We start from the raw sequence: 55,184 nt of genomic DNA on the forward strand, positions 1-55,184 counted from the left end.
TCGAATCCGGGGGTCGAGGATGGCGTACAGGACGTCCGCCACGAGGTTCATGAGCACGGCGGCGGTGCCGGTGACCAGGAAGAAGGCCATGACCGGGGCCGGGTCCACCTGGTCCAGGCCGGTGGCGAACAGCTCACCCATGCCCTTCCAGCCGAACACGCGCTCGGTGATCACGGCGCCGCCGATCAGGCCCGCGAAGTCGAAGGCCATGATGGTGGTGATCGGGATCAGCGAGTTGCGGAAGGCGTGCTTCAGGATCACCTGGCGCTCACCCAGGCCCTTGGCCCGGGCGGTGCGGATGTAGTCCTGACGCGAGACCTCCAGCATGGAGGAGCGGGTGTAGCGGGAGTAGGTGGCCACGGAGACGATGGTCAGCAGCACGGTCGGCAGCAGCAGCTGGGTGCCCTTGTCCATGAACTCCACCCAGAAGTGGGCGTCCATGCCGGGGGTCTCGGAGCCGATGGTGGCGACCGGACGCGGCTTGGCACGCAGCAGAGCGGGCCAGTAGTTCGTCATGTGCTCCATGACGATGAACACGCCCATGACCACGGCGGTGATCGCGGAGGCGGTCGCGGCGGTGCCCTTGGAGAAGCCGCCCATGAGGCGGCCGATCAGGATGCCGACCAGGACGGCGATGATGCCCAGCCCCAGCAGGAGCAGCCAGGACGGGTTGTTCATCAGCAGGCCGTAGGTGGCGTAGTAGCTGACCATGCCCACGGCGACGGTCACCAGCGCGGAGTAGAGCACCTTGCGGTTCTTCAGGCCGGCGATCAGGGCGGTCAGCGCGACGGCGGCGGCGAGGCCGATGGCCAGCTGGACCAGCGGGCCCATGACCGGGCGGCGCCAGAAGTCCAGGGCGTGCAGGGTCGGGAAGATCACCAGGATGAAGCCGGCGACCACCGCGAAGGTGAGAAGACGGCGCTTGGCGTTCCCTGCCATCGCGGCCTGCACGACCAGACCGGCCAGGAGCGCCCCGATGATGATGTATGTCCAGTTCAGCGTGGGGTCGGCGATCCAGTTGTTGTAGCCGATGGCCATGTACTCCTTCAGGAGCACGGCGGCCCAGAAGACCGGCAGGGAGAAGAACAGGAAGATCAGCAGCGTCACGGCGTAGTCGAGGCCGGAGTACTGGCGGATCGCCGTGATGATGCCGACCGCGATGCCGATGATGATCGCGAGCACGGTGGCGAGGACCACGAGGCGGAGGGTGGACGAGGCCGCATTGGCCAGCAGATCGTTGACCTGCTGACCGCCGCGGTTGGTGCCGAGGTCGCAGGCGCCCCTGAGGCAGCCGGCGACGCCGCGCAGCCAGATGAAGTAGCGCGAGTACCAGGGCTCGTCCAGGTTCATGTAGTTGATGCGCGCCTGCATCAGCTGCTCGCGGTTCTCGCTCTGCGACTCGCGCAGGTCCTTGAGGGGGTCGCCCGAGTTCACGACGAGGACGAAGAGGAGGATCGATGCGCCGAACAGCACGAGGAACGAGCTGCCGAGGCGCTTGAGGATGAATTTCAGCACAACAGGGGGTGACCTTCCGTGCTCAGCGATGGGTGGGGAGGCCCGCGTTCAGCGGGTTCACGGGGAAGGGCCCGACCGCGGGGCGGTCGGGCCCTTCACACCGTGAGTGTCAAGGTGTCACAGCACACTACACGGTGAGAGCCGTGACACCTGCAATCAGGGGGTCCTCACTGGACGCGGACCCACTGCTCGACGTTCCACAGGGCACCGGACTGGGTCGCGGTGTCGCGGACGTTGGCGAGGTCAGCGGCCTGGCCGAGGATGCCCGGGTGGGCGAACAGCGGGATGGCCTGGTAGTCCTCCCACAGGAGCTTCTCGATCTCCTTGACCTGCTCCAGCTGCACCTTCTCGTCCAGCGAGCCGGCCAGCTTGTCCCAGGCGGCGTCGACGTCCGGGTTGGAGTACTGCATGTCGTTCTGGGCACCGGTCGAGTGGTAGATGTTGCGACCGGAGGCCTTCTGGCCGGAGCCGGCCCAGGCGAACAGGGCGACGTCGAAGTCGCCGGCCGGCAGCACCTCGGTGAAGAAGTTCGCGTTGCCGGCGTCGACGATTTCGAAGCCCGCCTCGTCACAGGAGGACTTGATCATGGAGACGATCTCGGTGCGGCGCGGGTTCGGCGAGTTGTAGCCGATGCGGACCTTCGGCTTGGACTCGCCGGACTTCGCGACCAGCTCCTTGGCCTTGTCGATGTTCGGCTCGTCCATCTCCTTCGGGTAGGCGGCCTCGACGACCTCGTCGTAGTTCTCCTGGAACGGGAACACCTCGCGGAGGTTCATGACCTCGGCGTCCTCGTTGATCGGCTTGATGAGGTTGTCCACGATCTGCTGACGGGGCACGCAGAGGGCGAACGCCTCGCGCAGCTCGGCGGAGTCGGCGAAGACCGAGCCCTCGCCGCGGTTGAAGTCGAGGTGCTCCCAGGTGAGCTGGTCGCCGGTCTGCACGACGACCTGGTCGCCCAGGCCCTCGAGCTGCTGCAGGGTGTCCACGGTGGCCTGCGGCTCGATGACGTCGAGCTCCTTGTTCTGGAGCGCCTGCACGTGGGTGTCGGCCGCGGCGAAGCGGATGACGAGCTCCTTGGTGGCCGGCTTCTCGCCCCAGTAGTCCTCGTTGACCTCGAGGGTGATGAACTGGCCGGCGGTCCAGCCGCCCTGCTTCAGCTTGTAGGGGCCCATGGACGGGATGAGGTCCTCGTCCTCCGGCAGCTCGCCCGGCTTGAAGTCCCAGCCGTCGTTCCAGAACTCGGCGGCCGGCTTCAGGGCCTTGGCATCCTTCTCCTCGATGGCCTTGGCCAGGTCCTCGGTGGACATGCCGGCCTCGCGGGCCACAACGTGGGCCGGGAGCGCGGTGGTGACCATGATCTCCCAGTCGGCGTACGGCTCGTTGTAGGTGACGGTGAACTCCTTGCCGGCAGGGTCGCCCTCCGGCATGTCGTCCACGTAGTCGCCCATGGAGGAGGAGACGGAGTCGAAGAGCTGACCGTCGTCCTCGTTCTTGATGTTGCCGTTGTCCGCGGCCCACTGGAGCTGGAAGTCCAGGGCGGTGACGTCGGTGCCGTCGGACCACTTCGCGTCGTCCGCGATGGTGTACTTCACCTGCAGCGGCTCGTCGGAGACCTTCTCGTAGGTGCCGAAGGTCTCGTTGCGGATGATCTCGCCGTCGGTGCCGAAGTAGAAGAAGCCGGAGAACAGGCGGTCCACCACGGCGGAGTTGTAGGTGCTGTAGGTGTTCGACTGCACACCGTTGTAGGAGGAGAACTCGTCCTCGCCCACGGAGTACGCCACGGAGCCGTCCTGGGGCTCGACCTCGCCCAGGTCGGCCTTGCCGGAGTCGCTCGGCTCGACGGTGTACTTCTCACCGTTCTCGCCGGTGAAGACCTCCTGGCCGCCGCCGTTCTCGCCGGAGCCGTTGCCGTCGCCGTTCTCGTCGGCCGGGCCGGCCGGGGCGCAGGCGGAGAGGAACAGAGCGGAACCTGCGGCGAGGGCCGCAGCCGCAGAGAGCTTGGTGTACTTCATGGAAGTCACTCCAATCATCAAAGGTGCAAAGTGCATCTCAGTGGGGTGAGATCCTCCGGGCTGACCCCGGCTGATCTCGGTGGACGAATCACTGCGAGAGCGAACCCCCTCAGGTTCCACTCCGTGAGATGGAACACACATTAGCCCGCCGAGGGGTACTTGCAAAAGCGTGACGTGGGAAACATCCCGCGCCAAGGGTGATCGTTACCTTTTCGTAACCTCGATGTCACACGTGCGCCGCCGACGGCGCGTGGAGGCCGGTTCAGGCGGCGTCGCGCAGCAGCGTTCGCACGGCCCATGCCCCGGACATGCCGTGGACACCGGCACCCGGGGCCGCCGCCGAGGACGCCAGGTACAGGCCCGGGACTCCGCTGCCCCGGACGGCGGCGCGGAGCCGGTGCGGCGAGAGAAGCCGAGGCCGGGCCAGAAGCTGGGTGCCGTCCAACGCACCACCGGCGATGTCCCCGCCGACCAGGTTGGGGTTCCAGGCCTGAAGAGCGGACGGCCCCGTCTCCACCGCTCGCAAGATCCGGTCGCGGAACCCCGGGGCATGCTCCTCGATCACCGCCTCGACGACGGGCCGCACCGCTGCCTCCCAGCCGTGCGGGACGTGGGCGTAGGCCCACACCACCGTGCTCCCCGCCGCCGGACCGGTCGCCCGCGACGGGTCTGCGCCCTGCTGCTGGCACAGCATCACGAAGGGCCGCTCGGGCATCCGCCCGGCGGCCACGGCGGCCTCCGCCGCGGTGAGCTGCTCCGGCGTGCCGCCCAGGTGCACGGTGCCGGCCCCGCCGACGCGCGGGTCCGTCCACGGAATCGGGCCGTCCAGGAGGAAGTCGACCTTCGCCGACGCCGGGCCGTGCCGCCACCGGCGCAGCCGCCGCAGAGGCCGCGCCTCCATGCCGGTGCCGCCCAACGCGGCGACGGCCGCGGGCATCAGGTCGAGGATGGCGGCGTCCACGTCCGCCACCTCGGCCAGGTGGGTGATGCGCCGGCCGGTGTGCAGCCGGCCGCCGTGCGCGGCCAGCACGCTCAGCAGCGCGTCCACCACCGACTGGGACCCGCCCCGGGCGACGGGCCATCCGGTGGTCATGCCGAGCCCGCCGAAGAGCGTGCCCATCGCCGCTGTGAGCGGCCGGGTGGGAGGAAGGATCGTGTGCGCCGCCGAGCCGAGGAACAGGGCACGGGCCCGGTCGCCGCGGAAGGCGGCTCGGGCGGCCGCCGCGGCCGGCCAGGGCGAGCGGAGCCCGAGGCGGGCCATCGTCAGCGGATGGGGCCACCGGCGCACCAGCGGACCCAGGACGTCCGCCGCCGCCGCGGCGGGCGCGTCGAGGACGGGGCGATGCCATGCCAGCCAGGCGCGGCCGTCGTCGTGAAGGCCGGAGGCGGTGGCCTCCGGCTCGCGATGGAGGAGGACGGCGTCCTGCCCGGGCAGCGGGTGCGCCATCGGCACCTCGGGGTGGAGCCACTGAAGTCCGTGGGCGGTCAGGTCCAGCTCGGCGAAGGCGGGGCTGACGACCCCCAGCGGGTGGCCGGCGGCGCCGAGGTCCACGACCGTCCCCTCCCCGAGCACGGGTGCGGAGGCGCACGCTCCGCCCAAACGGTCGGCCGCCTCGTACACGTCGACCTCCCAGCCGGCGCGGGCCAGCAGGGCAGCGGCGGTCAGGCCGTTCGGACCGGACCCGACGACGGCGACGCGCCCGGGCTCGACGCCCTCCGGGAGCGGGAAGCCGGAGATGGGACGCATCGGCTGCTGGTGGCTCACCGGCCGGTGCGGATCAGCGGGCGGTCGGGCCCGGGTCCTGGGCGAGGTCCTGCGGCACGGTCGCCTCGTCCACGTGCGCACCGGAGCGGTAGATGCCGCGGGCGAGCACGTTCGAGGCGAGCGAGGAGACGATCACCAGGGAGATCGCGGTCAGCAGGAACAGCACCAGGGACCACAGCGCGAAGCCGTCCCGGGCGGTGAGGCACAGGAAGACGCCGAAGCAGATCAGCGGCAGGCCCATGCCGGTCGCGGGGCTGAAGACGTTCATCATCTGCAGGCCGTCCCGGGCGCGCAGCATGGACACGGCAGACAGCAGCACCAGGACGGCGCCGCCCACCATGCAGAGGATGCCGAACAGGGCGAGGACGATCATGGGTCAGCGCTCCCCTCGGGTCAGGATGCGGCTCAGGGCGACCGTCGCGAGGATGCCGAGGAACGCCGCCAGCAGGGCCACGTCCTGGACGACCGCCGAGTGGAAGACCAGGCCCGCCGCGGCGAGCATGCCGATCGACGCGAAGTACACGAGGTCGCCCACCACGGCCCGCTCGGCGTTGGTCTCGGAGCGCAGGATGCGCAGGATGCCGAGGCCGAACGCGACGGCCAGCACGGCGATCGTGGCGACGACGCCCACGGTGATCACGGTGTCGACGCTCATGAGGCCTCCTCCCAACGCGGTCCGCGCAGCATGCGCAGCAGCCGGTCCTCCATCTCACGCAGGCCGGCGACGACCTCCTCGCGGTCCTGGTCGAAGACGCAGTGGACGAACAGGGTCACCGGCTCGGTGTCGGTGCCGTGCGCGGTGCCCACCACGAGCGTGCCCGGGGTGATGGTGATGGAGCTGGCCATCCACGTCACCTCGAGGTCGCGCTCGCAGCGCAGGTCGTACCGGATGATCGACGGCGTGGCGAAGGGGCCGGCAGTCACGGCCTTGCGCGCCACCTGGAACGAACCGGCGATGACCTCCTTCACCAGCCACAGCACATAGGAGACGGCGTGGCCCAGATGGAAGCGCCACCGCCGTCCGCCCTGCGGCGGGCGGGTCTGACGGGTGTCGGTCACGGGAGCACCGCCTTCACGTAGTCGGTCGGATCGAACAGCCCGGCCACGCCCTGCTCGACGAACGGCATCACCAGGCCAGCGGCCACGAAGAGCGCCACGGACAGGCCGATCATCAGCAGGCCGGGGGCCATCAGGCGGGGGGCCACGCGCACGTCGGCCGGCAGGACCGTGTCCGGGCCGCGGCCGCCGGTGACGACGTCCGGGCGCATGTGGGTCAGCTCATCGCCGCCGAAGGCCCCGGTCCAGAGGCGCTGCAGGGCCATCAGGGTGGCCACGGAGGCGAGCAGGATGCCCGCCATCATGGCCCAGCCCCACGCGGCCTGGCCGTGCTGCCCGGCCTCGGCGGTCGCGGAGATCAGGCCCCACTTGCCCCAGAGGCCGGACGTCGGCGGCAGGCCTGCCAGGGACAACAGGCCCAGGGCCATCCCGACGGCGATCACAGGCTCGCGCCTGACGAGGCCGCCGAGGCGGTCGATGCGCGACTGGCCGTAGGTGAGCTCGACCGAGCCGGTGAGGGTGAGCAGGCCGGACATCGTGATCACGTGGTGCACCAGGTAGAACACGCCGGCGACCACGGCGGCCGGGAAGGCCAGGACCACACCGATGAGGATGTGGCCCACGCCGGCGGTCATCTGGAACGCCATGACCCCGCGGACGCGGTTCTCACCGAGCGAGCCGACGGCGCCCACCAGCATGGTGGCGACGACCAGCACGCCGAGCACCCAGGTGAGGGGGTGGGTGGCGAGGTCGTACGGTCGGTGCTGCGGGGCGAAGACGACGTAGACGATGCGCAGCACCGCGTAGACGGCGACCTTCGTGTACAGGCCAGCGAACAGGGCCATCATCCCGGCCGAGGTGCCCGGGTAGGCGCGCGGCAGCCAGCCGTAGGCGGGCACCACGCCGGCCTTGACCAGCAGGGCGACCAGCACGACGGACACGCCCAGGGCCACGCGCGGGTCCTGCGCCGCGGCGCCCTGCAGCACCGCGAGGTTCACTGCACCGGCCGAGGCGTAGACCAGGCCCACGCCGGAGACGAGGACGGCCGAGGTGACCAGGTTGACGATCACGAACATGCGGCCGATGCCGAGGCGACGCCACGAGCCGGTGACGGCGAGCAGCGCGTAGGACGGCAGCAGCATCACCTCGACGAACACGAAGAGGTTGAACAGGTCGCCCGTGAGCAGGGCGCCGTTCACGCCGGCGAACGTCATGAGCGTCAGGGCAGGCACGAAGCGGTAGCGGTACTCCCGCGTGAGGATCAGGAACCAGGCGGCCACCGCGGTGGACAGCGAGGTCACGACGATCATCAGCGCGGACAGGGTGTCCGAGACGAACGGGATGGCCACGCCGGGGACGAAGGCGCCCACGCTGACGGCCATCGGCGGATGGGACCCGTGGTGGACCAGCAGGGCGATCGCGGCGGCCATGGACACCAGCGGGACGGCCACGGACAGCACCGCGTCCAGGGTACGGCTGCGCACCACCACGGACAGGCCCGAGGTGAGCAGCGGCACCGCCACGAACAGCGGCAGGAGTTCGGCGACGGCCATCAGTGGTCCTCTCCGGTCTCGGGCGGCACGGTCTGGTCGTCGTCACGGCCGATGACGGCCAGGGCCAGCATCAGGATGGACGAGGCCATGGAGATCACGATCGCCGTGAGCACGAACGCCTGGGGCAGCGCGTCGGCCACCTGGCGGATGTCCGCCCCGTCGGTCAGGGGCTCCTGGCGCCAGGCGGGCACGCCCGTGGTCAGCAGGAGCAGGTTCACGCCGTGGGAGATGAGCGTCAGGCCGAAGATGGCGCGCACCATCTCCCGCTGCAGCACCATCCACGCGCCGGTGCCGATCAGCAGGCCCACGGTCAGGGCGAGGATCATCATGCGTCATGCCCCCATTCCGGCGGTCGGGTGCCCGAGGAGATGTACTGCGAACGCGGGCTCACCACGTGCATCGAGGAGGTGGTCGGCGGGATCTCGTCCGGACGTTCGCCGTGGACGGTGTCCATGGGCCCGGACAGCTCGCCCTCGACGGCCTCGTCCAGGCGCTCGCGCATGGTCTCCGCGCCCGTGGTCGACTGCCGGGCGACGCCGAGCACGTTCACGGCCACGAGGATCAGGCCGATCACCGCGAGGTACACGCCGGCGTCGAAGACCATGGCGGTGGACAGGTGCTGGCCGAGGATCTCGGCGCCCTGCGGCTGCATGTAGGTGCCGGTCGCCGCCATGTTCCACAGGCCGGTGGCGGTGGCCAGCATGACGCCGCCGCCGATGAAGTACAGCGGCATGCGCGGCGGGCCGATCTGGCGGTCCTTCGAGGTGGATAGGTACATCAGGCCGACCACGGCCGAGCCGACGAGCGCGGCGTTGAAGCCGCCGCCCGGCTCGTTGTGTCCACGCCAGAACAGCAGGGCCGAGACGCCGAGCATGATCACCAGGATCACCCGCAGCATCAGCTGCAGCTGAGCGGTGTTGGCCCAGGGGTTCAGGATCGCCCGGCGCGCGGTGTCGGAGCCGAGGACGGGCTCGCCGGAGTCGAAGGTGCTCGCCTCCACCGCGGACATCGTCCGCGTGGCCGGGTCCAGCTTCGCCGAGCGGAGGGTGGACAGGATGGCGACGATGGCCACACCCGCCATGCCGAGCACGGTGAGCTCGCCCAGGGTGTCGAGGGCACGGAACTCCACGAGGATCACGTTCACCACATTGAGGCCGTGGGAGAGCGGGTAGGTCTCCTCGAGCAGGTAGGTGCCCACCTCGGAGCGCTCGCGGCGGCCGTTGAGGGCCCAGACTGCGGCGAACGCGGCCAGGCCGGTCGCCAGGCCGACGAGCACCGGCACGAGCTGGCGGGTGGGGCGGCGGCGGGAGGCCGCGGAGGAGCCCCAGGTCTTCGGCAGGCGCTGGAGCACCAGCATGATCACGATGATCGTGAGCGACTCGACGAGCAGCTGGGTCAACGCGACGTCCGGGGCGCCGAGCGAGAGGATCTGCACGGTGATGAGGATGCCCACCGCCGAGAGGGACACGGTGGCTCCCAGTCGGGTGTGGCTGCGCACCACGGCGAACAGGGCGACGGCCAGCAGCACGAGCAGGACCGCGTCGATCGAGCGGTTGATGCCCTCGGCGACCGGCGGGATGTGGCCGCCGGCGATGAGGCCGGCGACGCCGCCGAGCAGGACGGCGGACAGGAAGACGAGGATGGCCGCGACGTGCGGCCCCGCGTGGTCGTGGGCGGTGCGGGCCATGAGCCAGGCCCCGGCGCGCTCCAGGCCGGCACGGGCGCCCTCCACCACACCGGCGCCGGAGGCGGGCAGGCGCAGGCCCTCGAGGGCGGGCCAGAGGGTGCGGCGCATCGCGAGGGTGCCCAGACCCAGGGCCAGGACGATCACGGTGGTGACGAGTTCGGCGTTCACGCCGTGCCACAGGGACAGGTGCGGGTCCTGGACCTCGGCGGCCCCTTCGGCGGCGGTGCCGACGGCTCCGACCAGGGTGTTGATCGGGGCCAGGAAGAAGACCAGCACGGCGGTGGCGATCAGCGGGACGGCGGTGGAGCCGACCAGCAGGGCGGACGGGGCGTGCGGATGCAGCGGCTCGGGGGCCTGCTCGCGCGGCTCGTCGAAGAACACGCCGACCACGATCTTGGCGCAGTAGGCCACGGTGAGGACGGAGGCCAGGGCGGCCAGCACCAGGGCGACCGGGCCCGCCCAGGCGGGGGCCGCTCCCCCGGCGCCGCCCTCGCCGTACTCGAGCATGGCGGTGAGGACCTTCTCCTTGGACACGAAGCCGAGCAGCGGCGGGACGCCGGCCATGGCGGCGGCGCCGATCACGGTGAGCACCAGGGCGAAGGGGGCCTGGCGGCGCAGGGCCGGCATGTGCCGCAGGTCGCGGGTGCCGCCGGCGTGGTCGATCACGCCGACGGACATGAACAGGCCGGACTTGAACACGGCGTGGGCCAGCGTGTGCAGCGCGGCGGCGGCCAGGCCGACGGCCGTGCCGGTGCCGATCGCGGCGACGATGAGGCCGAGCTGGCTGACGGTCGAATAGGCCATCAGCTTCTTCAGGTCGGTCTGCTGCACGGCGCGCAGTCCGCCGACGAGCGCGGTGGCCAGGCCGGCGGCCACCAGCAGGAAGGACCAGGCCGGGACGGCGTGGAAGAGCGGGGAGAAGCGCAGCAGCAGGAAGATGCCTGCCTTCACCACGGCCGCGGCGTGCAGGTAGGCGGAGACCGGGGTGGCGGCGGCCATGGCGTCAGGCAGCCAGGAGTGGAACGGGAACTGCGCGGACTTGGTCATCGCGGAGACGGCGAGCAGCACGGCCACCAGGGACGTCAGGCCCGGGCTGCCGGCCCAGACGTCCGCGGCGAGGATCTCGGAGACGCGCGTGGTGCCGGCGGCCACGGAGGCGATCGCCAGGCCGGCCAGCAGGGTGACCCCGCCGACGAAGGTGATCAGCAGGGTGCGCATGGACGGCGCCTCGGCCGCGCGCCCGGAGCGGGCGATCAGCAGGAACGAGGCCAGCGAGGTCAGCTCCCAGCACAGGAACAGCACGACCGCGTCGTCGGTGGTCACCAGGCCCACCATGGCGAGGGTGAACATCGCCATGCCGAGGTAGAAGCCGAGGTGGCGGCCGGGGCCGAGGTAGGCCACCGCGTAGACGAGCACGATCGCACCGATCACGAGCGCGAGCAGCGTGAACAGGGCGCCGATGGGGTCCGTGCGCAGGGAAAGCTCCACTCCCCAGGCGGGGATCCACGGCATCGACCACGTGTACGCGGCGCCGGTCCCGGTGAGGGAGCCGAACGCCGGTGCGAAGACGACGGCGGCCACGGCGTAGACCGCAGCCAGGAACCACCCGGTGGCGCGGGGCATCAGCCGCGCCACGACCGGGGTGAGCAGGAGGCCTCCCGCAAGCACGCAGAGCGTGAGGAATGCGGGCATGGGTCCCAGCCTAGCCAAAGGCGACTGTGGCCCCCAAGACACGTCGGGTAGGGTGCCCTCGTGCGCGCGCGAAGGATGAAGCTGTCGCCAGGGCCCCGCACAGCCACATGACTATGACGACAGTCACACATCCTCGGCTCCCCACCGCTCGCCGACGACCGCCGCCGCCGACCGCAGAAGGAGCCTGCCGTGCCACCGTCCGACCCCGTCCTGACAGCCCTCGGTCTCACTGTCTTCGCCGGCGTCACCACCGTCCTGGGCGGCGTCCTGGCGGTCATGGGACGCACACCCGGACCACGCGGACTGGCGCTCGGGCTCGGCCTGGCCGGCGGCGTCATGGTCTCCGTCTCCTTCATGGAGATCATCCCCGAGGCGACCGACGGCCTCGTGCCGGATTTCGGCACGTGGGCCGGCACCCTCATGCTGGTCGGATTCCTGGCCGGTGTGGGGTCGTTCCTTGCGATCGACCGGTTCCTGCCGGACCGGATCGACCTCGACGAGCGTGAGGACGGCGCCCCGGTCACCCGCCGCGACCGCCGCATGATGCGCCTGGGCCTGGTCACGGCGGTCGGCATCGGCCTGCACAACCTGCCGGAGGGCTTCGCCACCTTCGCCGCAACCCTGTCCGATCCCAAGGTGGGCCTGGCCCTGGCCGTCGCGATGGCCATCCACAACGTCCCCGAGGGCCTCGCCGTGGCCGTGCCCGTCCGCCAGGCGACCGGGTCGCGCCGCAAGGCCCTGGGCTGGGCGGCCCTGACCGGCATCGCCGAACCGGTCGGCGCCCTGGTCGGATACCTGCTGCTCGCCCCGATCCTCACCGAGGCGCTGCTGTCCATGCTCTTCGCCGCCGTCGCCGGGATCATGGTCGTCATCAGCGTGGACAAGCTGCTTCCGGCCGCACGCGAGGCCGGCGGCGCCCGGGTCTCGTTGGCGGGCATGCTCATCGGCATGGTCGCGATGATGGTCTCGCTGGACATGCTCCCCTGACCCACCGGCCCGCGCGGCTCCTGCCCGACGACGGCGCCTCCCCCGAGCCGGCCGCCGCCACAGGGCCGCCGGGCAGGTCGCGCCCGACGACGGCCGGTCTCCGCGGCAGAGCGGGCGTCAGTTGACGACGGCCTCCTGGAGGACGGCCTCCTCCTCGCGGACCTGCCCGTTCGCGGTGATCCACTTGACGGTGATGCGCTCGCCCACGTTGCGGTCGTTCACCATGCGGGACAGGCGCGAGGCGCTGGTGCCGACCGAGTGGCCGTCCACCGCCACGATCACATCGCCGGGACGCAGGCCGATCTCGTCCGCGGAGGAGCCTTCGTCCACGTCCACGACCACGACGCCGTCCTCACCGGGCCTGATCATGATGCCCAGCGCGCCGTCGGCGCCGATGGAGACGGTGTCCGTCTCCTCGCCGGAGAGCACCTGCTGCACCACGCCCAGGGCCACGTCCAGAGGGATGCCGAAGCCGTCGACCTCGCTGGAGGTGGTCCCGGAGCTGGCGGCCACGGACACGGCGACCACCTGGCCGTCCGCGTCCACCATGGGGCCGCCGGAGTACCCGGGGACGACGTCCGCGTCCGTCTGGATCAGGCCGGAGAGCCGGGAGTACTCCTCGCTCCCCTCGGGAGCGGCATAGATAGAGCGGTCAAGGCCGAGGACCTCGCCGCGGACGCTGGTCAGGTAGCCCTGCCCGCGGGCGTTGCCGACGGCGGCCACCGCGTCCCCCGGCGTCGGGTCCCCGGCGGCGAGGCTGGCCGTCTCGAGTCCCTCGGCATCGGCCATCCGGAGGACGGCGATGTCGTTCTCGGCGTCACGGCCGAGCACGGTGGCCGTGTACTTCCGGCCCGTGTCCGAGACGGTGACACGCACGCGGGAGGAGTCCTCCACGACGTGGTAGTTGGTCACGGCCAGTCCGTCCTCCGAGAGGACGAAGCCCGTGCCGGTGCCCATTGCCCCGGACAGCTGGGTGTCCACGAGCAGGACACCCGGTGCCTCCATGACGGTCTGGCCGCGGTCCAGGTCGCGGCCGCGGTGCGGCGGGGCTTCCCAGTCCACCACGACGCCCTCGTGCACCTCGGTGAGGGCCTGCACCCACTCCTCCGGGTCGCGGTCCTCATAGGGAAGGCTGCGCTGCTCGGTGCTGCGCGGGGCACCCTGCCCCTGGTGCTGCTGTTGCTGCCGCTGCTCGGCCTCGATCCGGTCCGTGAGCTCACTGACGGCGAAGCCCGCGCCGCCGCCGGCCAGGATCAGCGCGCCGACCACGCCGGCGGCCGTGATGAGCATCCGCCCGCAGGACTTCTTCCGCCTCGGCGGCCTGCCGGGCGGGTACCCGCCCATGGCGTACAGGGGGCCACCACCATAGGGACCACCGTACGGGCCGCCACCAGAGGGACCACCGTACGGGCCGCCTTGCGCCGGCGCGCCGTACAGGTCGCCCTGCGGCGGCACACCGAAGGAGGCGCCGCCGAAGCGGCCGTCGCCCTGCCAGGGCGAGCTGCCGTCGTCGTGCCTGCGATAGGCGTCCAGCGGCCCCTCGGGCCGTCCAGGGTCCCCGTCCGCGTGCGCAGACGACCCGTAGCCCAGGTAGGCGTACGGGTCCTGCGGGGCTCGGCCGCGGCGGGGCTCGGGACGACGGCGGGGCATGGGTCAGGCCTGCGCGGCGGTCAGGGCGGCCTCGTAGTCCGGTTCCTGGGCGATCTCCGGGACGAGCTCGGTGTGCTTCACGGTGCCGTCCGGGCCGATCACCACCACGGAGCGGGCGAGCAGGCCGGCGAGGGGGCCGTCCTGCATGCGCACGCCGTAGACATCGCCGAAGTCGGAGCGGAAGGTCGAGCCCGGCAGCACGTTCTCGATGCCCTCGGCACCGCAGAAGCGGGCCGCGGCGAACGGCAGGTCCGCCGAGACGGCCAGGACCACGGTGTCCTCCAGTCCCGCGGCGTGCTGGTTGAAGGTGCGCACCGAGGTCGCGCAGACACCCGTGTCGACCGACGGGAAGATGTTCAGCACCACGGTCCTTCCGGACAGGTCGGCCAGACGAATCGCGGCGAGGTCCTGGCCCACGAGCTCGAAGGCGGGGGCGGACGTGCCCACGGCCGGCAGCTCGCCGACGGTGGTGACGGGGGTGGATCGGAACGTGATGTCAGCCATGGGTCCACCCTAGAATGTGGACGTGGCAGGGAACACCTCATCGCATTCCGGCTCCCCCGAGGGCGAACAGGTCCGCGCACGCAGCCGAAGCACCGTCACGGACACCGCCCTCGTCTTCGAAGGCGGCGGAATGCGGGCCTCTCTCACCTCGGCCGTCGTGGCCGGGCTGATCGAGGAGGGGATCTTCTGCGACTTCGTGTCCGGGATCTCCGCCGGCTCGTCCAACACGGCGAACTACCTGTCCCGTGACGCCCGCCGGGCACGGGCCTGCTTCGTGGACTTCGCGGACGACCCGCGCTTCGGCTCGTGGCGCACCTGGGTCCGCGGACAGGGCCTGTTCGCGGCCGAGTACATCTACCAGCACGCCGGCCGCCCCGGACAGGCCCTCCCCTACGACTTCGGCACGTTCCGGACGAACCCGGCCCGGTTCGCGATCGGCGGCTTCGACGCCGAGACCGGGCAGACCGTCTGGTGGGGCCGCGAGGACGTGCACACCCTGGACGACCTCATGGTCCGTGTCCGGGCGTCCTCGACCATGCCGGTGCTCATGCCGCCGGTGAAGCTCGCCGGCTCCACCTGGGTGGACGGTGCGCTCGGCGTGGACGGGGGCATCCCGCTCACCCCCGGCGCGCAGGCCGGGTACGAGAAGCAGCTGGTCATCCTGACCCGCGAACGGTCCTATGTGAAACGGCCCGAGCGGTTCCCCGGCTTCTACCGCACCTACTTCCGCCGCTACCCGGCCGTGGCCGAGGGGCTGACGACTCGCTGGAAGCGGTACAACGAGACCCGCGAGCGCCTGTTCGAGATGGAGCGTGCGGGCACGGCCTACGTCTTCGCGCCGGAGCACATGCCGGTGCAGAACGGCGAGCGCAACGTGGCCAAGCTGGCCGCCGCCCACGAGCTCGGCCGGCAGCAGTTCGCCAAGGAGCTGCCTGCCATCAAGGAGTTCCTCGGCCTGGACGGCTGAGTCCCGGCGACGGTGACCTCAGACGCGGTCGATCGGACCGGTGACCACGTCCACACCGGAGGCCGGGTGGGCGGTGGAGGTGCCCGCCGGCGGCTCGGACGCGGAGTCCGGCAGGCCGAAGACGGAGTCGAAGCAGTAGGCGTAGACCGCGGTGTAGAGGAAGAAGAACACCAGCAGGCCGGCCTCGATCACGATCGCCTCCCACAGGCTCACCTGCAGGATGAACGCGACGGTCGGCACGAGCATGCATACCAGGCCGAACTGGAAGAGGACGGCGTGCGCCACCCGCACCTTCAGCGGTCGGCCGGTGGTCCCGGAACGGCGCTCCCACGCTTCGAAGATCGTGTTGAACGCCAGGTTCCACAGCAGCGCGATGGTCGAGTTGGCGATCGCCAGCACCAGGGACGAGTTCGCCTCCTTGCCCACCAGGGTGAGCAGGACGGTCACGAACAGCACCGCCAGCACCTCGAACACCACGGCGTAGACGACGCGGCGGGTGCCGGGGCCGCCGAACACCCGCCGCTGGGCCAACGCAGGGCGGCCGCCAGGCCCCAGCGGCACGTCGTCGCGGGCCGCCGCACGGCGGGAGGGGGAAGAGTTCGGGTCGGTCACGGTGCTTCTCTCGAACAAGGGACGGGTCTCGGCGCACAGGCCGACCTGTCATCCTAGCCTGCCCACAGTCAGCGGACTCCCGGGTCAGGTGAGCCTCACCAGCCTTTTCGACCGCCGGCCGGCGGGTCTACCGTGGGCGTCATGAAGCTCACCGAAGACCTGCTGAAGAAGTTCAACGACCAGATCACCCTCGAGCTCGAGGCGTCCATCGTGTACCGCCAGCTGGCGATTGCCGCGGACAACCTGGACCTCACCGGCATGGCCACCTGGCTGCGCCGCCAGGCGGACGAGGAGATCGTCCACGCCAACAAGTTCATCGACCACGTGACCGACCGCGACGCCTACGCCGAGATCGGGACGATCAATGCCCCGCAGGTGTCCCGTGACGCCACCGCCCTGGACATCTTCGAGGCCGCGCTGGCCCATGAGGAGAAGGTCTCCGAGGCCATCCGCGAGCTCTACCGCGCCACCGACGCGGCCGGCGATCTCAACGCCCGTCCGCTGCTGAACTGGTTCGTGGACGAGCAGATCGAGGAGGAGGCCACCGTGTCCGAGATCATCGGCCAGCTCCGCCTGGTCGGCGAGGACGGCTCGGGCCTGCTGCGCATCGACCAGCGCCTCGGCTCCCGCCCGGCGGAGACCACCGAGGCCGAGTGACCCACCGTCGACGGCCGGGCGACGAGCACCCCGGCCGACGACGCGGCGGCCGTCCGGGACCCTCCCGGGCGGCCGCTATGCTTTTCCCGGCGCGGCACCAGGCCCGCCCTGCGTCTCATCAGGAGGAACCATGAGCGGACTCGTCGCACTGCTGGACGACGTCGCGGCCCTCGCGCGCCTGGCCGCCGCCAGTACGGACGACGTGGCGGCGGGCGTCGCCAAGGCCAGCACCAAGGCGGCCGGCGTGGTGATCGACGACGCCGCCGTGACCCCCCAGTACGTGACCGGCGTGGACCCGAAGCGCGAGCTGCCCATGATCTGGAAGATCACGAAGGGCTCTCTGCGCAACAAGCTGCTCATCATCCTCCCCGCCCTGCTCCTGCTGTCCTGGCTGGCCCCGTGGATCCTGCCGTGGCTGCTGCTGGCCGGCGGCACCTTCCTGGCCTACGAGGGCGCCCACAAGGTCTGGAACAAGATCACCGGCCACCATTCGGCGGACAAGGAGCCCGCGGTCGAGCAGGGCGCCGACGCAGAGGACAAGGTCGTCCGGGGCGCCGTCACCACCGACTTCATCCTGTCCTGCGAGATCATGGTGATCTCCATGAACGAGGTCGCGGACCAGGAGATCTGGATGAAGGCGATCATCCTCTTCGTGGTCGCGATCGCCATCACCGTGGGCGTCTACGGCACCGTGGCACTGATCGTGAAGATGGACGACATCGGCCTGCACATGCTCCGCGACGGCCACACGGACGGCGGCCGCCGCTTCGGGGCCACCCTGGTGAAGGGCATGCCGCATGTGCTGCGCGTGATCACGGTGGTCGGCACCGTGGCGATGCTCTGGGTGGGCGGTCACATCGTGCTCGTCGAGCTCGACCTCTTGGGCCTGCACGCCCCCTACGAGTTCCTGCACCACCTCACCGAGCCGGTGGTGGATGCCGCCGGCGCGTTCGTCGGCTGGGTCGCCGAGACCCTCGGCTCCGCGATCGTCGGCTTGCTCTGGGGCACCGTGGTCGTGGGCATCGTGACGGCGGCCGGCACGGCGTTCGGCAAAAACCGGGAGGACCGCGCCGCCCACTGATACCGACTGTCTGCCTCCCCCGGCAGGCCCACGACGACGGTCCCCCCACCTCGGCGGAGGTGAGGGGACCGTCGTCGTCCCGTCTCCTGGGGACGGATGCCGTGTGGGGGACGGACGCTGTGCGCGGGCCGGTCCGCTTCGGCTCAGTCCTGGGTGAGGAAGTGCCGGACCGCGTCCACGAACGGGCCGGGCTGGTCCGCGTGGACCCAGTGCCCGGCCTCGCGGATGGTGACGCGCACGGCGCGCGGGAACAGCTCCTTCATGCGGGGCACGTCCGAGTCGAGGATGTAGTCCGAGTCGGCGCCGCCGATCCACAGGACCGGGCCGTCGTAGGTGCGGTCCGGGTCCGCCTCGACCATCGGCTCCGGGAAGGAGCCGATCACCTCCAGGTCTCGCAGCAGCATCTCCACGTTCGGCTGCCAGGCGAAGTGGCCGTGGTCCCGGCGCAGGTTCTGCAGCAGGAAGCCGCGGATGCGCTCGTCCGGGACCTTCTGCGCCATGGCCGCGTCCGCGTCCGAGCGGGTGCGGAAGGAGGCCAGGTCCATCTCCAGCATGGTGCCGAGCAGGTGGACGAACTCGTCCGTGGCAGCCGCCGCGGTGCGCGGGGAGATGTCCACCACCACGAGGCGATCCACGAGCTCCGGGTGGCGCAGGGCCAGCGCCATGACGACCTTTCCGCCCATCGAGTGGCCCACCAGGTGCACGGGCCCGTCGGCGGCCAGACCGGAGCGCAGGTGGTCGGCGAGCCGGTCGGCGATCCTGCGGTAGTCCACGCCGTCCGTCCACGGGGACTGGCCGTGGTCCGGCATGTCGATCATCTCGACCGTGAACTGGTCGGACAACGCCTGGGCGATGCCGTTGAAATTGCGGCCCCGGCCCATCAGGCCGTGGACGAAGGCGACGCGGCGGGGGCCGTCCCCCACCACGGTGGAGGCCAGCGGGGCGTCGGGGGCATCGGTGCGGGAGGTGTCTGCGGAGGTCACGGGGACAGGGTAGCGGCCGTGCTCGTCGGGACGGCACCGAAGACGTCTTATGGTCCTACTGACACATATGGCCTCGAATTCATATGGTCTGCGCGACATTATGGAGCCGACCGCGTCCTCGCACGCCCGCCGACCCAGGAAGACCACCACCCCATGACCGCCGACCGCGCCGCCGAGGCGGCCCTGATCCGGGCCGCCGTGTCCACGGCGGTGCTCAGCCTGCGCACGGACCGCTCCGGGCGCACCGCCCTGCACGTGGCCCTCGTCCCCCGCACCCGCGCCCCCTTCCTGGACCGCTGGGCCGTGCCGGGCCGCTGGCTCGAGGCCGACGCCGACGTGGACGAGACCGCCGAGGCCGTGGCGGCGGAGACCGTGGGCGTCTCCCCCGCCCATCTGGAACAGCTGGCCGTGTTCGGCGCCGTGGACCGCTCCCCCACCGGACGCGTCCTCACGCTCGCCCACTGGGCCCTGACCTCCGGAACGGACCGCGAGGGCTGGAACGTCCGCTGGTTCGACGTGGACCGCGTACCGGCCCTGGCCTTCGACCACGCGCAGATCGTGGCCGCCGCCCGCACCGCACTGGCCCGCCGCCTGGACGACCCCGCCGTGGCAGGCGCCCTTATGCCGGCCGAGTTCACGCTCGGCGAGCTGCGCGCGGCGCACGAGGCCGTCACCGGCGAGCGGCTGGACGCCGCGAACTTTCGCCGCACCGCCCTGGGCGACCCGTCCGTGCAGGACACCGGCACCGTGCGCACCGGAACCCCCTACCGTCCGCCCCGGCTCTACCGCTTCGCCGCGCCCGAGGTGACGCGCGCGCTGAGGCCCCCACCCACATCGACGACCCCCACCGCCGCCCCCGACGCGGCCCCGCGCCCTGACGAGAGGACCGACCGATGACCGCCGTGACCCCCAACACCGGACAGGCCGCCCCCGCGGCCCCCGCCGCTCCGACGACGCCGTCGGTGCCCGTGCAGCTGACCCTGCTGCCCTCCCGGCCTGCCGGAACCGCCTCCTGCACCGAGGACCTGCTGCTGCCGCCGTGGGAGGCCGGAGGAGGCTACGGCCCCGGCTCCTCCATGCAGGACCGTGCTCCGTCCGACATGCCCCGCCAGGGCGAGATCCCGGCCGAGTACCGCACCGCCTCCGACGACGAGCTGCAGGAACGCATCGCCGCCGCCAAGGCCGAGCTCGCAGACCGCGTGGTCCTGCTGGGGCACTTCTACCAGCGCGACGAGGTGGTCCGGCACGCCGACTACGTGGGCGACTCCTTCCAGCTCGCCCGCGCCGCCACCGCCCACCCGGACGCCGAGGCCATCGTGTTCTGCGGCGTGCACTTCATGGCCGAGACCGCGGACATCCTCTCCGGGGACGGGCAGGCCGTGATCCTGCCCCATCTGGGCGCCGGCTGCTCCATGGCGGACATGGCGGACGTGGACTCCGTCACCGACTGCTGGGCCCAGCTCGAGGAGCTCTACGGCATTGAGCCGGATGAGCAGGGGCGCCAGCCGGTGCTGCCGGTGACCTATATGAACTCCTCCGCCGCGCTGAAGGCGTTCGTGGGCGCCCGCGGCGGCATCGTCTGCACCTCCTCGAACGCCGCCCAGGTGCTCGAGTGGGCGTTCGAGCGCGGACAGCGGGTGCTGTTCTTCCCGGACCAGCACCTCGGCCGCAACACCGCCAAGGCCATGGGCATCGGCCTCGAGCAGATGCCGGTGTGGGACCCGCGGCAGACGCTCGGAGGCAGCACCGCCGAGCAGCTGCAGGACGCGAAGGTCATCCTCTGGCACGGCTTCTGCTCGGTGCACCGCCGCTTCACCGTGGCGCAGATCGAGAAGGCCCGCGCCGAGCACCCGGACGTGCAGGTGATCGTCCACCCGGAATGCCCCATGGAGGTCGTGGACGCCGCGGATGCCTCCGGCTCCACGGACGCGATCGTCAAGGCGATCCAGGCGGCGCCGGCCGGCTCGACCTTCGCGGTCGGCACCGAGATCAACCTGGTGCAGCGTCTGGCCGCGCAGCACCCGGAGCACACGATCTTCTGCCTGGACCCGGTGATCTGCCCCTGCTCCACCATGTACCGCATCCACCCCGGCTACCTCGCCTGGGTGCTCGAGGAGCTCGTTGCCTCACGCGTGGTCAACCGCATCGAGGTCCCCTCCGCAGTGCAGGCCCACTCGCGGACCGCCCTGGAGCGCATGCTCGCGGTCGTCCCGCCGGCGACTCCCGCGGGGGCCGGTCCCCGGAACGGGTCCGCCCCCGCCGGCACCGAGCCCTCCACCACGGGAGCCGCCCAGTGACCGCCGCCCTGCGCCGCGAGGTGCTGGCCCGTGCCCTGGCCGAGGACGCCCCCTGGGGCGACGTCACCGGCGAGGCCTTCGTGCCCGAGGACGCCGTCATGGACGTCCGTGTGGTGGCCCGGGAGGCCGGCGTGTTCTCCGGCGCCGCGGTGCTGGCCGAGGTCTTCATGCTCGTGGACCCGGCCGTGTCCGTGACGCTGAATGCCTGCGACGGCGGCCGCTTCGCCGCCGGGCAGGTGCTGGCCGAGGTCTCCGGCCCCGCCCGCGCGGTGCTGCGCGGCGAGCGCATCGCCCTGAACCTGCTGCAGCGCATGTGCGGGATCGCCACCGCCACGGCGCGGTACGTGGACGCCGTCCGTGCCGCCGGGGCGCACACCCGCATCGCGGACACGCGCAAGACCGCCCCGGGCCTGCGCGTCCTGGACCGCCAGGCGGTGCGGGACGGCGGCGGGCACAACCACCGCATGTCCCTGTCGGATGCCGTGATGGTCAAGGACAACCACTGGGCCGCCATGGGCATCGCGGAGGGCGCTTCGGACGAAGAGGTCACCGCCGTCCTGCGCGCCGGCATGGACCGCCTGCCGCACACCGTCCACGTGGAGGTCGAGGTGGACCGGTTCGAACAGATCGCCCCCGTGCTCGCCGCGGGCGCGGATACGATCATGCTGGACAACTTCAGCCTCGCGGACCTGCGGGCCGGGGTCGCCCTCGTCGACGGCCGGGCCGTGGTGGAGGCCTCCGGCGGGATCACCCTGGAGACCGTCGGCCCGGTGGCCGCCACCGGCGTGGACGTGGTCTCCGTGGGCGCCCTGACGCACTCGGTGCGGGCCCTGGACATCGGCTTCGACGCCGCCGTCTCCCCCGGAACGCCGCAGCGCCGCGCCACCGGCGGCCCGGAGGACGCCGCAGGCTGAGGACTTGTCCGCACCCGCATCATCACCGACGCGCGGCAACGGTGCCGCACACCTGGGAGGGGAACCGACGTGATCCTGCTCGACCATGCCGCCACCGCCCCCGTCCGCCGCGAGGCGGTGGAGGCCATGTGGCCCTATCTCACCGGCGACTTCGGCAACCCCTCGTCCGTGCACGAGCTCGGCCGTCGCGCCGGACTCGGCCTGGAGCAGGCCCGCGGCCAGGTGGCCGAGGTCCTCGGTGCCCGTCCTTCCGAGGTGGTCTTCACCTCCGGCGGCACCGAGGCGGACGTCCTCGCCCTGCAGGGGATCATCCTGCCGAAGCTGCTGCGCGCCCGCCGCCAGGGCACCCTGGACGCCCCGCTGCGCCTGGTCACCACCGCGATCGAGCACGGCGCCGTCCGCCAGACCGCCGCCTCCCTGAAGCGGATCCACGGCATCGAGGTGGACCTGCTCCCCGTGGACTCCACCGGCCGGGTGGACCCGGAGGACCTGCGCCGGATCCTGCGCCCGGAGACCGCCCTGGTGTCCGTCCACCTGGGCAACAACGAGATCGGCACCGTCCAGCCCATCGCCGAGCTCGCCGCCGTGGCACACGAGGCCGGCGTGCCGATCCACACGGACGCCGTGCAGGCGGCCGGCCAGCTGGACCTGGACGTCGCGGCCCTGGGAGTGGACGCCCTGTCCGTGTCCGGCCACAAGGTCGGCTCCCCCAAGGGCGTCGGCGCCCTCTGGATCCGACCGCGCCTGCCGCTGGAGCCGGTGCTCACCGGCGGCGGCCAGGAGTCCGGCCGCCGTTCCGGCACCCAGAACGTGGCCGGCGCGGTGGCCATGGGCACCGCCATGGCCCTGGCCGAGGCCGAGCGCACCGCACCGGGCGAGGTCGGCGCCGCCGCCCGTGCCGCCCGTCGGGACCGGTTCATCGCCCGCGTCCTGGAGGGCGTGGACGGCGTCCGCCTCTCCGGCCACCCGGAGCATCGCCTGCCGCAGCACGCCTCGTTCCTCATCGACGGGGTCACCGGCGAGGCCGTGCTCGTGGAGCTCGAGGCCCGCGGGGTGCTGTGCTCCGTGGCCTCCGCCTGCTCCGCGGGCCTGGCCGGCCCGTCCCCCGTCCTCGCCGCGCTCGGCTTGGACTCCGAGGCCGCCCAGTCCTCCCTGCGCTGCACCTTCGGCCCGCACACCACCGAGGCCGAGCTCGAGGAGGCCGCCGCCGCGGTGGTCGCCGGCATCCAGGCGGTCCGCCGCCTCGGCTGAGCGATGCGGCCGCCTGCACGACGACGGCCGCGCACCTGCCCAGGTGAGCGGCCGTCGTCGTGGGGCCGGGCCCGTCAGGGACGGATGTCGATCAGGTCCACGCAGGGATCGCCGATCATGCCGAGCCCCCGCAGCACGTGGAGGACTGCCATGACCGCGCAGGCGGCGACCATCGCCCACAGCGCCCAGCGCGGGGCCGTCCAGTTCGGGTTCTCCCGCATCCCATGGACCAGCCCCACCAGGCCGAGCACCGCGGTGGCGGCCGCCCAGAGCCACGCGGAGAAGTCCGTGTGGCGGCACACGGTGACCACGTCGTTGACGGAGCGCGTGGTCGTCGCGCTCACGGTGATCACGAAGCCGAGCAGGCCGACGCCGACGCCCAGAACAAGCGGGATCGGCAGGCCGAACCAGGCCTTCGCGTCCGGGCGGTGGCGGGCGGCGGCGCGGCGGCCCTCGTCGGTGCTGGTGTCGAAGTAGTCGGGAACGGACATGTGGCTTCCCCCTCCGGGATCAGTGGTCTGCGGTGCTGCGGCTCAGCCCCGCGAGGCTTCTACCGGCTCGCCGTCCGCGCCCAGGTCGAAGCGGGAGCTGCGGCCGAAGTACAGGTAGCCGGCCAGGATCGCCGCGATCAGCAGGACGCCCATGATGGCGAGCAACGGGTAGGGGCCGCCCTGGATGAGGAACGGGATCGCCAGCGCGGTCACCAGGCCGCCGCCGAAGAACGGTTCGAACACGAGCTGCTTGTAGCCGAAGCCCTGGTAGGCCGGGGTCTCCTTCTTCGGGTCCGCCATCCGCAGCAGCAGCAGACCGGTGGCGGTCACGCCCTGGGACTGGCCGTAGTCCGCGATGCCGCGCTCGAACCAGTAGGTGCGGATGAACTTCGGGGCGAAGACGAACAGCACCACAAGGTTCCAGACGATTCCGAGGGCCGCCAGGATGGCGAACGGTGCCAGGTTGTCCGCCACGGCCTGCAGGGACAGGGTCGCCAGGGCCGCGATGATCAGCAGGTCCAGGCTGACACCCTGGATGCGCTCCATCATGCCGCGGTTCACCAGGCCGTGGAGGGTCTCCGAACGGTCCAGGACCATCTGGACGAGCACGCCGCCGAGCATGGCCAGCGGGAACAGCGGCACGTGCCCGAAGATCTCGATGGTGTCGATCCAGAGCATCTCTTCCACCCACTGGAAGGCGGCCAGGCCGAGCCAGCCGATGAGCACCGCCAGGCCGACGACGCCGAGGTGGATGGTGAAGGACTCGACCGCGGAGTCGCGGAAGGTCAGGCGGCCGGCGGCCGGGCGGTCCTCGTCGCGGACGGCGGCGTAGTAGCCGATCCTCTCGTCCAGGGACAGCTCCTGGCCGGCGTCCAGGGAGGTGGAGACACCCTTGCGGGCGGCCCAGTTCACGGCTGCGACGCCGAAGAGGATGCCGGACACCAGGCCGACGGTGGCCATCGAGAGGGCGAGGTCGTAGCCCTCGTCGAAGCCCAGGGACTCGAACTGGCTCTGCAGGCCAGCCGCGGTGCCGTGGCCGCCTTCGAAGCCGATCTCCAGCAGCGCCGCGAACTCCGGCCCGACGTTGAACAGCGGGCCGAGGATCAGCAGGACGGCGAGGATGCCCACCACGTACTGGCCGGACGCGAAGGTGATGCCGAGCGACAGCTGCGGGCCGAGCAGGCGGACCGCGGACTTCGGCGATGGGATGCGCGAGCCCAGGAACATCGTGGCGAACACCACGGAGATCAGGATGCCCGGCAGCGTGGACCAGACCTCGATCACGGTCTCTCCGAAGAGACCGCCGGCCTCCAAGGACTCGACGCCCAGCGCGCCGGCGATGCGGCCGAGCACCTCGGGACCGAGCAGCAGCGCGAGCAGGCCGGCGATCAGCGCGACCGGCAGGAACAGCCGCTGGGTGAACCGGAGCTTCGCGCGCAGGTACATGCCGACCGCCGCCAGCATGCCGAGCATCAGCAGCGACATGCCGATGACGCCCGGGGTCATCTCGAGTTCCATGGGCACCCCTTGACTCATGGCCGGGTTCCTCATGCGGGACCGACGCCCCGGACCCGGCACACGGAGTGTCGCTCAGGTCACGCTACCAGGAAGCTCTCAGCCGAGAGACATCAGCCGCATGGGCACCGGCGCATGGCGTCCACGGCAGGCCAGGCCGCCCCGCAGGCGATGTGTTGAACAAAATATGGTGTTCCGGGTCACAGGTGAGTAGGGTGGCCGCCATGTCTGTTCTGCACCGCATCGGGCTGCTGCCCCGGGTCCTCATCGCCATCGTGCTCGGCGTGCTCGTCGGCCTCGTCGCACCGCACTGGCTCGTCGTCGTCTTCGCGACCTTCAACGGGGTCTTCTCCGCGTTCCTCGGCTTCATCGTCCCCGTCCTGATCCTGGCCCTCGTCGCCCCGGCCATCGGCGACCTCGGCCGCGGTGCCGGGAAGTGGCTCGCCCTCACCGGCGGCATCGCCTACGGCTCGACCCTGTTCGGCGGTGGGATGGCCCTGGCCGTCTGCCTGCTGGTGTTCCCGCTGATCCTCACCCCGGGATCCTTCACGGACATGGCCAACCCGGAGGACGCCCTCACCGGACCGGCGTTCGAGATCGCCATGACCCCGCCGTTCGACGTCATGGCGGCCCTGCTGCTGGCCTTCGTCCTGGGCGTCGGCATGACCCTGCTGCCCAAGGGCACCCTGCACGCCGGTTTCGTGGAGCTGCGCGCGATCATCGAGAAGCTCGTGGCCGCGGTGATCGTGCCGCTGCTGCCGATCTACATCTTCGGCGTGTTCCTGAACATGACCGTGGCCGGCGAGGTGTTCCAGGTGATCTCCACCTTCCTCGGCGTGATCCTGCTGGTGTTCGGCCTGACCGTCGTCCTGCTGCTCATCCAGTTCCTGGTTGCCGGGGCGGTGGCCGGGAAGAACCCGTTCAAGGCCCTGGCCACCATGCTCCCGGCCTACGCCACCGCGTTGGGCACCTCCTCCTCCGCCGCCACCATCCCGGTGACCCTGCGCCAGTCCATCAAGACCGGCGTGCGCCGCCCGATCGCCTCGTTCGTGATCCCGCTCTGCGCCACCATCCACCTGGCCGGCTCGACCGTGAAGATCGTCTCCTTCTCCCTGGCGGTGATCATCCTGTCCGGCGGCTCCGTGGACGTCCCGCTGATGATCGGCTTCATCTTCATGCTCGGCGTGACGATGGTGGCCGCCCCCGGCGTGCCCGGCGGCGCGATCGTGGCAGCCTCCGGCCTGCTGTCCTCCATGCTGGGCTTCACCGAGCCCCAGGTGGCGCTGATGGTGGCCACCTACATCGCCATCGACTCCTTCGGCACCGCCACCAACGTCACCGGCGACGGCGCGATCGCCCTGATCGTCGACCGCATCGCCGGAGACCGCCTCACCGGCGACTCCGAGGACGAGGTCGAGGACCTGGAGCGCCGCGGGGACGAGGAGGCCGAGGCGCGTGCGGCGGCCGACCCCGCCACGCACAACACGTCCCCCGCCTCGGGCCCCGACGACGGCCGCCCGGCCCCCGGAGAGCGCCCCGGCTCCGCCTGAGCCGACTCATCGGCCTGTGGCCGACCCGCCCCCGACGCACGACGGCCCCCTCCCGTGAAGGAGGGGGCCGTCGTCGCGCAGGGGCCGGTCAGCGGCGCAGGTCCTGCTCCGCCTGGGCGCGCACCGCGCGCCGCTGCCCCGGGGAGCGCACGACGACGTCGCTCATCTCCTCGAGGGTCTTCCCCTTGGTCTCGGGGACGAAGGCCGCCACGAAGGCCAGGGACAGCGCCGCCATCACGGCGTAGAGGCCGTAGGCGAGGGTCAGGCCGATGTCCGCCAGCCACGGGAACGTGGTGGAGACGGCGAAGTTCGCTGCCCACTGTGCGGCGGCGGCCACGGCGAGCGCGCCGGCGCGGATGCGGTTCGGGAACATCTCGCCCAGCAGCACCCAGACCAGCGGCCCCCAGGTGGCGCCGAAGAACACCACGAAGGCGTTGGCGGCCACCAGCGCCACGGTGGCCCACGGCTCCGGAAGGGAGACGGACTCGGCACCGTCCGACTGGGCGAAGGAGAAGGCCAGCGCCATCAGACCGAGGCTGACCGTCATGCCGGCCGAACCTGCGAGCAGCATGGGGCGGCGGCCGACGCGGTCCACGAGGGCGATCGCGACGAAGGTGACGGCGATGTTCGTGACCGAGGTGATCACGGAGACCGTGAGGGCGTCCGACTCCCCGAAGCCCACCGACCGCCACAGGGTGGTGGAGTAGTAGAAGATCACGTTGATGCCCACGGCCTGCTGGAAGACCGAGAGCAGGATGCCGATCCACACGATCGGCTGCAGCCCCGCCAGCGGGCCGCGCAGGTCCGCCAGGGACTCGCGGCGCTCCGAGTCCAGTGAACGCCGGATGTCCTCGATCATCAGGTTCACGCGGTCCACGCCGGTGAACTCGTGCAGGACCTCGGCCGCCTCGTCCGTGCGCCCGCGGGCGACCAGATAACGCGGGGACTCCGGCAGCCTCAGGGCGAACACGCCGTACAGGATGGCCGGGACGGCCTCGGCCATGAACATCCAACGCCAGGAGGCGATGCCGAACCAGAACGGCTGCGCCGCCCCTCCGGCCATCGTCGCGAACAGTGCGTCGGACAGAAGCGCCGCGAAGATGCCGAGGACGATCGCCAGCTGCTGGAGCGAGCCGAGGCGGCCGCGCACATGGGCCGGGCTGACCTCCGCGATGTACGCCGGAGCGATCACGGACGCGGCGCCCACGCCCAGGCCGCCGACCACGCGCCAGATGATCAGGTCCACCACGCCGAACGCCAGGCCCGAGCCGATGGCGGAGACCAGGAACAGGATCGCGGCGATCACCATCACGGGCACGCGGCCGCGGCGGTTGGCGATCGGCCCGGCGAACCAGGCGCCCAGCGCGCAGCCGATCAGCGCCGAGGAGACGGCGAAGCCCGTGAGGCCGGCACCGAGGCCGAATTCCCCGGCGAGCGCGTCCACGGCGCCGTTGATCACGGAGGTGTCGAAGCCGAACAGGAAGCCGCCGAGCGCGGCGGCGACCGAGATGCCGACCACCTTGGCGTTGAGACGAGACGTCGCGGCGCCGCCGGACCTGGTCGCTGTCATGGTGGGTCCTCTCAGGGTTGCGCCCGGCGGCCCGCTGCGCGCCGGTGCATCGGCACAGTGTGCTCTGCGCGTCCGCGGGCGTGCAAGCCGCCCGATTCCCCTCCCCCGCCCGGCTCCAGGGCAGAATGAGGCTCATGCTCGTCGTCCTGGGTCCCGCTCCCGCCTCCGCCGGCACACCCGGCACCTGGTGGGCCCTGGACGTGGACGGCAGGGACGCCGCTCCCCTGGACTCCTGCCCCGCCGGGGCCGTGGCCGGGCTCGTGGACGCTCTGCCCGGCCGCCTCCGTCTGCCTGCGGACCACATCCGCTGGGTGTTGGCGTCGGTCGGTGCCGAGTACGGCACCTGGCTCGACGCCGGACTGCGTGTGCGCCGTGCCTGGGACCTCTCCCTTTCCCAGCGGATCCTCAGGACCGCGGCCACGGCCGGCGGAGCGCAGGTCTCCTACGCCCCGGTGGTCGAGATTCCCGTGCACGTCCCAGCGGACCCCCTCGCCGCGCCCCCACGCCGTGGACCGGAGCAGGACGCGTTCTTCGACCTGACCGCGGATGCCTCGCCGGGGGTGCCGGACGCCCCGACGCTCGCTGCCGAGGCCCGCGGCCAGCGGGAGGCGATCGGCGGCTCGGCCCGCCCTGACCGGCTGTGGATGCTGGTCACCGCGGAGTCCCAGGGCGCGCTGATCGCCGAGGAGATGCACACAGCGGGCCTGCCCTGGGACGCGGAAGTGCACGACGCGCTGCTCACTGACATCCTCGGTCCCCGCCCGGCCGAGGGTGAGCGTCCCGCCCGACTGCAGGAGCTGGCCGAGCAGGTGGCGGAGGACCTCGGGGCCCCAGGCCTGAATCCGGACTCCCCACCGTCTCTGCTGCGGGCGCTGCAGAACGCCGGCGTCACCGTGGACTCCACACGTCAGTCGGACCTGAAGCAGTGGATCGATTCCGGCGGCACCCTCAGGCAAGAGCGCGCACGGATGCTCGAGGCCCTGCTGGAGTACAAGGCCCGCTCCCGACTGCACACCGCCAACGGCTGGCACTGGCTGGACAGCTGGGTGAAGGAGGGACGCTTCCATCCCCGCTACCTGGTGGGCGGAGTGGTCACCGGACGGTGGGCCGCCCACGGCGGCGGCGCCATGCAGGTGCCCGCCGTGGTGCGGGACGCCGTCCGCGCAGACCCCGGCCACGTGCTCACCGTGGCCGACGCCTCCCAGGTGGAGCCGCGCATCCTCGCCGCCATGTCCGCAGACCCGGCCCTCGCCGGGGCCGGCACCACCGAGGACCTCTACCGTGAGGTGGCCGAGCAGGGGCGGACCCGGGGAACCGCCCTGGACGACCGCTCTCGCGCGAAGATCGCCCTGCTCGGTGCCATGTACGGCTCCACCACCGGCGACTCTGCCGCCCTGCTCCCCCACCTGCGCCGGCTCTACCCGCAGGCGATCGGCCTGCTCGAGCGCGCCGCCGCCATGGGAGAGTCCGGCAACCAGGTGTGCACATGGCTCGGCCGGTGGTCCCCTCAGCCGGAGCAGCGTTGGCTGGAGGCGGTGGCGGACAGACAGACCCGGGCCGCTGAGTCACGGGCACGCTCCCTGCGCCGCGCGGCCGGGCGTTTCACCCGCAACTTCGTGGTGCAGGGCACCGCGGCGGAGTGGGCCCTGTGCTGGATGGGCGAGCTTCGCCGGCGGCTGCACAACGAGGCACCGGGCACGCAGCTGGTGTTCTTCGTCCACGATGAAGTGGTGCTGCACGGCCCGACGCACGAGGCGGACAGCGCCGGGAGACTGGCGACTGAGGCGGCAGAGGCCGCAGGCCGGCTGCTCTTCCCGGACGCACCGGTCACCTTTCCGCTGACCGTCGCGCAGGTGCGCTCCTACGCCGAGGCCACGTAGCCCCGGGACGGGAGCACGGCAGACGAGATCGCCCCGGGACCATGGTCCCGGGGCGATCTCGTGTCAGGGCCAGTAAGGCCTGGCGGGGAGTCCGATCAGGAGTCCGAGTCGGAGTCGGAATCCGAGTCGGAGTCGGAGCCGGAGCCGAAGTCAGAGTCCGAGTCGAAGTCGGAACCGGAGCCCGAATCGAAGTCAGAGCCCGAGCCGGAGCCGTTCTGAGCGCCGAACACGTTCTCGAAGTCCTCCTCGGTCAGCTCCACGGCGTCCTTCGGGACCTCGAGGCTGTCGGCCTTGTCCGAGAGCTCCACGGAGATCGGCAGTTCGGCCTCCTTCATCTCCTCGAAGGTCTTGACCTCGTCCTCCTCGGCGTCGGCCGGAGGCTCGATGACGTCGAGGATGTCCATGACGTCCATCTCCACGGCCGTGACCTTGCCGTCCTTGACCGTGAAGGTCACCGGGAACGTGTTGTCGTTCAGGGAATCGAGGACCTCGTCCACGTCTGCGGAGGAGTCAGTGGACGGGGAGGACGACTCGGCGGAGTCGAACTCGGAGGTGGAGGCCGAGGCGGACTCCAGCATCTCCGGATTGTCCTCGAACATCTCCTTGAGCTTGACGTTCATCACATAGGTCTCGTCGCCGTCCTTCTCGACGTCGGCGTAGTCCAGTGCGAAGTCGGCGGACTTCTGGTCCCCGGCCTCGTCCTCGATGCGCTTGGTCTCCTCAGAGACGGCCTTGTCGAACTCGGAGCCGAGGGCCTTGTCCAGGCCCAGCCAGGAGCCCTTGACGAAGTCGACGATCCACTCCTGCTCCTTCGGGACGTCGCTGAACGACTGCTCGAGCTGCTCGGCCTGCTGCTTGCCGTCCGAGCCCATGGAACGCAGGATCTCCAGGACGTCGGCACGCAGGAAGTACTCGGACTCGCCGACCTCCATCATCTCCACGGAGCGTCCGTTGCCCAGATCGGCCACGAAGGACCAGTCGAGGCCGGTGAGGTCCTTCATGTCCGCCAGCGGGGCGTCCGTGGTGGAGCGGGCCTGGAACTCCACGGACACCTCGCGGACCATGTCCATGGCGTCCTCGAGGGACTTGCGGTCCTGCTCGGTCATGTTCTCGTCGGACTCGGAGAGAAGATCCACGATCTTCTGCATCTGCTCCTCGGACGCGTCCACGCGCATGGTGGCCTTCTGCTCCGTCCAGGTCTCCTGGTCCTCGAGGGCCTCGCGGAGCTCCTCCTCGGCGCCCGACGCGTCGTCGTCCCGGTCGTCGTCCTTCTCGTCGTCGTCGTCCTCGTCCTCGTCGGAGTCCTTGTCGGAGTCCTTGTCGTCCTTCTCGTCGGAGTCCTTCTGGTCCTCGTCGGAGTCCTTCTGGTCGTCGTCCTTCTCGTCGACCGTCTCCTCGACCTGCGCGTCCTTGCTCGCGTCGCCATCGTCGCCGGGGGTGTCCCCGCCGTCGCTGCAGGCAGCCGTGAACATGAGTGCGGCCACGCCGAGCGCGGCCCAGGCCTTGGCTCCGTGGCGGCGCTCAACCTTGTCCTGGAGCTCGGTCTTCTCGGTGAACGTCATCTGTTCGGTCCTTCCCCTCGTGCGGGCCGTCTTGTGAGCTGAGGGACCACGCTGTGTGCGGGCTCACCTTGCCTTACCTTAGCCAGGACAAGGTCACATCAGTCCAGTCCTGCCGCCCGCACAGCGGATCGTGACCGGGCCGTGACATTGGCGCGGACCGGTCGCAGGACCGGCGCAACCCCGAACACCAGACTGAGAGAAGCGTCCGCGTCCGCGGACGACGGCACCCCGCAGGTGCCTGCACGTCACCGACCGCCGAAGCGCTCCCAGGCCTCGCCCACCACGGCGACCCAGTCGCCCATGTCCGCATCGCGCATCGGCATCAGGCGGACCACCTGAGGCCGCCGCCGGCCGATGACCATCAGCCGCGGACGGAGCGAGGGATCGAAGACCTGGCGACAGCCGTCGTCGAGCGTCTGCATCCAGGCGATCCCCTCCTGGGTGAGCGGCAGGCACCAGCCGAGCTCCTGTCCGTCCGAGTAGGCCGAGCGGACCAGGCGCCTCTCCGGCGGACCGACGTACTCCCACGGGAGCGGGCCCACGCCGGCCACTGTGATGCCCTGCGGATCCAGCCGCCACACATGCCAGGGCGCGGTGCGGGCATGGCGGCGCAGCAGCAAGGCCACGGCCAGCAGGAGAACGCCGACGCCGATCATGACCGCACCCGTGGCGGGCAGCGTCGGCTCGTTCCGGCCCAGGACCATCATGAGGATCCCGCCGACGACCCCGATCGGCCACAGGAAGAGCAGCACGGTCGCCACGATGTTCGCCACCGGCCGCCGGGCCGTGGCCTCCACCGCTTCCCGGCCGAGCAGGTCGGCTCTCAGGTCGTTCAGATCTCGGATCTGCATGGCACCTTCCTCTGCAGCGGTCGATGTGCGGGCCCGCGGTTCAGGCCCTCAGCCGTTGCTGACGTTGGCGGACAGGGCCCCGGTCATCACGGCGGCGTGCATGGCCCGCACGGCACGCGAGACGCCGGCGACCGCAGGACCGGCACTCTCACGCAGCTCGAAGGCGCGGGCCTTGAGCTCACGGTTGGTCAGGCCGGTGTCCTGCTTGTCGAAGACGGCCGTGGGGATCTCGAGGGCGCTGATGAGCCCAAGCATCGCGTGCTGCTGCAGTGTCGGCTCGGCGCCGCGCAGCACCTCGATGAGTCCCTCGCGCAGCTCCGCCTCCATGGAGCCGTCCGCCTCCGGGTAGCGGCGGGGCTTCAGGCCCAGCCAGCCGCCCTCCTCGACCTCCACGACGCCGCGTTCGGCAAGGTAGTCTCCCACGGCGTGCTCGAGTGTGCGGCCGATGGTGGTCAGCGCGATCGAGACGCGCTTGCCGTCATGGCCGAGGAACCGGGTCAGGCCCTCGTCCAGCAGCGGGTCACCGGTGGGCGTCGGGTCCGTGACCTGGATGAGGTGCCCCTCGTCCGCCACGTCCACACGGCCGGCCGCGGCGAGGTCCGCGAGCATCGCGCCCGCCAGTCCGTAGCCGGTGTACTGCCCCAGGGCTTCGGGGCGTCCGTCCTCCTGCAGCAGGAGCAGGAACAGTCCGGTGGTGACGGTGGGGTGCGGCGCGCTCATGGCATCAGGGTAGCGCCGCGGCGGGCGAGGTACTGCTCCTCCGGCCAGCTGCTGACGCCGGTGATGCGCATGCGGGTGACCGTGCCGTCCTCGTCCACGTCGAAGGGGATCTGCTCGCCGGAGGCGCCGAAGCCGTCCTTGTCCTGCACCCGCAGCGTGGTGGCGTCCAGAGCGCGCAGCTCCTGGGCTGCGGTCAGCGGCGTGGAGACGGTCGGGTCGAGCATGAGCAGCCGGCCGCCGCCGTACACCACATCCGTCTCGCCCCAGAGGCAGCAGTAGCGGCCGGCGAGGCGCTTCAGGTCCTCCTCGGTGACGTTCTCGGGCAGCTTCTGCCAGGCAGCGGGGGCGGTGGTGAGCAGGTCGATCAGCTCGACCAGGCCGACGGCCAACGACTCGGCCGGGCCGTCCACGGCGTTGGTCAGCACGCAGACGGTGAGGCCGCCGTCCGGGTCCACGAGGGTGCGGGTGATCTGGCCGGGGAAGCCCCCGGAGTGGCCGACGGTCTTCCGCTCGCCGACCGTGGCCCCGATCATGCCGAGGCCATAGGTCCCCGTCTCACCGCCGCGCGGGACGGTGGACTCGGGCCGCTGCATCAGGCGCAGGCTGCGGTCGGTGAGCAGGCCGCCGCTGCCGACGGTGAGCGAGGCGAAGAAACGGCTGAGCTCCTCCGCGGTGGACACGAAGCCCGTGGCGGCGGCCAGCGCGCCGGTGGTCGGGTTCCCGACCGTCACCCGGGAGCGGTTGCGGCCGTGCGGGCGACAGTGCCCGGTGACCAGGCGCGGGGCGCCCTCCTTCTGGGCCTCCGCGAGCTCCGGGCTGGTCTTCTCCAGGCCGAGCGGCGCGAGCACCGCCGAGGTCATGTGGGTGACGTAGTCGGCGCCGGCGAGGCGCTCGATGATCGCCCCGAGGACGCCGTAGCCGATGTTGGAGTACTTGAAGTGCTCCTGCGGCTGGTAGGTGGCGCCGTGCTCGGCCACGGTCGCACGCAGGGCCTCGGCGTCCGGGAACGGCTTGTCCAGCTGCCAGAAGTCGGCGTCCACGCCGTCGCGGATGGCGCCGGCCGTGTGGCTGAGCAGCTCGCGGACGGTGGCGCCGGCCAGCGGGGTGTCGGCGTAGTCGTCCAGCAGGTCCGCCACGGTGTCGTCCAGACGGAGGCGGCCGGCCTCCACGAGCTGCATCACGGCGACGGCGGTGAAGGTCTTGGAGTGGCTGGCCACACGGAACAGGTGGTCGGTGGTGAGCACCTCGCCGGTGGCCTGGTCGGCCTCGCCGTAGGCCTCGGAGAGCACCAGCTCGTCGCCGAGGCGGACGGCCACCTGGGCGCCGGGCACCTGCTGCACCTCCACCTGGGTGGCGAGCCAGCGGCTCAGGTACGGGACCAGCTCCTTCAGCTGGTCGAGGCTCGGGCTGGTCTCGGCGGCGGTGTCCTGGGTCATGCGCTCCACCCTAGGCTGAGGGCCAGGCGGCACGACGCGCGCCACCGCCCGCCCGGACCTGTGGACAACTCCCCGGCGGCCTCGGCATTCGGGTCACGATGGATGGAGGCGAGGACGGGCCTCGCCGGAGGGAGGAAAGACCATGACCATCACCGCAGGCGAGTCCCGATACGGCATGCCGTGGGCGCGCGAGGACTATGAGCGGCTGGCGGACGTGCTGCCGGAGACCGAGGACGCCTTCGAGATCGGCGTCAGGATCGGCAGACCTCCCACTGCGCTGGCCGAGCGCTGCCGTGCCATGCTCCCCGCGCGGGAACGGCACATTCCGGGATGCATGGTCCTGAACCGGCTCCACCGGCTGATGCAGGAGGAGGACTTCGACTGGGAGTCCGCCATGCGCGAGCCCGAGATCAAGGCACCGGTGACCGTGGTCGAGGAGCACCACACCGGGTGGAAAGGCCTGGAGACGGCGGACAAGGTGGCGGCACTCGATGCGCTCATCGCCCATCGCGAGCATCTTGCGCCGGATGAGTGGAAGCGCGTCCGGGAGGCCCTGGACGAACCCGGTATCGACGAGGCGCTCGCACGCCGCCGCATCGACCGCCTGGTCCGCCAGGGGTGGGCTCGGAACGACGCGCACTACTCCACGATGTTCCGCCTCCAGTACGAGGCCTTCGACGGCGACGACGACCGCGTCGCCTTCATCCTGAACGCCCACGAGCCTGCCCCGGAACCCAACCCGTGGTTTGGGTCCGACGACGGAGACTGGCGGTACTGAGACACCCTCCGGCTACGCTCGGCCCATGCGCATCACCGTCCACGGCCATCACCGCATCAGCCGCTCCCCCGAGCTCGGCAGGCTCCGCCTGCGTGTGGAGGCATCCGGCCCGGACAGGGCCGCGGCGCTGGAGACGGTGCGGCAGGAGGCCGCCCGCCTGTCCGGTGAGCTGCTGGATCTGAAGGCCGGCGGCCTGCTGGACGAGTACGTTGTCCAGGCGCCGGGCACCCATGTGGAGCGCGACCAAGACGAGCACGGCCGCCCCACCGTCCTGCGGCACGTGGTGTCCGTGGCGGTCACCGCCGTCTTCACGGACGCCTCCGTCCTCGGCGAGCGCGTCTCCGAGTGGGCGCTCCGCCTTCCCCTCGAGATCGGCTGGGTGGACTGGCAGCTGACGGAGGCCACCCATCGAGAGCTCGAGGAGTCCGCGCTGACCGAGGCCGTCGCCGACGCCCGACGCCGCGCGCAGGTCATGGCCGCCGCGGCCGGGGCCGGGGAGGTCCGGGTGCTCGAGGTCGCCGATCCGGGGCTGCTCTCCGGCGGCGAGGCCGCGCAGGACTCCGGTGTCCGCTTCGCCCGCGCCTACGGGGCCAACGGCGGCGAGGGCATCGCCGTGGTCCCGGAGAACGTCACGGTCGAGGCCGCCGTCCAGGTCCGCTTCGAGGCCTGACCGTCCTGCTCAGTCCTCGCTTCCGGGTGGCCGCCCGTGGGCGGTCAGCTCAGCGGGCCCTCCCCACTGCTGCATCACGACGACGGCCAGCCCGGACGTCTTCATCGTCACCGGCTCTCCGGTCAGGTGGGCGACGAGCTCGTCGCAGGCCGGGCTGTGGCCGACCAGGACCACGGTGTTCGCGTCCCGGGCCTCCGGGGCGGAGGCCAGGCCGCGGACGATCTCCAGCAGGTCGGCGCCGTCGAAGGTGTAGGCCCGTTCCTCGACGCGTTCGGGGACGGCGTCCGGGAGCTCGGCGGCGGCCAGACGCCAGGCGTCGGCGGCGCGGACGGCTGGCGAGACGACGGCGAGGTCGATCGTCGGAGTATTCGCGGCCAGCCAGCGCCCGGCCTCGGCCGCCTGGCGCCGGCCGCGCTTCTTCAGCGGCCGGTGCCGGTCGTCCACGGGGACGGACCAGTCCGACTTGCCGTGGCGCATGACGATCAGGGTGCGGTGGCTCATGGCCCCATTGTGTCTGCACGGGATACTGGAGGGCATGAAGGATCTGCGCGTCGCCCCGTGCCCCGGTGCGCCGCGCGGACTCATGATCCCGGCTGCAGAGCTGACCGAGCGGTTCGCGCGGGCCTCCGGCCCCGGCGGTCAGGGCGTGAACACCACGGACTCACGCGTGCAGCTCAGCCTGGACCTCACGGAGTGCTCCGTGTTCACCGACGCCCAGCGCGAACGGGTCCTGCAGCGCCTGGCCGCCAGGCTGACCGCTGGCGTCCTGACGATCGACGCCGCCGAGCACCGGGCTCAGCGCCGCAACCGCGTGGCCGCCCGCGAGCGGCTGGCGGCCCTGCTCGAGGAGGCGCTGACGCCTCAGAAGCACCGGCGGGCCACCAAGCCCACGCGCGGCTCCCAGCGCCGCCGGCTCGAGGGGAAGAGGCGCCGCTCCGAGATCAAGCAGGCCCGGCGCCGGCCTCGGATGGACTGACTCAGGCCAGCTCGATCCCCGCGGCGAGCGCTCCGTCCGCCTGCAGCTCGCGCAACCGTGCCAGCACCCGGTCCCGCAGCGTCCACGGGCTGACGGTGTTCACGTTGACCTTGGTGGCGCCCTCGAAGCCGGCGAGGGTGGAGACGCGCCACTTCAGGCAGAACCGCCAGGGGATGCGCACGTCCACTCCGGCCGGGCGGGTGTGCCACTCCTCGTTGCAGGGCACGTCCGCGCCGGTCGCGGCATGGGCGGCGTGCAGCAGGTCGGACACCGCGCCGAGCTCCTCGGCGGAGTGCTCCCACGGCTCCGAGGCCTCGGCGGTGGACCAGACCTCGAGCGTCGGATAGCGGTGCCCGAAGCCGGCGAACAGGACCGCGTGCGCGTTCTGCGCCACCACGAGGCCGCGCTTCCGCGCATATCCCACGGCCCAGTCCTCGAACACGTCGGGGTTCTTCGCCACGGCGGCGAGGACGGCCTCGTTCTGCGCCCCGCGCTCGTCGATGGCCACCAGCTGCTTGTGCAGATGGTCGAAGGAGGCGCCGGCCGGCTTCAGCCAGTTCTGGAACACGGACACATACCGCACGCCCGGGTCCATGGCGTAGAGGTCCTTCGCGGCTTCGGCGGTGAACCGGATGAACTCGCGGTGCTCCTCCGGCGTCAGGGTTCCGGACGACGCCAGCTCGTGGTCCGTCTCGGCCCCGTCCACGAAGTGGCGCCGGGCGATGACCACGTCGTGCCCGCCGCCGAAGAAGCCGGAGGCCGCCTCGATCCGCTCGTCCTCGGTCATGCCGCAGATCTCGTCGTCGGTCTTGCCGGAGGCGCGCAGCTTGTTCTCGATCACCGCGAGCACGTGGGCGCGCCCCTCCTCGGTCGCGAGGTAGGCGTCCCGGCTGGCACGCACGGACTCGGACAGCTCGTAGCCGTGGTTGAGGTGCCAGTAGTCGTAGCTGAGGATCTCGAAGAGGTTCGGCACCCGCCGGAACTCGGCCACGGTGGCGTCGAGCTCCTCGGCAGGCACGGCCGACAGCGTGCGGTGCGTGCCGTCGTCGTCCCTCACGGAGCGGGACTTCTCCGGCGGGGTCTCCCGGACCCGGTCGGAGCAGAAGGCGCAGTGGCGGCCATGCATCGACGGGTCCAGCCGGACGGCGGCAGGGCGGGCCACGCCCAGCGGGCGGTCGCCGCGGCCGGGGACGGTCCACACCTCGGTGCCGGTGAACGGGTTGCGTTGCTTCACGGTGCCGTCGGCGAGCTCGACGAGGAAGTCGGGGGCGTCGGCGGCCACGGCCATGGCGGCTCCTTCGAGAGGACGGCGGGGACTACGCCACAACCTAGCCGCTGCCGCAGGCCGGCACGTGCAGGCGAAGAACGGGCACCACAGCCGGCGGCCGCGCCCTGGACCGCCGTGGTCCTTGCAGGGCGACGGCTGACACCTGCTCCCTGCCCCGGGGGTACCCTGGACGGTGGCCCGTCTCACTCGCTCACCCCATGGAGGCCCCATGTCATCCCGCATACACCACCCCGGTCTGCGCGCCAAGGTGATGTCCGCCGACAAGGCCGCGGCCTTCATCGAGCCGGGCACCACGGTGGGCATGTCCGGCTTCACCGGATCGGGCTACCCGAAGGCCGTACCGACCGCACTGGCCGAACGCATCAAGGCCGCCCACGCCCGCGGGGAGGACTTCCAGATCAACCTGCACACCGGCGCCTCCACCTCCACCGAGATGGACGGCGCGCTGGCCGAGGTGGACGGCGTCGCCCTGCGCACCCCGTTCCAGTCGGACCCGACCATGCGTGCGAAGATCAACTCGGGCGACATCGAGTACATCGACACCCACCTGTCCCACCTGGCGCAGACGGTGTGGAACGGCTTCTACGGCCCCATGCGCACCGCCGTGATCGAGGTCTCCGCGATCCGCGCGGACGGCACCCTCGTCCCCTCCTCCTCGGTGGGCAACAACAAGTCCTGGCTGGACCTGGCGGACCAGGTCATCCTCGAGGTGAACTCCTGGCAGTCCGAGGACCTGGAGGGGCTGCACGACGTCTACTACGGCACCGCCCTGCCGCCGCAGCGCAAGCCGATCATGATCATGGACCCGGCCGACCGCATCGGCCAGCCGTACTTCGTGTGCGACCCGGACAAGGTCGTGGCGGTCGTGGAGACTCACGGGCCGGACCGCAACTCTGCGTTCAAGCCGGCCGACGCCGACTCGATCGCGATCGCACAGCACCTCGTCGACTTCTTCGAGCACGAGGTGCAGCACGGCCGCTACGACGAGCGCCTGCTCCCGCTGCAGTCCGGCGTGGGCAACATCGCCAACGCCGTGATGGCGGAACTGGTGAAGTCCCGGTTCAAGGGTCTGACCGCCTTCACCGAGGTGGTCCAGGACGGCATGCTCGACGCCCTCGACTCCGGCACCCTGCGTTTGGCCTCGGCGACTGCGTTCTCCCTGTCCACGGAGAAGGCGGAGGAGTTCAACGCCAACGCCGGCAAGTACCGAGACAAGCTGATCCTGCGCACCCAGGAGATCTCCAACCACCCAGAGCTCGTGCGCCGGCTCGGCATCCTCGCCATGAACGGCATGCTCGAGGCCGATCTCTACGGCAACGTCAATTCCACCCACCTGATGGGCACGAAGATGATGAACGGCCTCGGCGGCTCCGGCGACTTCGCCCGCAACGCGTTCACCTCCTTCTTCCTCACCCCCTCCACGGCCAAGGGCGGGGACATCTCCTGCATCGTGCCGATGGTCTCGCACGTGGACCACACCGAGCACGACGTGCACGTGGTGGTCACCGAGCAGGGCTTGGCCGACCTGCGCGGCCTCTCCCCGAAGCAGCGCGCCCGCACGATCATCGACACGTGCGCGCACCCGGACTACAAGGAGCAGCTGCAGGACTACTTCGACCGCGCGATGCGTGACTCGGGCGGCCTGCACACCCCACACCTGATGGACGAGGCCCTGGCCTGGCACCAGCGCTTCATCGAGACCGGGACGATGCGTCAGGGCTGACGGCCAGACGGCCCGCACGCCTCCGGGGCACCTGCGACGGGGCACCCTACAGAGGGCCGCGCCTCGCGGCGGGGTGAGATCACGCCAGCTCCGGGCACGTGCCCGGATCCGGCCCAGGGCCGCAGGACCGGCGACGGCGTCAGCGGCGCCCGCCCGGCTCCCGCTCGGGGATTCCCGCGGCCCACAGGGCGGCCGCGATGAGGGCGGGCTGGCCGAACAGCCGCGCCAGGCGGCGGCCGTCCGTGTCCAGCCCGAAGCCGTCCTTGCGCTCGGCGTACTGCCCGATGTTCCCGGGGTAGATCGCGGTGTAGAAGGCCGCCAGGGCGGTGCCGGTGAGGCGACGCTGCCCGGGGAGCGCCAGCAGAGCGGCCCCGAGGCCGATCTCGGCGACGCCGGATCCGAGCACCACGAGATCCGCCGGGAGCGGGACCCACGAGGGCACCTGGGCGCGGAACTCACGGCGCGCCACGGTGAGGTGGGACAGCCCCGCGGCGGTCATGACCCCGCCGAGGCCGAGGCGGGCGGCGGTCTGGGAGAGGGGGATGGACTGCCGGCGCTTCGTCATCACGCCTCCCCGAGCTCGAGGACGACGTCGATGTTGCCCCGGGTGGCGTTCGAGTAGGGGCACACCTGATGCGCCTGCTCCATGAGGGCGCGGGCCTGGTCCGCGGGGACATGGGGCAGCACGACCTCGAGGGTGACCTCCAGACCGAAGCCCTCACCCTGGCGGCCGATGCCCACGCGCGCGCCGACGGAGGAGTCGGTGATGTCGGCACGGGAGGCGCGGGCGACCATCTGCAGGGCCGAGTGGAAGCATGCGGCGTAGCCGGCGGCGAACAGCTGCTCGGGGTTGCTGCCCTGACCGGAGCCGCCCATCTCGGTGGGCACGGCGAGGTCGAGGTCGACCCGCCCGTCGGTGGTGCGGACATGGCCGTCACGGCCGGCGCCGGTGCTGAGCGCCTCGGCGGTGTAGATGGTCTCCATGGGAGGTCCTTTCATCCGCCCGCCCCGTGCGGGACGAGTCGGCTCCAGCCTGCCACCCGGTTAGGTCGCGCGCAACCAAGTCGTTCCCCAGCGACCACTAGAATCTCTTCCATGGATGCCGCGCCGACCCCCAGCCTCGCTCTCGAGGACCAGCTCTGCTTCGCCCTGCACCGGGCGACGCGCGCCGTCACGCGCGGCTATGGCCCCCTGCTCTCCCGCCTCGGCCTCACCTACCCGCAGTACCTCGTGATGCTCACCCTGTGGCAGGTGGAGAGCGACGCCTCGGCCGCGACGGATGCGCCGACGCCGGGCGCCGGGGCGCTGGGGGTCGGGGCGCTGCGGGACCGGCTCGGCATGGACAACGGGACGATCACGCCCCTGGTGCGGCGCCTGGCCGGCATGGGGCTCGTCACGCGGGAGCGCGACGTCCACGACGAGCGGCGCGTGTTGGTCCGGCTGACGGACGAGGGACGAGCGCTGCGGGAGTCCGCCCGGACGGTCCCGGCGGACGCCCTCACCCGGATCCCCCTCGACGTCACCGAGCGCCGGGCCCTCATGGACCAGCTGAACCGGATCACCGAGGCCGTCGGGCCGCGCTGAGACGGCGGGAGCGGCCCGCGCACGGAGCCCGGGTCAGCGCACCCGGTCCAGGATCGCCCGGGCGACGGCGTCCGCCTCACGCTCGGGCAGCCAGTGGTCCGCGTCGAGCTTCACGAACCGGTACTCCCCCGCCACCTGCCTAGCTGTACTCGGCCATGACGTTGGTGACAGATAGTCCGTTGACGATGAAGAGAACCTCCGGGTGAAGTGGGGCTTGTCAACGGCATCCCAATCACCACGGAGGTTCTCATGTCCCACGCTAACGCCCGGTTGACCCTGTATGGAAGGACGCTACTGGTCCACCGGGTTCTGGAAGAGGGCATGCCCGTGGCCCACGCCGCGGCCTTGATGGGCATCTCGCGTCAGTGCGCGCACCGGTGGGTCTCCCGTTACCGCACCGAGGGCGAACACGGGCTGCAGGATCGTTCCAGCAGGCCTCACCACTGTCCGAGCAGAACCAGCGCCCAGACCGAACAGCAAGTCCTTCAGGCCCGCAGCACGCACCGGCGGGGTCAGGACTGGATCAGCACCAGAGTCGGGGTCCCGGCCAGGACGGTGAACCGGATCCTGGCCCGTCACCAGATGCCTGCCCTGGCCTGTCTTGATCCGGTGACCGGGGAAGTGATCCGTTCTTCGAAGGCCACCACTCACCGGTATGAGAAAGACCGTCCTGGCCAGTTGGTGCACGTAGACGTGAAGAAGATCGGGAAGATCCCGGACGGGGGCGGGTGGCGTGCGCATGGCAGGGCGGCTACCGCTCCGCTCAAAGGACGTCGACCCAAGATCGGGTACGACTATGTGCACTCGATGGTCGACGACTGCTCCCGGCTCTCGTACAGCGAGGCCTTGCCGGATGAGACCGGGCCCACGTGCGCCGGGTTCCTGGCCCGGGCCGCGGTGTACTTCGCTGAGCACGGCATCGACAGGATCGAACGGGTCATGACGGACAACGCCTTGGCGTACAAGAACTCGCAGGCGTTCAAGGAAGCGGTCTCAGCTTTGGGTGCACGGCAGAAGTTCATCCGGCCGCACTGCCCGTGGCAGAACGGCAAGGTCGAGCGGTACAACCGGACGCTGGCGCAGGAATGGGCCTACAGCCAGGTCTGGGCCTCGAATACTGAACGCACGGACGCCCTTGCCCGGTGGCTCCATGAGTACAACACTGAGCGTGGCCACACCGCGCTTGGAGGCAAGACTCCCGCTCAACGAGTGTCATCAACGTGATGGCCGAGTACACCTAGCCGTGAGCTCGGCGGCCCGCGGCCCCAGGGCCGCGTCCCGGGTGCCCCACACGTATGTGGTGGGGACCGACACGGGCGCGCTGCGCGTGGTGGTCACCAGATCCGGGTTCGCCCGATACCAGTTCACCGGGCCGCGCAGGCTCTGCGGGGTGGAGAACCGGCGGGCGTAGTGCTCCGCCCCGGGGACCTGCCCCCGCTGCAGCAGGGAGCCCAGCCGTCGCGCGAGGATCCGTTCGGGGAGGGCCGGTGTCTGGAAGGCGGCGATGTACCAGCTGCGGCGCAGCTGGTCCGGGCCGCGCAGGGCGCGGGCCAGGGCGGCCGGGTGCGGCGTGGACAGGACGGTCAGGGACGCGACGCGCTCGGGGTGGGCGGTGGCCAGCGCCCAGGCGACGGCGCCGCCCCAGTCATGGCCGACGACGTGGACGCGCCGCGCCCCCGCCGCGTCCGCCAGCGCGACGGCGTCCCCCCATGAGCGCCGGGAGGCGGTAGGCCGCCGTCGCCCGCGGAGCGGCCCCCGGGGAGTAGCCGCGCTGGTCCGGCGCGAGGGTGCGCAGCCCCGCGGCGTGCAGCAGCGGCTCGACGTGCCTCCAGGACGTGGCGTCCTGCGGGAAGCCGTGCAGCAGCAGGACCACCTCCCCCTCGGCCGGCCCGCCGTCGCGGACATCGAAGGTCAGGCCCTGATGCCGGAAGGTGGCCATGCCGCCCCCGAGCGCGCCGTCGCTCGTCACAGCCGGACGACCATCTTCCCCGTGTTGGCGCCCTCGAGCAGGTCGATGAACGCCTGGGGCGCGTTCTCCAGACCCTCCCGGACGGTCTCGTCCCACTGGATCTTCCCGTCGGCGACCCACGGGCCCACGCGCTCGAGGAACTCGGGACGGACCTGCGCCGCGTACTTCTGCAGGACGAAGCCGCGCAGGGTCAGCCGCTTGCCGATTGCCAGCGCGAGGTTGCGCGGGGCGGCCGGCGGCTCCGTCGAGTTGTACTGGGCGATCGCACCGCACATCGCCACGCGGCCGTCGACCCGCATCGCGGCGATGGCGGCCTCGAGGTGGTCGCCGCCCACGTTGTCGAAGTAGACGTCGATCCCCTCCGGCGCGGCCTCGGCCAGCAGGTCTGTGGGCGAGCCGTCGTGGTAGTTGAACGCGGCGTCGAAGCCCAGCTCCTTCACCCACGCCACCTTCTCGGGCGTGCCGGCCGAGCCGACGACGCGCGAGACGCCCAGGAGGCGGGCGATCTGGCCGGCGACCGAGCCGACGGCCCCCGCGGCGCCCGAGATGAACACGGCGTCGCCCTCCTGCATCTCGGCGACGTGCACGAGGCCGGTGTAGGCGGTCAGACCCGTCATGCCCAGCACGCCCAGGTAGGCGCTGTCCGAGAGCTGGGAGGTGTCCACGGCCTGGACGGTGTCGCCGTCGAGGACGGCGTGCTCGCGCCAGCCGAGGCCGTGGAGCACGGACGTGCCCTCCGGCACGTCCGCGTGGCGCGAGGCGATCACGGTGCCCACCGCGCCGCCGTCGAGGGAGGCGTCGAGCTGGAACGGGGGCACGTAGGACTCGACGTCGTTCATGCGGCCGCGCATGTACGGGTCCACGGACATCACGGTGTTGCGCACGAGGACCTGGCCCTCGGCGAGCTCGGGGAGCTCGACCTCCGTGAGGCGGAAGTTCTCCGGCGTCGGGGCACCGTGGGGGCGGGAGGCGAGGTGGATCTCGCGCGTGCGGGTGGGGGTGCTCATGGTGGTCTCCTCAGGGGTTGGGGTGGCGGGCTCGGCGGGGGTCAGCCCGCGAGCAGGTCGAGAAGGCGGCGGGCGGCGTCGGCGGAGGAGGCCGGGTTCTGGCCGGTCACCAGGGTGCCGTCCGTGACCACGAAGCTCTCCCCGTCCGGGCCCTTGCGATAGTCCCCGCCGGCGGCGATCAGCGAGTCCTCGACGAGGAACGGGACGACGTCCGTCAGCTGGGCGGCCTCCTCCTCGCCGTTGGTGAACCCGGCGACCTGACGGCCGCGCACAAACGGGGTGCCGTCGGCGGCGGTGATCGGGTGCAGGATCCCGGGCGCGTGGCAGACGAGGCCGAGCGGGCGCCCGGCCGCGTCGCTGTCGAGGATGATCCGCGTGGAGTCGGCGTCGGACACCAGGTCCCACAGCGGGCCGTGACCGCCCGGGTAGAAGACGGCGTCGAACCCGTCCACGTCCACCTGGGCCAGGGGCGTGGTGTGGGCCAGGGCGGCCTTGACCTCCTCGTCCTGGTCGAACCGGCGGGTGGCCTCGGTCTGCATCTCCGGCTGCGAGCTCGTCGGGTCGATGGGCGGCTGGCCGCCGCGGGGCGAGGCGAGGGTGACCTCGTGGCCGGCGTCCGTGAAGACGTAGTAGGGCGAGGCGAACTCCTCGAGCCAGAACCCGGTCTTGCGGCCGGTGTCGCCCAGCTGGTCGTGCGAGGTGAGGATCATCAGGATGCGGGACATGTCTGGGGCCCTTTCGCCGGTGGGGACTGAACTCTCATGGTCGTACACAACCGAATCTCGGGCAAGGGTGACAGCGCCCACCAGCCTCACGCCGCAGCGACAGCGAATCCGCCCCAGGCGCAGGACTGCAACCCGTCGCGGGCGGTTCACGGCTCCGCAAGCCAGCCGTCACGACGGCGTCAGGTCACTGGCGGAAGGTGGCGTTCGTGGTCGACCCCGATCAGCAGGGTCGACCCCGAGCAGAAGGGACCCCTCATGTCCTCCTCCACCACCGAAGCCCCAGAGCTGAAACGCAACGGGTTCCTGGGGCCCGACACCACCTGGCACCTCGCCTTCGGCATCCTCACCATCGGGGCGCTCGCCCTGTGCATCTCCTGGGCGCTCGGCTTCACGGACACCACGTACACGACGTTGCTGATCACCACGATCGTCGTGGGCATGTTCATGGCCTTCAACATCGGGGGAAACGACGTGGCGAACTCGTTCGGCACCTCCGTGGGCGCCGGCACGCTGACCCTGAAGCAGGCTCTGCTCGTGGCCGCGGTCTTCGAGGTCAGCGGCGCCGTGATCGCCGGCGGCGAGGTCACCGAGACCGTCCGCAGCGGCATCGTGGACCTCGACAGCGTGGAGTTGCCGCCGATGGACTTCGTGTTCATCATGCTCGCGGCCCTGATCGGCGCCGCCCTCTGGCTGCTCATCGCCACCCAGATGGGTTGGCCGGTCTCCACGACGCACTCGATCGTCGGCGGCATCGTCGGCGCGGCGGTGACCCTGGGCCTGCAGACCGGCGCCGGCGGTTTCGAGATGGTGCAGTGGGGCGAGATCGGCAAGATCGCTCTGTCCTGGGTCCTCTCCCCCACGCTGGGTGGCCTCGTCGCCTGGGTCCTGTACCGGGCGATCAAGAAGCACATCCTCGCCTACAACGAGGAGGCCGACGCCAAGATGCGCGAGCTGCGGCTGGAGCGCATCGAGCTGCGGAAGAAGCACAAGACGGCGTTCGAGCGCCTCTCCGAGGTGCAGCAGATCGCCTACACCAACGCCATGGCCCGCGACGCCGCCACCAAGTCCTCCGGCCACGACTACCATCCGGACGAGCTGGAGTCGGACTACTACCGCGAGATGGATGCGATCGAGTCCAAGGAGGACGAGGTCAACTCGCAGCACGCGCTGGAGGTCTGGGTGCCGCTGCTGGCGGCCGGCGGTTCGATCGTCATCTCCTCGATGCTGCTGTTCAAGGGTCTGAAGAACCTGGATCTGAACATCGACAACGTCGGCAACATCCTCATCATGCTCATGGTGGGTGCCGCCGTGTGGATGGCCGTGTTCATCCTCGCCAAGACCCTGAAGAAGCAGTCCCTGTCCCGGTCCACCTACCTGCTGTTCAGCTGGATGCAGGTGTTCACGGCCTCCGCGTTCGCCTTCAGCCACGGCTCGAACGACATCGCCAACGCGGTGGGTCCGTTCGCGGCGATCGTGGACGTGCTCCGCACCGACCAGATCAACGCCGAAGCCGCCGTGCCCGGCGCCCTGATGCTGGCCTGTGGCATCGCCCTGGTCTGCGGCCTGTGGTTCATCGGCCGCAACGTGATCAAGACCGTCGGCACCGGACTGACCGAGATGCACCCGGCGTCCGGCTTCACCGCCGAGCTCGCCGCGGCCGGCGTCGTCATGGCCGCATCCATGCTGGCACTGCCGGTGTCCTCCACCCACATCCTGATCGGCGCGGTGCTCGGCGTGGGCATCGTGAACCGGGCAGCGAACTGGAATCTGATGAAGCCGATCGCGCTGGCCTGGGTCATCACCCTCCCGGCCGCCGCGGTGATCGGCGCCATCGGCGTGACGGTGCTGCGCGCGGTGTTCGGAGGCTGACGGGGCACGTCGGCCGGCTCCCGGCGCGTGGCGGCGATCTCCGAGAGGCTGCGGGCCCGAGAGGCCGCCTCGGGCGTCACCCGGACGCAGGCCGCCCCGAGAGCAGACCGACGGCGGCCCCCAGGATGGCCTCCAGCTCGGCCTGGCCGACGTCGCCCACCGTCGCCAGCCGGTGCAGCAGCGTGCCGACGACCAGGTCGAAGGCGAGGTCCACCGCGGCGGGGTCCAGGTCGGCGTCCCCGGCGGGATCCGCCAGGGCCTCCCGGAGGAACGGCTCGCGAAACCGCGAGCGCAGCCGCGCCCGCGTCTCGGGGTCGCGCATCGCCTGGGTCAGCAGGCCGCCCAGGAGCGCCCGGACCGGGGTGGTCTGGATCTGCGCGGCCAGACGGCGGACGGCGCGGCACAGCGTCGCCCCCGGCTCCGGCCCATCCGGATCGGCAGGCGGCAGGTCCAGCGCTGCGGCGAGGGCGTCCACGGCGAGCGCCTCCTTGGACGGCCACCGCCGGTACACCGTCGTCTTGGCCACCCCCGCCCGGGCGGCGACGGCGTCCACGGTGGCGCCGGCGTACCCCTCGTCCCCGGCCAGCGCGACGGCCGCCGCCAGCACCGTCTCCTCGACGTCTTGACGGCGGGGCCTGCCCGCGCTTCGGTTCGCGGTCTTCGTCTGCACCGTCCTCCTGCCCTTGCCCCGGATCCTGTGACCGCCCTAGCATCGCTGATGACGGTTACGCGACTGATCGTAGCGTAAATGCACCCCTAGAGAGTGAGGCGCAGCACTCATGACCGAACCCGTGCGATTCACACCGGACGTCGAGCACCCCGCCGAACGCGAAGAGACCATCACCCGGGAGATCCTCGAGCAGATGGGCGAGGCCCAACGCCAGGCCGCCGGCCGGCATCGGCACGCCCATCGCGACGCCCACGCCAAGAGCCACGCCATCCTCAAGGCCACCCTGGAGGTGCACGAGGGCCTGGCTCCCGAGCTGGCGCAGGGCATCTTCGCCCGCCCGGGACGCTACGAGGCGGTCGCACGGCTGTCCTCCGCCCCCGGAGACATCCACACCGACCGCACCCCCGCCCCGCGGGGCTGGGCCCTGAAGGTGATCGGCGTGGAGGGCGAGCGCCTGCTGTCCGAGCCGGGCGGCCACAACCAGGACTTCCTGATGGTCAACTTCCCCACGCTGGCCTTCGGCACCGTGGGCCGCTACCAGGAGATGCTGGGACTGCTGGAGAAGAACTCCCAGAACCCCGAGCTGCTGCAGCGGCTCGCCACCGGCGCCGCCCGAGTGGTGCGCGGAGCCGTAGAGGCCGTGGGCGGGACCCCCAGCGCCACCCTGCAGGGCCTGGGGCGGGACAACGCCCACATCCTCGGCGAGACGTACTTCACCCAGGGCGCCCTACGCTACGGCGACCACATCGCCAAGGTCTCGCTGGCGCCGGAGTCCGCGAACGTGCGCGCCCTGACCGGTCAGGACATGGACGTAGAGGACTTCTCCTCGATCCGGGACGTGGTCGCGGACTTCTTCTCCCACGAGGGCGCGGAGTACACGCTGCGCGCCCAGCTGGCGACGGACCTGGAGAAGATGCCCGTGGAGGACGCCTCCGTGCTCTGGGACGAGGAGCAGGCCCCCCACCAGCCCGTCGCGACCCTGCGGATCGCCCCGCAGGACACCTACAGCCCTCGCCGCCGCGTCTACGGCGACGACGTCCTGACCTTCAACCCGTGGAACGGCGTGGTCGAGCACCAGCCGCTGGGCTCGATCATGCGCGTCCGCAGGCACGCCTACGAGCAGTCCACCCGCTACCGCCACGAGTTCAACGACCGCCCGGCCCCCGAGCCGGCCACGCTGGACGAGATCCCGGACTGATCCCGGCCCCGCCCCTCATCATTCATCCCGAAGGATTCTCGAAGGAGGACCTCATGAACGACCGCCCCGACCCCCGACTGCAGGACGAGAGCCGCCTCGACGCCGTCAAGCGCGCCGTCGAGGACGTCGCCCAGGACGCCCCCACGCTGGCCAAGATCGCCCTCGAGGCGATGATCCGCGAGCACAACCCGGACCTGTCCGGCACCGCCGACTCCGCCGGCCGCGTGGGGATGCGATCGGGCAAGGTCTCGGAGCTGACCGCGATCGCCCGCCTCAAGCCGGGCGGCGCCGAACGGCTGCAGCGCATCTTCGACCTGACCCGCGGCAACATGGACGGCGCCCAGCGCGTGTCCACGCTGCACGACATGCGCTTCGTCTTCTTCGACGACAACACCCGCATCCTCTTCGCCACGGCCTACGACGGCGACTGGGACGCGTACATCAACGACTTCGCCACCAAGATCCCCGAGCTGATGGACCTCCTCTTCCAGAACGTGGAGGGGTGGCCGGGCATCGACAGCCCGACCGTGAAGGACTTCATCGCCGACCACCAGATCACCGCCTCCGGGTGGTTCGTGGCGAACCCGCAGGTCACCGTGGTGGACACGCGCCGACTGCAGCGCACCGAGGACGCGGTGAACACCTTCCTGGACCAGATGGCCGGGCGCACCGACCTGGACGAGGACACGGCGGCCGCCCTGAAGCAGCTCACCGACACGATCTCCACCCCCGAGGCGGTGGACTACTGAGATGGGCGTGCTCAAGGACCTGAAGGAACGTTTCGATCGGGAGCGGGTCGAGCTGGACCTGGACGACATCCAGGGCCTGGTGCTGCGGTCGCGGCCTGAGCCCTACGTCGGCGCCCACGCCATGCTGACCGTGGAGGAGGCCGAAGGCGGCCGGGACTTCGTCCGTCGCCTGGCCGAGCACGTGACCTCCGCGCAGGACTGGGCCGACGACCTGCAGTCCTGGACCGGCGTGGCGATCAGCTACGCCGGCCTGCGCGCCCTCGGGCTGCCCGAGGACTCCCTGACCAGCTTCCCGCTGCCCTACCAGCAGGGGATGGCCGCCCGCGCTCAGCAGCTCATGGACACCGGACCGAACGCCCCGGAGCACTGGGACGAGGCGTTCACCCAGGACGCCTGCCACATCGCGCTGACGATCTACGCGGCCGACGCCGACGCCCTGGACGCCGCCCTGGACCAGGCGAAGGAGGTGCTGGAGCACTCCACCGGAGTGACCCTGGTGGCCACCCACCGGTTCGGGGTCGACGAGCTGAACAAGAACCCCTTCGGCTTCCGGGACTCCATCTCGCAGCCGACGGTGGCCGGCAGCGGGGTGCGGCCACAACCGGGCCAGGAGCGCTCCATCTCCGCCGGCGAGTTCATTCTGGGCGAGAACAGCGAGACGGGCTCCCCGCTGGCCGTGCCGCAGCCGGACGTGCTGGGCCGCAACGGGACCTACGTGGTGCTGCGCAAGTTCGCCAGCCGGGTGGGCGCCTTCAACGAGTACCTGGCCTCGCAGAGCCCGGACCCGGAGGAGCAGCACCGGATCGCCGCGAAGATGTTCGGCCGGTGGCGAAGCGGCGCCCCACTCGTGCTCTCCCCGGACCACGACGACGAGGAGCTGGGCAACGACCCGGAGCGGCGCAACGACTTCACCTTCGAGGACGACCCGAAGGGCCTGATGTGCCCGCACTCCAGCCACATGCGTCGCCTCAACCCGCGGGACAGCGATCTGTCGATCATGACGGACGTCAACATCAAGCGGATCATCCGGCGCTCCTCGACCTACGGTCCCGGGTGGTCGCCGGAGGTGGCCTCGGCCGATGACGCGAAGGAGGACCGCGGGATCTACTTCATCTTCATCAGCGCCCGGGCCTTCGACACGATCGAGTTCATGCAGCAGGAGTGGATCAACGGAGGCAACTTCGTGGACCTCGGCTCCGAGCGGGATCCGATCGTCGGTCTGCACGAGGACGACCCGACGCAGGGACGGTTCACCATCCCCGCCGAGCCGGCCCGCAAGCGCATCGACGGCATCACCACCTTCAACCGGATGGCCGGAGGCGAGTACCTCTTCATGCCCTCGCTCAGCGCCCTGCGGTGGATCGGTGAGGCGGGCTGGGCCTCGGACCAGTCGGACGCCGAGGCGTGATGCAGCCTCCGTCCCCGGGCAGCTCCGCGGGCATCCAGCCGTGGCAGGTTGACCTGGGCTGGTTGTGGGGCACCCCGCCGGGCAACGACGGCTCCCCCGCGACCCTGCGGCTGGACGTCGTCGGCCCCGGGGCGGCCCGGGCGGCCGCCGCGTGGCTGAGCTCCCTGCCCGGGGACGAGGACGGCGTGCGGGGCAGGGGCGGCTGGCGCGCCGACCCGGGCGAGCAGCCCGACGCGGACGACCACGCCGTCCTGTTGCTCACCTCGGCCGGTGAAGACGTGGCGGACGGGCTGGAGGACGCCGCCGACGACGCCCACGCGGCGCTGGCCGCCGTCGGGGGCCTCACCCTGCGGTGGACTCCCCTGCCCCGTGACCCGTCACGCTGAGGCGCTCGCGCCCCGTCAGTAGGCTGGAGTGATGGCGACGGTACTTCTCGTGCGGCACGGCCGCACCACGGCCAGTGCGACCGGGATCCTGACCGACAGGACCCCCGGCGTCGAGCTGGATGACACCGGGCGGGAGCAGGCGGCCCAGGCCGGGGACAGGATCGCCGCAGTGCCCGTAGCCGCGGGGGTGACCTGCCCCCTGCGGCGGTGCGCGCAGACCGCGGGGGCTCTCGTCGAGCGCCAGCCGGCCACGGTGTTGTCCACGGTCGAAGCCGACCTCACCGAGTGCGATTATGGCAACGGGCAGGGCCGGGCGCTCAGCGACCTGGCCACCGAGCCGCTGTGGGCGACGGTGCAGACCCAGCCGTCCGCCATCTGTGAGCAGCCGGCGTTGTGGGCTCAGCCGAACAGGACACTGGACCGTGCGGTCATGAGGATCGTCAAAGTCGGCGGCGGGGGTTCAGGCGATGTCGAGGAAGGAACGGAGCTCGGCGAAGGCCGACGGCACGACGGAGTAGTGCGCCCAGCGCCCCTTCTGCTCGCGCGTGAGCAGGCCAGCGTCGACGAGCTTCTTCATGTGGTGACTCACGGTCGGCTGGCTGATGCCCAACGGCTCGGTGAGATCACAGGCGCAGACCGAATTGCAGCCCTGAGCAGCGACATGGGAGAGAAGCCGGAGACGGGTCGGGTCGGAAAGCGCCTTGAGCAAGGACGCGATCCTCTCGGCCTCGACGCTGTCGACGGGCCCCGCTGAGAGCGTGCAGCACTCCTCAGGGCCGTTCATCGTCTCGAGCCCGGCAGCTGTGATCGAGGTCGTCGTGGACATGTCCCCACCTTACATTGACAGTCATCGATGTGAAGCATAGCCTTCGCATTGATATCCGTCGATGGAAGGTTCGACCCCCTCATGAGTACGACCACCAAGGATGTGGAGCAGCCCCGCGTGATGAAGGAGATGTCATTCCTCGATCGCTGGCTCCCGGTGTGGATCCTGGCCGCCATGGCAGTGGGTCTCCTGCTGGGGCGGTTCGTCCCCGGCCTGAACACCGCGCTGGAGGCGGTGAAGATCGGATCCGTGTCCCTGCCCATTGCGATCGGACTGTTGGTGATGATGTACCCGGTCCTGGCGAAGGTCCGCTACGACGAGACCCGGCGCATCGGCGCGGACCGACGCCTGCTGGTGACCTCGCTGGTGCTGAACTGGATCGTCGGCCCGGCACTCATGTTCGCCCTGGCCTGGATCTTCCTGGCCGATCTTCCGGAGTACCGCACCGGCCTGATCATCGTCGGGCTCGCACGCTGCATCGCGATGGTCCTCATCTGGAACGACCTCGCCTGCGGTGACCGAGAAGCAGCTGCGGTGCTGGTCGCGATCAACTCCGTCTTCCAGGTGATCGCCTTCGGTGCCCTGGGCTGGTTCTACCTCCAGGCGCTGCCGTCCTGGCTGGGGCTGCCGACCACGTCGGCCGAGTTCTCGATCGGCGCGATCGTCCTCAGCGTGCTGATCTTCCTCGGGATCCCGCTGGTCGCAGGGTTCCTGACCCGCATCCTCGGTGAGCGAGCCAAGGGTCGGACCTGGTACGAGGAGCGGTTCCTCCCGAAGATCGGTCCCTGGGCGCTGTACGGGCTGCTGTTCACCATCGTGCTGCTGTTCGCCCTCCAGGGCGACGCGATCATCTCCGCACCGGCAGACGTGGCCCGCATCGCCCTGCCGCTGCTGGTCTACTTCGTCGTCATGTTCCTGGGGTCCTTCCTGCTCGGCCGCGCGATCGGACTCGACTACGCGAAGTCCACGACCGTCGCGTTCACGGCCGCGGGCAACAACTTCGAGCTCGCCATCGCCGTCGCCATCGGCACCTTCGGAGTCACCTCCGGCCAGGCCCTCGCCGGCGTCGTCGGCCCGCTGATCGAAGTCCCCGTCCTCGTCGCCCTCGTCTACGTCGCCCTCGCTATGGGGCGGCGCCTGTTCCCCGGCGACACCACCGCCCCCACCCGATGACCCCACAGAAGGATCCCCTCGCCATGACCACGAAGCGCCCTTCAGTCCTGTTCGTCTGCGTGAAGAACGGCGGCAAGTCCCAGATGGCCGCCGCCCTCATGCGCCATCACGCCGGGGATGAGGTCGACGTGCATTCCGCCGGCACCCGCCCGGGCACCGCCATCAACGCCCAGTCCGCGGAGACGATCGCCGAGGTCGGCGCGGACATGTCCTCCGCCGTCCCGCAGCCGGTCACCCCCGAGCTGCTGCGAAGCGTCGACCACGTGATCGTCATCGGTGACGAAGCCGTCATCAAACCCGTCGAGGGCATGACCGCGCCGGTCACGACCTGGCACACCGATGAGCCCTCTCAGCGCGGCATCGAAGGGATGGAGCGGATGCGCTTGGTCCGCGACGACATCGACTCCCACGTCCGCAAGCTCCTGACCGACCTCACCGGCACCGCGAACTGACCGCCCCGCAGCAAGGAGACTCATCATCTTGACCACCGCAACGAACTCACATCCCATTGTCGTCATCGGCGCTGGCCCCATCGGCCTTGCCGCCGCTGCCCACCTCTCTGAGCGCGGCCTGCCGTTCCTGATCCTCGAGGCCGGGACCGCGGCAGGAGCCGCGATCGCCGAGTGGGGGCACACGCGGCTCTTCTCGCCGTGGCAGTACAACCTCGACGCCGCCGCACAGCGTCTCCTCGAAGCTGCCGGCTGGACCGCACCCGACGCCGACGTTCTCCCGACCGGTCACGAACTGCGCGAGCAGTACCTCGAACCGCTCGCGCAGCTTCCCCAGCTCGCCGAGTCGATCCGCTACGGGGCGCGGGTCACCGCCGTCTCCCGCGCCGGCATCGACAAGACCCGCACCGCACGCCGCGAGGAGACCCCCTTCCTCGTCCGGATCCAGACCACCGACGGGCACAGCGAAGACGTGCTCGCCTCCGCGGTCATCGACGCCTCCGGCACCTGGTCCATGCCCAACCCCCTCGGACAGGCCGGGCTCCTCGCTCCCGGCGAGCAGCAGGCCCGCGCCGCGGGCCACATCACCGCGCCGCTGCCTGACGTGCAGGGCCGCGACCGTGACCGCTTCGCCGGCAAGCGAGTCATGGTGACCGGTGCCGGCCACTCAGCCGCCAATACCCTGCTGGACCTCGCGGACCTGGAGGCCGACACCACCATCATTTGGGCCGCTCGCACCGCAGACCTCACCCGTGTCTACGGGGGCGGCGACCAGGACGAACTCGCAGCCCGAGGAGCGCTCGGCTCGCGACTGCGCCAGCTGGTCGACTCCGGACGCATCGAGGTCCTCACCTCCTTCACCATCACTCGCTTCAGAGCCGACGACACGTTGACCGTCCACGCTGTGACCCCGGACGGGGAGCGAGAAGTGAGCGTCGATGTGCTGGTGCCCGCCACCGGGTTCCGCCCTGATCTCGG

At 71.1% G+C, this 55,184-nt stretch carries 54 protein-coding genes and 1 pseudogene (2 of these 55 running past the window's edge); 25 read left to right on the forward strand and 30 right to left on the reverse strand.

Annotated features, from left to right (window positions below):
- The 9 genes from CEQ11_RS09780 to CEQ11_RS09820 all read right to left on the reverse strand — a co-directional run.
- Positions 1-1,515: the 5' portion of an ABC transporter permease gene (locus CEQ11_RS09780; RefSeq protein ID WP_067188996.1), read on the reverse strand. It extends 6 nt beyond the left edge of the window; 1,515 of the gene's 1,521 nt are visible here — the first part of the coding sequence; its start codon is at positions 1,513-1,515; its stop codon lies beyond the left edge, outside the window.
- Positions 1,516-1,682: 167 nt separating this feature from the next.
- The gene (locus CEQ11_RS09785) at positions 1,683-3,527 is read right to left on the reverse strand and encodes an ABC transporter family substrate-binding protein (RefSeq protein WP_088478480.1); all 1,845 of its coding nucleotides are present in this window, start codon (positions 3,525-3,527) and stop codon (positions 1,683-1,685) included.
- 262 nt (positions 3,528-3,789) lie between these two features.
- Positions 3,790-5,274, reverse strand: a complete 1,485-nt coding sequence (locus CEQ11_RS09790) for an NAD(P)/FAD-dependent oxidoreductase (RefSeq protein ID WP_088478481.1) — start codon at positions 5,272-5,274, stop codon at positions 3,790-3,792.
- 31 nt (positions 5,275-5,305) lie between these two features.
- Positions 5,306-5,665, reverse strand: a complete 360-nt coding sequence (locus tag CEQ11_RS09795; protein WP_067189321.1) for a monovalent cation/H(+) antiporter subunit G — start codon at positions 5,663-5,665, stop codon at positions 5,306-5,308.
- A gap of 3 nt (positions 5,666-5,668) precedes the next feature.
- Entirely contained in the window at positions 5,669-5,947 is a 279-nt protein-coding gene (locus CEQ11_RS09800) for a monovalent cation/H+ antiporter complex subunit F (RefSeq protein WP_082739608.1), read from the reverse strand.
- Positions 5,944-6,351, reverse strand: coding sequence for a Na+/H+ antiporter subunit E (locus tag CEQ11_RS09805; RefSeq protein ID WP_088478482.1), 408 nt, complete (start codon positions 6,349-6,351; stop codon positions 5,944-5,946). The genes CEQ11_RS09800 and CEQ11_RS09805 overlap by 4 nt, the downstream gene beginning before the upstream one ends.
- On the reverse strand, positions 6,348-7,901 hold the full coding sequence (locus tag CEQ11_RS09810) for a proton-conducting transporter membrane subunit (RefSeq protein WP_088478483.1): 1,554 nt from the start codon (positions 7,899-7,901) through the stop codon (positions 6,348-6,350). The genes CEQ11_RS09805 and CEQ11_RS09810 overlap by 4 nt, the downstream gene beginning before the upstream one ends.
- Positions 7,901-8,227, reverse strand: coding sequence for a sodium:proton antiporter (locus CEQ11_RS09815; protein WP_067189326.1), 327 nt, complete (start codon positions 8,225-8,227; stop codon positions 7,901-7,903). The genes CEQ11_RS09810 and CEQ11_RS09815 overlap by 1 nt, the downstream gene beginning before the upstream one ends.
- The gene (locus CEQ11_RS09820; protein WP_088478484.1) at positions 8,227-11,280 is read right to left on the reverse strand and encodes a DUF4040 family protein; all 3,054 of its coding nucleotides are present in this window, start codon (positions 11,278-11,280) and stop codon (positions 8,227-8,229) included. The genes CEQ11_RS09815 and CEQ11_RS09820 overlap by 1 nt, the downstream gene beginning before the upstream one ends.
- 189 nt (positions 11,281-11,469) lie before the next feature.
- Between CEQ11_RS09820 and zupT the strand changes: the two genes are divergently transcribed.
- Positions 11,470-12,267 carry a zinc transporter ZupT gene (gene zupT, locus CEQ11_RS09825; RefSeq protein WP_102957516.1) on the forward strand — a complete coding sequence of 266 codons (798 nt, stop codon included), beginning with the start codon at positions 11,470-11,472 and terminating at the stop codon, positions 12,265-12,267.
- 117 nt (positions 12,268-12,384) lie between these two features.
- Here zupT and CEQ11_RS09830 read toward each other — a convergent pair whose 3' ends face one another.
- Positions 12,385-13,917: a S1C family serine protease gene (locus tag CEQ11_RS09830; RefSeq protein WP_227718836.1), complete on the reverse strand. Its 1,533-nt coding sequence runs from the start codon at positions 13,915-13,917 to the stop codon at positions 12,385-12,387.
- A gap of 3 nt (positions 13,918-13,920) precedes the next feature.
- Complete coding sequence (gene tpx, locus CEQ11_RS09835; protein ID WP_088478486.1) at positions 13,921-14,421, reverse strand: thiol peroxidase; 501 nt, start codon at positions 14,419-14,421, stop codon at positions 13,921-13,923.
- Between the two features lie 22 nt (positions 14,422-14,443).
- Here tpx and CEQ11_RS09840 point away from each other — a divergent pair, with 22 nt between their 5' ends.
- On the forward strand, positions 14,444-15,388 hold the full coding sequence (locus CEQ11_RS09840) for a patatin family protein (protein WP_227718837.1): 945 nt from the start codon (positions 14,444-14,446) through the stop codon (positions 15,386-15,388).
- Positions 15,389-15,406: 18 nt separating this feature from the next.
- Here CEQ11_RS09840 and CEQ11_RS09845 read toward each other — a convergent pair whose 3' ends face one another.
- The gene (locus CEQ11_RS09845) at positions 15,407-16,000 is read right to left on the reverse strand and encodes a PACE efflux transporter (RefSeq protein ID WP_088479007.1); all 594 of its coding nucleotides are present in this window, start codon (positions 15,998-16,000) and stop codon (positions 15,407-15,409) included.
- Between the two features lie 141 nt (positions 16,001-16,141).
- On the opposite strand from CEQ11_RS09845, the gene CEQ11_RS09850 reads away from it, so the two are divergent.
- Both CEQ11_RS09850 and CEQ11_RS09855 read left to right on the forward strand, forming a co-directional pair.
- Positions 16,142-16,657 (forward strand): ferritin, encoded by a 516-nt coding sequence (locus CEQ11_RS09850; RefSeq protein ID WP_088479008.1) that lies wholly within the window; start codon positions 16,142-16,144, stop codon positions 16,655-16,657.
- Between the two features lie 130 nt (positions 16,658-16,787).
- Positions 16,788-17,738 carry a DUF808 domain-containing protein gene (locus CEQ11_RS09855; protein ID WP_088478487.1) on the forward strand — a complete coding sequence of 317 codons (951 nt, stop codon included), beginning with the start codon at positions 16,788-16,790 and terminating at the stop codon, positions 17,736-17,738.
- 143 nt (positions 17,739-17,881) lie between these two features.
- On the opposite strand, the gene CEQ11_RS09860 is transcribed toward CEQ11_RS09855, so the two are convergent.
- Positions 17,882-18,721: an alpha/beta fold hydrolase gene (locus tag CEQ11_RS09860; protein ID WP_070637681.1), complete on the reverse strand. Its 840-nt coding sequence runs from the start codon at positions 18,719-18,721 to the stop codon at positions 17,882-17,884.
- A gap of 153 nt (positions 18,722-18,874) precedes the next feature.
- Here CEQ11_RS09860 and CEQ11_RS09865 point away from each other — a divergent pair, with 153 nt between their 5' ends.
- The 4 genes from CEQ11_RS09865 (at position 18,875) to CEQ11_RS09880 (ending at position 23,183) form a co-directional block, all read left to right on the forward strand.
- Positions 18,875-19,618, forward strand: coding sequence for a DNA mismatch repair protein MutT (locus CEQ11_RS09865; RefSeq protein WP_227718838.1), 744 nt, complete (start codon positions 18,875-18,877; stop codon positions 19,616-19,618).
- The gene (nadA, locus tag CEQ11_RS09870) at positions 19,615-21,018 is read left to right on the forward strand and encodes a quinolinate synthase NadA (protein ID WP_088478488.1); all 1,404 of its coding nucleotides are present in this window, start codon (positions 19,615-19,617) and stop codon (positions 21,016-21,018) included. Before CEQ11_RS09865 ends, nadA begins: the two co-directional genes overlap by 4 nt.
- Positions 21,015-21,932: a carboxylating nicotinate-nucleotide diphosphorylase gene (nadC, locus tag CEQ11_RS09875; protein WP_070637675.1), complete on the forward strand. Its 918-nt coding sequence runs from the start codon at positions 21,015-21,017 to the stop codon at positions 21,930-21,932. The genes nadA and nadC overlap by 4 nt, the downstream gene beginning before the upstream one ends.
- A 69-nt stretch (positions 21,933-22,001) precedes the next feature.
- Positions 22,002-23,183, forward strand: coding sequence for a cysteine desulfurase family protein (locus CEQ11_RS09880; protein WP_070637673.1), 1,182 nt, complete (start codon positions 22,002-22,004; stop codon positions 23,181-23,183).
- Between the two features lie 74 nt (positions 23,184-23,257).
- On the opposite strand, the gene CEQ11_RS09885 is transcribed toward CEQ11_RS09880, so the two are convergent.
- On the reverse strand, positions 23,258-23,674 hold the full coding sequence (locus CEQ11_RS09885) for a hypothetical protein (RefSeq protein WP_070637671.1): 417 nt from the start codon (positions 23,672-23,674) through the stop codon (positions 23,258-23,260).
- Positions 23,675-23,716: 42 nt separating this feature from the next.
- Entirely contained in the window at positions 23,717-25,192 is a 1,476-nt protein-coding gene (locus tag CEQ11_RS09890; RefSeq protein WP_227718839.1) for a sodium/glutamate symporter, read from the reverse strand.
- 221 nt (positions 25,193-25,413) lie between these two features.
- Here CEQ11_RS09890 and CEQ11_RS09895 point away from each other — a divergent pair, with 221 nt between their 5' ends.
- Positions 25,414-26,739 carry a dicarboxylate/amino acid:cation symporter gene (locus CEQ11_RS09895; RefSeq protein ID WP_088479009.1) on the forward strand — a complete coding sequence of 442 codons (1,326 nt, stop codon included), beginning with the start codon at positions 25,414-25,416 and terminating at the stop codon, positions 26,737-26,739.
- Between the two features lie 88 nt (positions 26,740-26,827).
- On the opposite strand, the gene CEQ11_RS09900 is transcribed toward CEQ11_RS09895, so the two are convergent.
- Positions 26,828-28,309: a sugar porter family MFS transporter gene (locus tag CEQ11_RS09900; protein WP_088478489.1), complete on the reverse strand. Its 1,482-nt coding sequence runs from the start codon at positions 28,307-28,309 to the stop codon at positions 26,828-26,830.
- A 134-nt stretch (positions 28,310-28,443) separates the two neighbouring features.
- Between CEQ11_RS09900 and CEQ11_RS09905 the strand changes: the two genes are divergently transcribed.
- The gene (locus CEQ11_RS09905) at positions 28,444-30,189 is read left to right on the forward strand and encodes a bifunctional 3'-5' exonuclease/DNA polymerase (protein ID WP_088478490.1); all 1,746 of its coding nucleotides are present in this window, start codon (positions 28,444-28,446) and stop codon (positions 30,187-30,189) included.
- A 95-nt stretch (positions 30,190-30,284) separates the two neighbouring features.
- Here the strand turns inward: CEQ11_RS09905 and CEQ11_RS09910 are convergent, their stop codons facing one another.
- The 4 genes from CEQ11_RS09910 to CEQ11_RS09925 all read right to left on the reverse strand — a co-directional run bounded on the left by CEQ11_RS09910 (position 30,285) and on the right by CEQ11_RS09925 (position 34,758).
- Positions 30,285-31,751, reverse strand: coding sequence for a hypothetical protein (locus tag CEQ11_RS09910; protein WP_067189354.1), 1,467 nt, complete (start codon positions 31,749-31,751; stop codon positions 30,285-30,287).
- Between the two features lie 245 nt (positions 31,752-31,996).
- Complete coding sequence (locus CEQ11_RS09915; RefSeq protein WP_067189356.1) at positions 31,997-32,602, reverse strand: hypothetical protein; 606 nt, start codon at positions 32,600-32,602, stop codon at positions 31,997-31,999.
- Between the two features lie 48 nt (positions 32,603-32,650).
- Positions 32,651-33,322, reverse strand: coding sequence for a GPP34 family phosphoprotein (locus tag CEQ11_RS09920; RefSeq protein WP_067189358.1), 672 nt, complete (start codon positions 33,320-33,322; stop codon positions 32,651-32,653).
- Positions 33,319-34,758, reverse strand: a complete 1,440-nt coding sequence (locus CEQ11_RS09925) for a serine hydrolase (RefSeq protein ID WP_067189360.1) — start codon at positions 34,756-34,758, stop codon at positions 33,319-33,321. Before CEQ11_RS09925 ends, CEQ11_RS09920 begins: the two co-directional genes overlap by 4 nt.
- A gap of 142 nt (positions 34,759-34,900) precedes the next feature.
- Here CEQ11_RS09925 and CEQ11_RS12935 point away from each other — a divergent pair, with 142 nt between their 5' ends.
- Together CEQ11_RS12935 and CEQ11_RS09935 are read left to right on the forward strand one after the other, a co-directional pair.
- The gene (locus CEQ11_RS12935; protein WP_067189364.1) at positions 34,901-35,536 is read left to right on the forward strand and encodes a hypothetical protein; all 636 of its coding nucleotides are present in this window, start codon (positions 34,901-34,903) and stop codon (positions 35,534-35,536) included.
- A 25-nt stretch (positions 35,537-35,561) separates the two neighbouring features.
- Entirely contained in the window at positions 35,562-36,206 is a 645-nt protein-coding gene (locus tag CEQ11_RS09935) for an SIMPL domain-containing protein (protein ID WP_088478491.1), read from the forward strand.
- Positions 36,207-36,215: 9 nt separating this feature from the next.
- On the opposite strand, the gene CEQ11_RS09940 is transcribed toward CEQ11_RS09935, so the two are convergent.
- The gene (locus CEQ11_RS09940) at positions 36,216-36,707 is read right to left on the reverse strand and encodes a histidine phosphatase family protein (protein WP_193763015.1); all 492 of its coding nucleotides are present in this window, start codon (positions 36,705-36,707) and stop codon (positions 36,216-36,218) included.
- A 34-nt stretch (positions 36,708-36,741) separates the two neighbouring features.
- Here CEQ11_RS09940 and arfB point away from each other — a divergent pair, with 34 nt between their 5' ends.
- Positions 36,742-37,182, forward strand: a complete 441-nt coding sequence (gene arfB / locus CEQ11_RS09945; protein ID WP_088478493.1) for an alternative ribosome rescue aminoacyl-tRNA hydrolase ArfB — start codon at positions 36,742-36,744, stop codon at positions 37,180-37,182.
- A 1-nt stretch (position 37,183) separates the two neighbouring features.
- Here the strand turns inward: arfB and CEQ11_RS09950 are convergent, their stop codons facing one another.
- On the reverse strand, positions 37,184-38,470 hold the full coding sequence (locus CEQ11_RS09950) for a DUF4921 family protein (RefSeq protein WP_088478494.1): 1,287 nt from the start codon (positions 38,468-38,470) through the stop codon (positions 37,184-37,186).
- Between the two features lie 208 nt (positions 38,471-38,678).
- Between CEQ11_RS09950 and CEQ11_RS09955 the strand changes: the two genes are divergently transcribed.
- Entirely contained in the window at positions 38,679-40,193 is a 1,515-nt protein-coding gene (locus CEQ11_RS09955; protein WP_088478495.1) for an acetyl-CoA hydrolase/transferase family protein, read from the forward strand.
- Between the two features lie 139 nt (positions 40,194-40,332).
- Here CEQ11_RS09955 and CEQ11_RS09960 read toward each other — a convergent pair whose 3' ends face one another.
- Together CEQ11_RS09960 and CEQ11_RS09965 are read right to left on the reverse strand one after the other, a co-directional pair.
- Positions 40,333-40,758: a hypothetical protein gene (locus CEQ11_RS09960; RefSeq protein WP_088478496.1), complete on the reverse strand. Its 426-nt coding sequence runs from the start codon at positions 40,756-40,758 to the stop codon at positions 40,333-40,335.
- Positions 40,758-41,177, reverse strand: coding sequence for an organic hydroperoxide resistance protein (locus CEQ11_RS09965; protein ID WP_088478497.1), 420 nt, complete (start codon positions 41,175-41,177; stop codon positions 40,758-40,760). Before CEQ11_RS09965 ends, CEQ11_RS09960 begins: the two co-directional genes overlap by 1 nt.
- A 111-nt stretch (positions 41,178-41,288) precedes the next feature.
- On the opposite strand from CEQ11_RS09965, the gene CEQ11_RS09970 reads away from it, so the two are divergent.
- Positions 41,289-41,777 carry a MarR family winged helix-turn-helix transcriptional regulator gene (locus CEQ11_RS09970; protein WP_088478498.1) on the forward strand — a complete coding sequence of 163 codons (489 nt, stop codon included), beginning with the start codon at positions 41,289-41,291 and terminating at the stop codon, positions 41,775-41,777.
- A 249-nt stretch (positions 41,778-42,026) separates the two neighbouring features.
- Complete coding sequence (locus tag CEQ11_RS09980; RefSeq protein ID WP_088478831.1) at positions 42,027-43,001, forward strand: IS481 family transposase; 975 nt, start codon at positions 42,027-42,029, stop codon at positions 42,999-43,001.
- Here CEQ11_RS09980 and CEQ11_RS09985 read toward each other — a convergent pair.
- The 4 genes from CEQ11_RS09985 to CEQ11_RS09995 are packed head-to-tail and all read right to left on the reverse strand — an operon-like array spanning position 42,993 to position 45,478.
- Positions 42,993-43,469: an alpha/beta fold hydrolase gene (locus CEQ11_RS09985; RefSeq protein ID WP_255397956.1), complete on the reverse strand. Its 477-nt coding sequence runs from the start codon at positions 43,467-43,469 to the stop codon at positions 42,993-42,995. The two genes, CEQ11_RS09980 and CEQ11_RS09985, sit on opposite strands and share 9 nt — an antisense overlap.
- Positions 43,423-43,746 carry an alpha/beta fold hydrolase gene (locus tag CEQ11_RS13305; RefSeq protein WP_255397965.1) on the reverse strand — a complete coding sequence of 108 codons (324 nt, stop codon included), beginning with the start codon at positions 43,744-43,746 and terminating at the stop codon, positions 43,423-43,425. Before CEQ11_RS13305 ends, CEQ11_RS09985 begins: the two co-directional genes overlap by 47 nt.
- Positions 43,743-44,753: an NADP-dependent oxidoreductase gene (locus CEQ11_RS09990; protein ID WP_088478499.1), complete on the reverse strand. Its 1,011-nt coding sequence runs from the start codon at positions 44,751-44,753 to the stop codon at positions 43,743-43,745. The genes CEQ11_RS13305 and CEQ11_RS09990 overlap by 4 nt, the downstream gene beginning before the upstream one ends.
- A gap of 41 nt (positions 44,754-44,794) precedes the next feature.
- The gene (locus CEQ11_RS09995; protein WP_088478500.1) at positions 44,795-45,478 is read right to left on the reverse strand and encodes a type 1 glutamine amidotransferase domain-containing protein; all 684 of its coding nucleotides are present in this window, start codon (positions 45,476-45,478) and stop codon (positions 44,795-44,797) included.
- Between the two features lie 255 nt (positions 45,479-45,733).
- On the opposite strand from CEQ11_RS09995, the gene CEQ11_RS10000 reads away from it, so the two are divergent.
- Positions 45,734-47,347 (forward strand): inorganic phosphate transporter, encoded by a 1,614-nt coding sequence (locus tag CEQ11_RS10000; RefSeq protein ID WP_088478501.1) that lies wholly within the window; start codon positions 45,734-45,736, stop codon positions 47,345-47,347.
- A 76-nt stretch (positions 47,348-47,423) separates the two neighbouring features.
- Here the strand turns inward: CEQ11_RS10000 and CEQ11_RS10005 are convergent, their stop codons facing one another.
- The gene (locus tag CEQ11_RS10005) at positions 47,424-48,017 is read right to left on the reverse strand and encodes a TetR/AcrR family transcriptional regulator (RefSeq protein WP_193763016.1); all 594 of its coding nucleotides are present in this window, start codon (positions 48,015-48,017) and stop codon (positions 47,424-47,426) included.
- A 109-nt stretch (positions 48,018-48,126) separates the two neighbouring features.
- Between CEQ11_RS10005 and CEQ11_RS10010 the strand changes: the two genes are divergently transcribed.
- From CEQ11_RS10010 to CEQ11_RS10030, 5 genes and pseudogenes are all read left to right on the forward strand, one after another.
- On the forward strand, positions 48,127-49,215 hold the full coding sequence (locus CEQ11_RS10010) for a catalase family protein (protein WP_102957517.1): 1,089 nt from the start codon (positions 48,127-48,129) through the stop codon (positions 49,213-49,215).
- Positions 49,216-49,268: 53 nt separating this feature from the next.
- The gene (locus tag CEQ11_RS10015; protein WP_002855262.1) at positions 49,269-49,964 is read left to right on the forward strand and encodes a hypothetical protein; all 696 of its coding nucleotides are present in this window, start codon (positions 49,269-49,271) and stop codon (positions 49,962-49,964) included.
- 1 nt (position 49,965) lies between these two features.
- Positions 49,966-51,372 carry a Dyp-type peroxidase gene (locus CEQ11_RS10020; protein WP_088478503.1) on the forward strand — a complete coding sequence of 469 codons (1,407 nt, stop codon included), beginning with the start codon at positions 49,966-49,968 and terminating at the stop codon, positions 51,370-51,372.
- Complete coding sequence (locus tag CEQ11_RS12940) at positions 51,372-51,758, forward strand: hypothetical protein (RefSeq protein ID WP_102957518.1); 387 nt, start codon at positions 51,372-51,374, stop codon at positions 51,756-51,758. The genes CEQ11_RS10020 and CEQ11_RS12940 overlap by 1 nt, the downstream gene beginning before the upstream one ends.
- Before the next feature lie 31 nt (positions 51,759-51,789).
- Positions 51,790-52,134: pseudogene (locus CEQ11_RS10030) on the forward strand (histidine phosphatase family protein); the annotation flags it as partial.
- An 84-nt stretch (positions 52,135-52,218) separates the two neighbouring features.
- Here the strand turns inward: CEQ11_RS10030 and CEQ11_RS10035 are convergent.
- A complete protein-coding gene (locus CEQ11_RS10035) occupies positions 52,219-52,584 on the reverse strand; it encodes a helix-turn-helix transcriptional regulator (protein WP_088479010.1) in 366 nt (121 codons plus the stop codon).
- A gap of 81 nt (positions 52,585-52,665) precedes the next feature.
- On the opposite strand from CEQ11_RS10035, the gene arsB reads away from it, so the two are divergent.
- The 3 genes in view from arsB to CEQ11_RS10050 are tightly spaced (at most 28 nt apart) and all read left to right on the forward strand, a layout consistent with a single transcriptional unit that may run on beyond the window.
- A complete protein-coding gene (gene arsB, locus CEQ11_RS10040; RefSeq protein ID WP_088478504.1) occupies positions 52,666-53,757 on the forward strand; it encodes an ACR3 family arsenite efflux transporter in 1,092 nt (363 codons plus the stop codon).
- Between the two features lie 23 nt (positions 53,758-53,780).
- Positions 53,781-54,209, forward strand: coding sequence for a low molecular weight phosphatase family protein (locus CEQ11_RS10045; protein WP_088478505.1), 429 nt, complete (start codon positions 53,781-53,783; stop codon positions 54,207-54,209).
- A 28-nt stretch (positions 54,210-54,237) separates the two neighbouring features.
- Positions 54,238-55,184: the 5' portion of an FAD-dependent oxidoreductase gene (locus tag CEQ11_RS10050; RefSeq protein ID WP_153052699.1), read on the forward strand. It continues 391 nt past the right edge of the window; 947 of the gene's 1,338 nt are visible here — the first part of the coding sequence; the start codon lies at positions 54,238-54,240; the stop codon falls past the right edge of the window.

The sequence above is a fragment of the Micrococcus sp. FDAARGOS_333 genome (assembly GCF_002206575.2).
GTDB lineage: Bacteria > Actinomycetota > Actinomycetes > Actinomycetales > Micrococcaceae > Micrococcus > Micrococcus lylae.

Bases quoted from the DNA above. Each gene is read 5' to 3' on its own strand.
- CEQ11_RS09785 (WP_088478480.1), bottom strand. From the start codon at position 3,527: ATGAAGTACACCAAGCTCTCTGCGGCTGCGGCCCTCGCCGCAGGTTCC.
- CEQ11_RS09790 (WP_088478481.1), bottom strand. From the start codon at position 5,274: ATGCGTCCCATCTCCGGCTTCCCGCTCCCGGAGGGCGTCGAGCCCGGG.
- CEQ11_RS09795 (WP_067189321.1), bottom strand. From the start codon at position 5,665: ATGATCGTCCTCGCCCTGTTCGGCATCCTCTGCATGGTGGGCGGCGCC.
- CEQ11_RS09800 (WP_082739608.1), bottom strand. From the start codon at position 5,947: ATGAGCGTCGACACCGTGATCACCGTGGGCGTCGTCGCCACGATCGCC.
- CEQ11_RS09810 (WP_088478483.1), bottom strand. From the start codon at position 7,901: ATGGCCGTCGCCGAACTCCTGCCGCTGTTCGTGGCGGTGCCGCTGCTC.
- CEQ11_RS09815 (WP_067189326.1), bottom strand. From the start codon at position 8,227: ATGATCCTCGCCCTGACCGTGGGCCTGCTGATCGGCACCGGCGCGTGG.
- CEQ11_RS09820 (WP_088478484.1), bottom strand. From the start codon at position 11,280: ATGCCCGCATTCCTCACGCTCTGCGTGCTTGCGGGAGGCCTCCTGCTC.
- CEQ11_RS09830 (WP_227718836.1), bottom strand. From the start codon at position 13,917: ATGCCCCGCCGTCGTCCCGAGCCCCGCCGCGGCCGAGCCCCGCAGGAC.
- tpx (WP_088478486.1), bottom strand. From the start codon at position 14,421: ATGGCTGACATCACGTTCCGATCCACCCCCGTCACCACCGTCGGCGAG.
- CEQ11_RS09850 (WP_088479008.1), top strand. From the start codon at position 16,142: ATGAAGCTCACCGAAGACCTGCTGAAGAAGTTCAACGACCAGATCACC.
- CEQ11_RS09855 (WP_088478487.1), top strand. From the start codon at position 16,788: ATGAGCGGACTCGTCGCACTGCTGGACGACGTCGCGGCCCTCGCGCGC.
- CEQ11_RS09865 (WP_227718838.1), top strand. From the start codon at position 18,875: ATGACCGCCGACCGCGCCGCCGAGGCGGCCCTGATCCGGGCCGCCGTG.
- nadA (WP_088478488.1), top strand. From the start codon at position 19,615: ATGACCGCCGTGACCCCCAACACCGGACAGGCCGCCCCCGCGGCCCCC.
- CEQ11_RS09885 (WP_070637671.1), bottom strand. From the start codon at position 23,674: ATGTCCGTTCCCGACTACTTCGACACCAGCACCGACGAGGGCCGCCGC.
- CEQ11_RS09890 (WP_227718839.1), bottom strand. From the start codon at position 25,192: ATGGAACTCGAGATGACCCCGGGCGTCATCGGCATGTCGCTGCTGATG.
- CEQ11_RS09895 (WP_088479009.1), top strand. From the start codon at position 25,414: ATGTCTGTTCTGCACCGCATCGGGCTGCTGCCCCGGGTCCTCATCGCC.
- CEQ11_RS09900 (WP_088478489.1), bottom strand. From the start codon at position 28,309: ATGACAGCGACCAGGTCCGGCGGCGCCGCGACGTCTCGTCTCAACGCC.
- CEQ11_RS09905 (WP_088478490.1), top strand. From the start codon at position 28,444: ATGCTCGTCGTCCTGGGTCCCGCTCCCGCCTCCGCCGGCACACCCGGC.
- CEQ11_RS09910 (WP_067189354.1), bottom strand. From the start codon at position 31,751: ATGACGTTCACCGAGAAGACCGAGCTCCAGGACAAGGTTGAGCGCCGC.
- CEQ11_RS09915 (WP_067189356.1), bottom strand. From the start codon at position 32,602: ATGCAGATCCGAGATCTGAACGACCTGAGAGCCGACCTGCTCGGCCGG.
- CEQ11_RS09920 (WP_067189358.1), bottom strand. From the start codon at position 33,322: ATGAGCGCGCCGCACCCCACCGTCACCACCGGACTGTTCCTGCTCCTG.
- CEQ11_RS09925 (WP_067189360.1), bottom strand. From the start codon at position 34,758: ATGACCCAGGACACCGCCGCCGAGACCAGCCCGAGCCTCGACCAGCTG.
- CEQ11_RS12935 (WP_067189364.1), top strand. From the start codon at position 34,901: ATGACCATCACCGCAGGCGAGTCCCGATACGGCATGCCGTGGGCGCGC.
- CEQ11_RS09935 (WP_088478491.1), top strand. From the start codon at position 35,562: ATGCGCATCACCGTCCACGGCCATCACCGCATCAGCCGCTCCCCCGAG.
- CEQ11_RS09940 (WP_193763015.1), bottom strand. From the start codon at position 36,707: ATGAGCCACCGCACCCTGATCGTCATGCGCCACGGCAAGTCGGACTGG.
- arfB (WP_088478493.1), top strand. From the start codon at position 36,742: ATGAAGGATCTGCGCGTCGCCCCGTGCCCCGGTGCGCCGCGCGGACTC.
- CEQ11_RS09950 (WP_088478494.1), bottom strand. From the start codon at position 38,470: ATGGCCGTGGCCGCCGACGCCCCCGACTTCCTCGTCGAGCTCGCCGAC.
- CEQ11_RS09955 (WP_088478495.1), top strand. From the start codon at position 38,679: ATGTCATCCCGCATACACCACCCCGGTCTGCGCGCCAAGGTGATGTCC.
- CEQ11_RS09960 (WP_088478496.1), bottom strand. From the start codon at position 40,758: ATGACGAAGCGCCGGCAGTCCATCCCCCTCTCCCAGACCGCCGCCCGC.
- CEQ11_RS09965 (WP_088478497.1), bottom strand. From the start codon at position 41,177: ATGGAGACCATCTACACCGCCGAGGCGCTCAGCACCGGCGCCGGCCGT.
- CEQ11_RS09970 (WP_088478498.1), top strand. From the start codon at position 41,289: ATGGATGCCGCGCCGACCCCCAGCCTCGCTCTCGAGGACCAGCTCTGC.
- CEQ11_RS09980 (WP_088478831.1), top strand. From the start codon at position 42,027: ATGTCCCACGCTAACGCCCGGTTGACCCTGTATGGAAGGACGCTACTG.
- CEQ11_RS09990 (WP_088478499.1), bottom strand. From the start codon at position 44,753: ATGAGCACCCCCACCCGCACGCGCGAGATCCACCTCGCCTCCCGCCCC.
- CEQ11_RS09995 (WP_088478500.1), bottom strand. From the start codon at position 45,478: ATGTCCCGCATCCTGATGATCCTCACCTCGCACGACCAGCTGGGCGAC.
- CEQ11_RS10000 (WP_088478501.1), top strand. From the start codon at position 45,734: ATGTCCTCCTCCACCACCGAAGCCCCAGAGCTGAAACGCAACGGGTTC.
- CEQ11_RS10010 (WP_102957517.1), top strand. From the start codon at position 48,127: ATGACCGAACCCGTGCGATTCACACCGGACGTCGAGCACCCCGCCGAA.
- CEQ11_RS10015 (WP_002855262.1), top strand. From the start codon at position 49,269: ATGAACGACCGCCCCGACCCCCGACTGCAGGACGAGAGCCGCCTCGAC.
- CEQ11_RS10020 (WP_088478503.1), top strand. From the start codon at position 49,966: ATGGGCGTGCTCAAGGACCTGAAGGAACGTTTCGATCGGGAGCGGGTC.
- CEQ11_RS12940 (WP_102957518.1), top strand. From the start codon at position 51,372: ATGCAGCCTCCGTCCCCGGGCAGCTCCGCGGGCATCCAGCCGTGGCAG.
- CEQ11_RS10035 (WP_088479010.1), bottom strand. From the start codon at position 52,584: ATGTCCACGACGACCTCGATCACAGCTGCCGGGCTCGAGACGATGAAC.
- arsB (WP_088478504.1), top strand. From the start codon at position 52,666: ATGAGTACGACCACCAAGGATGTGGAGCAGCCCCGCGTGATGAAGGAG.
- CEQ11_RS10045 (WP_088478505.1), top strand. From the start codon at position 53,781: ATGACCACGAAGCGCCCTTCAGTCCTGTTCGTCTGCGTGAAGAACGGC.